This window comes from Martelella mangrovi (assembly GCF_040545495.1).
GTDB classification, from domain to species: domain Bacteria; phylum Pseudomonadota; class Alphaproteobacteria; order Rhizobiales; family Rhizobiaceae; genus Martelella; species Martelella mangrovi.
In genome coordinates this window covers 1-56,517 of the sequence record NZ_JBEPLY010000004.1, presented here as the reverse complement: position 1 = coordinate 56,517, position 56,517 = coordinate 1, and the positions used below count along the sequence as shown (strand labels likewise).

General features: G+C 60.9%; 54 protein-coding genes (1 of these 54 only partly in view). 32 read left to right on the top strand and 22 right to left on the bottom strand.

Translation table 11 applies throughout. The annotated features are described in order from the left end of the window. The 3 genes in view from ABID12_RS07125 to obgE are tightly spaced (at most 2 nt apart) and all read right to left on the bottom strand, a layout consistent with a single transcriptional unit that may run on beyond the window. Positions 1–453 carry the beginning of a glutamate-5-semialdehyde dehydrogenase gene (locus tag ABID12_RS07125; RefSeq protein ID WP_354433650.1) on the bottom strand. 828 nt of this gene lie to the left of the window's left edge, so only the first 453 of its 1,281 coding nucleotides appear in the window; it begins with the start codon at positions 451–453; its stop codon lies beyond the left edge, outside the window. After that, positions 446–1,609 carry a glutamate 5-kinase gene (gene proB / locus ABID12_RS07120; protein WP_354433649.1) on the bottom strand — a complete coding sequence of 388 codons (1,164 nt, stop codon included), beginning with the start codon at positions 1,607–1,609 and terminating at the stop codon, positions 446–448. The genes ABID12_RS07125 and proB overlap by 8 nt, the downstream gene beginning before the upstream one ends. A 2-nt stretch (positions 1,610–1,611) precedes the next feature. Further along, positions 1,612–2,670, bottom strand: a complete 1,059-nt coding sequence (gene obgE / locus ABID12_RS07115; protein ID WP_319518821.1) for a GTPase ObgE — start codon at positions 2,668–2,670, stop codon at positions 1,612–1,614. Between the two features lie 83 nt (positions 2,671–2,753). Between obgE and ABID12_RS07110 the strand changes: the two genes are divergently transcribed. From ABID12_RS07110 to ABID12_RS07100, 3 genes are all read left to right on the top strand, one after another. Further along, on the top strand, positions 2,754–3,617 hold the full coding sequence (locus ABID12_RS07110; RefSeq protein ID WP_354433648.1) for an endonuclease/exonuclease/phosphatase family protein: 864 nt from the start codon (positions 2,754–2,756) through the stop codon (positions 3,615–3,617). A gap of 109 nt (positions 3,618–3,726) precedes the next feature. Beyond that, on the top strand, positions 3,727–5,004 hold the full coding sequence (purD, locus tag ABID12_RS07105; RefSeq protein WP_354433647.1) for a phosphoribosylamine--glycine ligase: 1,278 nt from the start codon (positions 3,727–3,729) through the stop codon (positions 5,002–5,004). 453 nt (positions 5,005–5,457) lie between these two features. Continuing rightward, positions 5,458–6,852 carry an MATE family efflux transporter gene (locus ABID12_RS07100; protein ID WP_354433646.1) on the top strand — a complete coding sequence of 465 codons (1,395 nt, stop codon included), beginning with the start codon at positions 5,458–5,460 and terminating at the stop codon, positions 6,850–6,852. Positions 6,853–6,887: 35 nt separating this feature from the next. Here ABID12_RS07100 and ABID12_RS07095 read toward each other — a convergent pair whose 3' ends face one another. Both ABID12_RS07095 and ABID12_RS07090 read right to left on the bottom strand, forming a co-directional pair. Then, positions 6,888–8,318, bottom strand: a complete 1,431-nt coding sequence (locus tag ABID12_RS07095) for an FAD-binding oxidoreductase (RefSeq protein ID WP_354433645.1) — start codon at positions 8,316–8,318, stop codon at positions 6,888–6,890. Between the two features lie 4 nt (positions 8,319–8,322). Further along, positions 8,323–9,300 carry an L-threonylcarbamoyladenylate synthase gene (locus tag ABID12_RS07090; RefSeq protein ID WP_354433644.1) on the bottom strand — a complete coding sequence of 326 codons (978 nt, stop codon included), beginning with the start codon at positions 9,298–9,300 and terminating at the stop codon, positions 8,323–8,325. 68 nt (positions 9,301–9,368) lie between these two features. Here ABID12_RS07090 and ABID12_RS07085 point away from each other — a divergent pair, with 68 nt between their 5' ends. Further along, complete coding sequence (locus tag ABID12_RS07085; RefSeq protein WP_354433643.1) at positions 9,369–9,746, top strand: RidA family protein; 378 nt, start codon at positions 9,369–9,371, stop codon at positions 9,744–9,746. Positions 9,747–9,768: 22 nt separating this feature from the next. Here the strand turns inward: ABID12_RS07085 and ABID12_RS07080 are convergent, their stop codons facing one another. Next, positions 9,769–11,352 carry a pectate lyase family protein gene (locus ABID12_RS07080; RefSeq protein ID WP_354433642.1) on the bottom strand — a complete coding sequence of 528 codons (1,584 nt, stop codon included), beginning with the start codon at positions 11,350–11,352 and terminating at the stop codon, positions 9,769–9,771. Between the two features lie 228 nt (positions 11,353–11,580). Between ABID12_RS07080 and ABID12_RS07075 the strand changes: the two genes are divergently transcribed. The 3 genes from ABID12_RS07075 (at position 11,581) to ABID12_RS07065 (ending at position 14,884) form a co-directional block, all read left to right on the top strand. Next, positions 11,581–12,825 (top strand): aromatic ring-hydroxylating oxygenase subunit alpha, encoded by a 1,245-nt coding sequence (locus ABID12_RS07075; protein ID WP_106312142.1) that lies wholly within the window; start codon positions 11,581–11,583, stop codon positions 12,823–12,825. A 1-nt stretch (position 12,826) separates the two neighbouring features. Beyond that, positions 12,827–13,912, top strand: coding sequence for an FAD-binding oxidoreductase (locus tag ABID12_RS07070; RefSeq protein WP_354433641.1), 1,086 nt, complete (start codon positions 12,827–12,829; stop codon positions 13,910–13,912). A 144-nt stretch (positions 13,913–14,056) separates the two neighbouring features. Next, positions 14,057–14,884, top strand: coding sequence for an SDR family NAD(P)-dependent oxidoreductase (locus tag ABID12_RS07065; RefSeq protein ID WP_354433640.1), 828 nt, complete (start codon positions 14,057–14,059; stop codon positions 14,882–14,884). A 109-nt stretch (positions 14,885–14,993) separates the two neighbouring features. On the opposite strand, the gene xylA is transcribed toward ABID12_RS07065, so the two are convergent. From xylA to ABID12_RS07045, 4 genes are all read right to left on the bottom strand, one after another. Continuing rightward, entirely contained in the window at positions 14,994–16,304 is a 1,311-nt protein-coding gene (gene xylA, locus ABID12_RS07060) for a xylose isomerase (protein ID WP_319518830.1), read from the bottom strand. A gap of 75 nt (positions 16,305–16,379) precedes the next feature. Beyond that, positions 16,380–17,837 carry a xylulokinase gene (gene xylB, locus ABID12_RS07055; RefSeq protein WP_354433639.1) on the bottom strand — a complete coding sequence of 486 codons (1,458 nt, stop codon included), beginning with the start codon at positions 17,835–17,837 and terminating at the stop codon, positions 16,380–16,382. A 29-nt stretch (positions 17,838–17,866) separates the two neighbouring features. Continuing rightward, positions 17,867–18,895: a LacI family DNA-binding transcriptional regulator gene (locus ABID12_RS07050; RefSeq protein WP_354433638.1), complete on the bottom strand. Its 1,029-nt coding sequence runs from the start codon at positions 18,893–18,895 to the stop codon at positions 17,867–17,869. Between the two features lie 183 nt (positions 18,896–19,078). Further along, positions 19,079–19,840, bottom strand: coding sequence for a DeoR/GlpR family DNA-binding transcription regulator (locus ABID12_RS07045; protein WP_106312098.1), 762 nt, complete (start codon positions 19,838–19,840; stop codon positions 19,079–19,081). 225 nt (positions 19,841–20,065) lie between these two features. Here ABID12_RS07045 and ABID12_RS07040 point away from each other — a divergent pair, with 225 nt between their 5' ends. The 10 genes from ABID12_RS07040 to ABID12_RS06995 all read left to right on the top strand — a co-directional run bounded on the left by ABID12_RS07040 (position 20,066) and on the right by ABID12_RS06995 (position 30,990). Then, complete coding sequence (locus ABID12_RS07040; protein ID WP_354433637.1) at positions 20,066–21,331, top strand: hypothetical protein; 1,266 nt, start codon at positions 20,066–20,068, stop codon at positions 21,329–21,331. 96 nt (positions 21,332–21,427) lie between these two features. Further along, complete coding sequence (phoR, locus tag ABID12_RS07035) at positions 21,428–22,669, top strand: phosphate regulon sensor histidine kinase PhoR (protein ID WP_435528198.1); 1,242 nt, start codon at positions 21,428–21,430, stop codon at positions 22,667–22,669. A gap of 158 nt (positions 22,670–22,827) precedes the next feature. Next, positions 22,828–23,868 carry a substrate-binding domain-containing protein gene (locus ABID12_RS07030; protein ID WP_354433635.1) on the top strand — a complete coding sequence of 347 codons (1,041 nt, stop codon included), beginning with the start codon at positions 22,828–22,830 and terminating at the stop codon, positions 23,866–23,868. 104 nt (positions 23,869–23,972) lie between these two features. Further along, the gene (gene pstC, locus ABID12_RS07025) at positions 23,973–25,460 is read left to right on the top strand and encodes a phosphate ABC transporter permease subunit PstC (protein ID WP_354433634.1); all 1,488 of its coding nucleotides are present in this window, start codon (positions 23,973–23,975) and stop codon (positions 25,458–25,460) included. Beyond that, the gene (gene pstA, locus ABID12_RS07020; protein ID WP_354433633.1) at positions 25,457–26,785 is read left to right on the top strand and encodes a phosphate ABC transporter permease PstA; all 1,329 of its coding nucleotides are present in this window, start codon (positions 25,457–25,459) and stop codon (positions 26,783–26,785) included. Before pstC ends, pstA begins: the two co-directional genes overlap by 4 nt. Before the next feature lie 3 nt (positions 26,786–26,788). Continuing rightward, entirely contained in the window at positions 26,789–27,595 is an 807-nt protein-coding gene (pstB, locus tag ABID12_RS07015; RefSeq protein WP_435528187.1) for a phosphate ABC transporter ATP-binding protein PstB, read from the top strand. 40 nt (positions 27,596–27,635) lie between these two features. Next, positions 27,636–28,349 carry a phosphate signaling complex protein PhoU gene (gene phoU, locus ABID12_RS07010; protein ID WP_106312081.1) on the top strand — a complete coding sequence of 238 codons (714 nt, stop codon included), beginning with the start codon at positions 27,636–27,638 and terminating at the stop codon, positions 28,347–28,349. Positions 28,350–28,380: 31 nt separating this feature from the next. Further along, a complete protein-coding gene (gene phoB, locus ABID12_RS07005; protein WP_106312078.1) occupies positions 28,381–29,064 on the top strand; it encodes a phosphate regulon transcriptional regulator PhoB in 684 nt (227 codons plus the stop codon). Between the two features lie 263 nt (positions 29,065–29,327). Continuing rightward, on the top strand, positions 29,328–30,023 hold the full coding sequence (locus ABID12_RS07000) for an orotate phosphoribosyltransferase (RefSeq protein WP_106312075.1): 696 nt from the start codon (positions 29,328–29,330) through the stop codon (positions 30,021–30,023). 40 nt (positions 30,024–30,063) lie between these two features. Further along, positions 30,064–30,990 (top strand): carbohydrate kinase family protein, encoded by a 927-nt coding sequence (locus ABID12_RS06995; RefSeq protein WP_354433632.1) that lies wholly within the window; start codon positions 30,064–30,066, stop codon positions 30,988–30,990. A gap of 42 nt (positions 30,991–31,032) precedes the next feature. On the opposite strand, the gene ABID12_RS06990 is transcribed toward ABID12_RS06995, so the two are convergent. Beyond that, positions 31,033–31,248, bottom strand: coding sequence for a helix-turn-helix domain-containing protein (locus ABID12_RS06990; protein WP_354433631.1), 216 nt, complete (start codon positions 31,246–31,248; stop codon positions 31,033–31,035). Between the two features lie 3 nt (positions 31,249–31,251). Beyond that, positions 31,252–31,803 (bottom strand): DUF2975 domain-containing protein, encoded by a 552-nt coding sequence (locus ABID12_RS06985; protein WP_354433630.1) that lies wholly within the window; start codon positions 31,801–31,803, stop codon positions 31,252–31,254. 180 nt (positions 31,804–31,983) lie between these two features. Here ABID12_RS06985 and ABID12_RS06980 point away from each other — a divergent pair, with 180 nt between their 5' ends. Then, a complete protein-coding gene (locus ABID12_RS06980) occupies positions 31,984–32,586 on the top strand; it encodes a hypothetical protein (protein WP_106312063.1) in 603 nt (200 codons plus the stop codon). Positions 32,587–32,640: 54 nt separating this feature from the next. Here the strand turns inward: ABID12_RS06980 and ABID12_RS06975 are convergent, their stop codons facing one another. Further along, on the bottom strand, positions 32,641–33,825 hold the full coding sequence (locus ABID12_RS06975) for a GNAT family N-acetyltransferase (RefSeq protein WP_354433629.1): 1,185 nt from the start codon (positions 33,823–33,825) through the stop codon (positions 32,641–32,643). A gap of 264 nt (positions 33,826–34,089) precedes the next feature. Here ABID12_RS06975 and ABID12_RS06970 point away from each other — a divergent pair, with 264 nt between their 5' ends. Next, positions 34,090–34,485 (top strand): DUF2794 domain-containing protein, encoded by a 396-nt coding sequence (locus ABID12_RS06970; protein WP_354433628.1) that lies wholly within the window; start codon positions 34,090–34,092, stop codon positions 34,483–34,485. A gap of 6 nt (positions 34,486–34,491) precedes the next feature. On the opposite strand, the gene ABID12_RS06965 is transcribed toward ABID12_RS06970, so the two are convergent. Together ABID12_RS06965 and ABID12_RS06960 are read right to left on the bottom strand one after the other, a co-directional pair. Further along, positions 34,492–35,025 (bottom strand): GNAT family N-acetyltransferase, encoded by a 534-nt coding sequence (locus tag ABID12_RS06965; protein ID WP_354433627.1) that lies wholly within the window; start codon positions 35,023–35,025, stop codon positions 34,492–34,494. A gap of 82 nt (positions 35,026–35,107) precedes the next feature. After that, the gene (locus tag ABID12_RS06960) at positions 35,108–35,884 is read right to left on the bottom strand and encodes a Bax inhibitor-1/YccA family protein (RefSeq protein ID WP_106312051.1); all 777 of its coding nucleotides are present in this window, start codon (positions 35,882–35,884) and stop codon (positions 35,108–35,110) included. A 279-nt stretch (positions 35,885–36,163) separates the two neighbouring features. Between ABID12_RS06960 and ABID12_RS06955 the strand changes: the two genes are divergently transcribed. After that, positions 36,164–36,367 carry a YqaE/Pmp3 family membrane protein gene (locus ABID12_RS06955; RefSeq protein WP_354433626.1) on the top strand — a complete coding sequence of 68 codons (204 nt, stop codon included), beginning with the start codon at positions 36,164–36,166 and terminating at the stop codon, positions 36,365–36,367. 235 nt (positions 36,368–36,602) lie between these two features. Here ABID12_RS06955 and ABID12_RS06950 read toward each other — a convergent pair whose 3' ends face one another. After that, a complete protein-coding gene (locus tag ABID12_RS06950; RefSeq protein WP_354433625.1) occupies positions 36,603–39,149 on the bottom strand; it encodes an ABC transporter permease in 2,547 nt (848 codons plus the stop codon). Continuing rightward, the gene (locus ABID12_RS06945) at positions 39,149–39,844 is read right to left on the bottom strand and encodes an ABC transporter ATP-binding protein (RefSeq protein ID WP_319518849.1); all 696 of its coding nucleotides are present in this window, start codon (positions 39,842–39,844) and stop codon (positions 39,149–39,151) included. Before ABID12_RS06945 ends, ABID12_RS06950 begins: the two co-directional genes overlap by 1 nt. A 110-nt stretch (positions 39,845–39,954) precedes the next feature. Between ABID12_RS06945 and ABID12_RS06940 the strand changes: the two genes are divergently transcribed. Further along, positions 39,955–40,596, top strand: coding sequence for an arylesterase (locus ABID12_RS06940; protein WP_354433923.1), 642 nt, complete (start codon positions 39,955–39,957; stop codon positions 40,594–40,596). Positions 40,597–40,667: 71 nt separating this feature from the next. Then, the gene (gene thpR, locus ABID12_RS06935; protein WP_354433624.1) at positions 40,668–41,261 is read left to right on the top strand and encodes an RNA 2',3'-cyclic phosphodiesterase; all 594 of its coding nucleotides are present in this window, start codon (positions 40,668–40,670) and stop codon (positions 41,259–41,261) included. Here thpR and ABID12_RS06930 read toward each other — a convergent pair. Then, positions 41,213–41,683, bottom strand: a complete 471-nt coding sequence (locus ABID12_RS06930; RefSeq protein ID WP_106312036.1) for a low molecular weight protein-tyrosine-phosphatase — start codon at positions 41,681–41,683, stop codon at positions 41,213–41,215. The genes thpR and ABID12_RS06930 overlap by 49 nt on opposite strands. Positions 41,684–41,739: 56 nt before the next feature. Between ABID12_RS06930 and ABID12_RS06925 the strand changes: the two genes are divergently transcribed. The 5 genes from ABID12_RS06925 (at position 41,740) to ABID12_RS06905 (ending at position 45,768) form a co-directional block, all read left to right on the top strand. Then, positions 41,740–42,045, top strand: coding sequence for a 4a-hydroxytetrahydrobiopterin dehydratase (locus ABID12_RS06925; protein ID WP_354433623.1), 306 nt, complete (start codon positions 41,740–41,742; stop codon positions 42,043–42,045). 44 nt (positions 42,046–42,089) lie between these two features. Beyond that, the gene (locus ABID12_RS06920) at positions 42,090–42,467 is read left to right on the top strand and encodes a YkvA family protein (protein WP_354433622.1); all 378 of its coding nucleotides are present in this window, start codon (positions 42,090–42,092) and stop codon (positions 42,465–42,467) included. Positions 42,468–42,691: 224 nt separating this feature from the next. Continuing rightward, positions 42,692–43,195: an invasion associated locus B family protein gene (locus tag ABID12_RS06915; RefSeq protein ID WP_106312030.1), complete on the top strand. Its 504-nt coding sequence runs from the start codon at positions 42,692–42,694 to the stop codon at positions 43,193–43,195. 284 nt (positions 43,196–43,479) lie between these two features. After that, complete coding sequence (gene rlmN / locus ABID12_RS06910; protein WP_435528186.1) at positions 43,480–44,703, top strand: dual-specificity RNA methyltransferase RlmN; 1,224 nt, start codon at positions 43,480–43,482, stop codon at positions 44,701–44,703. Positions 44,704–45,177: 474 nt separating this feature from the next. Next, a complete protein-coding gene (locus tag ABID12_RS06905) occupies positions 45,178–45,768 on the top strand; it encodes a hypothetical protein (RefSeq protein ID WP_354433621.1) in 591 nt (196 codons plus the stop codon). 13 nt (positions 45,769–45,781) lie between these two features. Here the strand turns inward: ABID12_RS06905 and ABID12_RS06900 are convergent, their stop codons facing one another. Together ABID12_RS06900 and ABID12_RS06895 are read right to left on the bottom strand one after the other, a co-directional pair. Next, the gene (locus ABID12_RS06900) at positions 45,782–46,588 is read right to left on the bottom strand and encodes a phosphotransferase (protein WP_354433620.1); all 807 of its coding nucleotides are present in this window, start codon (positions 46,586–46,588) and stop codon (positions 45,782–45,784) included. Between the two features lie 110 nt (positions 46,589–46,698). Continuing rightward, positions 46,699–47,349, bottom strand: coding sequence for a LysE family translocator (locus ABID12_RS06895; protein ID WP_354433619.1), 651 nt, complete (start codon positions 47,347–47,349; stop codon positions 46,699–46,701). A gap of 148 nt (positions 47,350–47,497) precedes the next feature. On the opposite strand from ABID12_RS06895, the gene ABID12_RS06890 reads away from it, so the two are divergent. From ABID12_RS06890 to ABID12_RS06870, 5 genes are all read left to right on the top strand, one after another. Further along, positions 47,498–48,463: a phosphoribosylaminoimidazolesuccinocarboxamide synthase gene (locus ABID12_RS06890; protein ID WP_354433618.1), complete on the top strand. Its 966-nt coding sequence runs from the start codon at positions 47,498–47,500 to the stop codon at positions 48,461–48,463. Next, positions 48,463–49,065, top strand: coding sequence for a TetR family transcriptional regulator (locus tag ABID12_RS06885; RefSeq protein WP_354433617.1), 603 nt, complete (start codon positions 48,463–48,465; stop codon positions 49,063–49,065). The genes ABID12_RS06890 and ABID12_RS06885 overlap by 1 nt, the downstream gene beginning before the upstream one ends. A gap of 148 nt (positions 49,066–49,213) precedes the next feature. Continuing rightward, on the top strand, positions 49,214–50,455 hold the full coding sequence (locus ABID12_RS06880) for an efflux RND transporter periplasmic adaptor subunit (RefSeq protein ID WP_354433616.1): 1,242 nt from the start codon (positions 49,214–49,216) through the stop codon (positions 50,453–50,455). A 48-nt stretch (positions 50,456–50,503) separates the two neighbouring features. Further along, positions 50,504–53,638 (top strand): efflux RND transporter permease subunit, encoded by a 3,135-nt coding sequence (locus ABID12_RS06875; RefSeq protein WP_354433615.1) that lies wholly within the window; start codon positions 50,504–50,506, stop codon positions 53,636–53,638. A 98-nt stretch (positions 53,639–53,736) separates the two neighbouring features. Beyond that, on the top strand, positions 53,737–55,134 hold the full coding sequence (locus ABID12_RS06870) for an efflux transporter outer membrane subunit (RefSeq protein WP_354433614.1): 1,398 nt from the start codon (positions 53,737–53,739) through the stop codon (positions 55,132–55,134). A gap of 3 nt (positions 55,135–55,137) precedes the next feature. Here ABID12_RS06870 and ABID12_RS06865 read toward each other — a convergent pair whose 3' ends face one another. Together ABID12_RS06865 and ABID12_RS06860 are read right to left on the bottom strand one after the other, a co-directional pair. Further along, positions 55,138–56,130, bottom strand: a complete 993-nt coding sequence (locus ABID12_RS06865) for a P1 family peptidase (protein ID WP_354433613.1) — start codon at positions 56,128–56,130, stop codon at positions 55,138–55,140. 156 nt (positions 56,131–56,286) lie between these two features. Further along, on the bottom strand, positions 56,287–56,517 hold a 231-nt coding region (locus ABID12_RS06860; RefSeq protein ID WP_354433612.1), incomplete at its 5' end, for a hypothetical protein.

Sequence of the window (56,517 nt, the reverse complement as noted above, 5' to 3'; positions counted from 1 at the left end):
CGCATTGCCGGCCTTCAGGCACAGCGCGCCGGCATCCGCCGTGACATTCGGGCGGCTTTCGTAAATCACGCCGATGACCCCGAGCGGCGTGCGCACGCGCGAAATCGTCAGCCCGTTCGGCCGGTCCCATTCGGCTATCGTGTCGCCGATCGGATCATCCAGGGCGGCGATGGCGCGAATGCCCTCGGCGATTGCCGCGATGCCGGCCGCGTCCAGTTCCAGCCGGTTGATGAAGGCGCCGGAGATGCCGTTTTCGCGGGCAGCGGCGACGTCCTTCCGGTTTGCGGCCAGAATGTCATCGCTGTCGGCTTCGATGGCATTGGCCATGGCATGAAGCGCCCGGTTCTTGACCGCGGTCGGAGCAATGGCGAGTGCATGGGCAGCTGCGCGCGCGCGTTTTCCGATCTCGCGCATCACGGCGGTTACATCGTCGTTTTGAACCTGATCAAGCATGGGTCGAACCCTCGTTCTGTCTCTTCTTGCCCGTGGCGGTCATCACCAGATCGTCGCGGTGTACCATCGCTGCGCGCGCCGGATAACCCAGTATCGCCTCGATGCTGCTGGTTTTCTGCCCGGCGATCATCCGCGCCTCGTCGCTGTCATAACCCGACAGGCCGCGGGCGATCTCGCCGCCGCGGGCATTGACGATCGCCACAGTGTCGCCGCGTGCAAAATGCCCGTCAACCGCGCTCACGCCTGCCGGCAAAAGACTGTTGCCGTGTTTGAGTGCGGCGACCGCGCCGTCGTCGATGTAAATGGTGCCGGCCGGCAGCAATTGCCCGGCGATCCAGACCTTGCGGGCGTTGACCGGCATATGCGAGGCGTGGAACATCGAATGGCGTGCACCGCCCTCGATCGCCTTCAGCGGATGATCGATCGTGCCGGACGCGATGATCATTGCACAGCCGGCAGCGGTGGCGATCTTGCCCGCCTCGATCTTGGTGTGCATGCCGCCACGTGACAGTTCGGAGGCCGCACCGCCCGCCATCGCCTCGATCTCAGGTGTGATCATTTCGATCTCGGCCAGAAAACGGGCGTCCGGATCCAGATGCGGCGGCGCGGTGTAGAGCCCGTCGATATCGGACAGCAGCACCAGAAGATCGGCGCCGATCATGGTGGCGACGCGGGCGGCCAGCCGGTCATTGTCGCCGTAGCGGATTTCCGAGGTGGCAATCGTGTCGTTTTCGTTGACGATCGGGATGGCGCCGGCCTTCAACAGCTGCAGGATGGTGGCGCGGGCATTCAGATAATGCCGCCGTTCTTCGGTGTTCTGCAGGGTCAGCAGCACCTGGCCGGCGAGAATGTCGTGATGTCTGAGGCTTTCCGTCCAGGCACCCGCCAGGCCGATCTGGCCAACGGCGGCGGCGGCCTGGGCTTCTTCCAGCTTCAGCGTGCCGGAATGGCTGTGAAGCACGGTGCGCCCGAGCGCGACAGCCCCGGAGGAGACGACCAGCACCTCGACGCCTGCGGCCTTCAGCGCCGCGATGTCGTCTGCAAGCCGGTTGAGCCAGTCATGTTTCAGCCCTCTTGTGCGATCGACCAGCAGCGCCGAGCCGATCTTGATCACGATCCGCCGGTAATGCGTCAGTGAACGGTGCATGCCGTTCATCGTCAGGGCTCCCACTTGTCGTGACGGCCCTTGTCCGCCCCGCGTTCGGGCGCGGCGATACCCAGGCGCACCTCTTCGGCGCGGATGGTCTCTGCAAGGGCTGCAAGCACGTCCGTCATGCCCTTCTGGGCCACAGCCGAAATGGCAAAGACCGGTCCGCCGCTTGCCGCTTCCAGCGCCTTCTTCTTTTCCGCAAGCGTCTCGTCATCGAGAATATCGATCTGCGAAAGCGCCACGATCTCGTGCTTGTCGGCCAGTTCATGGCCATAGGCCTGAAGCTCGTGGCGCACGGTGCGGTAGACGGCGGCCACGTCTTCTTCCATGGATGATACCAGATGCAGCAGCACGCGGGTGCGCTCCACATGACCGAGGAACCGGTCTCCGATCCCCACGCCCTCATGGGCGCCTTCGATCAGGCCGGGAATATCGGCGAGGACGAATTCGCGGCCATGGATGCTGGCAACGCCGAGATTGGGATGCAGCGTGGTGAACGGATAATTGGCAATTTTCGGCCGCGCCCGGGTGACGGTCGCCAGAAACGTCGATTTCCCGGCATTCGGCAGGCCGACAAGACCGGCATCGGCAATCAGCTTCAGCTTCAGCCAGATCGTCTTTTCTTCGCCCTCGAGCCCGGGATTGGCCCAGCGCGGCGCCTGGTTGGTCGATGTCTTGAAATGGGCGTTGCCGAAACCGCCATTGCCGCCGGCGGCCAGCCGGTAGCGCTCGCCGACCGCGGTGAGGTCGCAGATCAGCGTTTCGCGATCTTCCTCGAAGATCTGCGTTCCGACCGGCACTTTCAGGGTCACGCCCTTGCCGTTGGCGCCGGTGCGGTTGCGGCCCATGCCGTGGCCACCGGTCGCGCCCTTGAAATGCTGCTGGTAGCGGAAGTCGATCAGCGTGTTCAGCCCCTCGACGGCTTCCACCCAGACATCGCCGCCGCGTCCGCCGTCGCCGCCGTCCGGGCCGCCGAACTCGATATATTTCTCGTGGTGAAACGAGACAGACCCGGCTCCGCCATCGCCGGAACGGATATAGACTTTTGCCTCATCGAGAAATTTCATGGTTCGTCGCTTGTGCCTTGGAGTGTGAAGGGTAAAACCGACCGCATCGTTATCGTCCGTCGGCGGCAAGGTCAAAGATTATCGTGAAAATCGCAAGCTACAACATCCAGTTCGGTATCGGAACCGACGGCAGATATGACCTGAACCGCATTGCCGCAAGCCTGGAAGGGGCCGACATCATTGCCCTTCAGGAGGTCACGCGCGGTTTTCCGGGCAATGACGGGCGGGATATGGTCGCAGAGATCGAGGCGCTGTTTCCCGGCCATTTCGCAGCCTTCGGCGCCGGCGCGGATATGCACCTCGATTTTTCGCGCACAAATGGCCGCATCGTTGAACGGCGTCTGCAGTTCGGCAACATGCTGCTGTCACGCTATCCGCTGCTGTCGCTCAGGCATCTGCTGTTGCCGCGCAGCCGTACCCTCGATCGCCTGAACTATCAGCGCTCGGCGCTGGAAGGCGTGGTCGAGACGCCGGCCGGGGCCTTGCGGGTCTATTCCACCCATCTTGACCATATGAGCGTGGATGAGCGGCTCGCCCAGATCAGCTTCCTGCGCAAACGGCTTGCCGGGTTTGCGATGGAGGGTAGTGCCATGACCGGCGGCGCGGAATACGGACTTGCCGATCCGCCGATGGCCGAGGACTTCATCCTGCTCGGCGATTTCAACATGGAACCGGAAAGCGAGGATTATCTGGCAATGGCCGGCCGCCGCGAACTCGACGGAGCGCGCAATTTGCGTGCGGGGCAACCCGTCGATATCTTCGACCGGCTTGGCGCGCGCGCCGGCAATGCGATCACGTGGACACATCCGAGCTTCGAAAACGGCGAAGGCAAATGGGTCGACTATGTCTTTGTCAGCCCCGGCCTTGCGCCGCGCATTCGCGGTGCCCGGGTGGACCGGGACGCCAAAGGGTCCGATCATTTTCCGCTGTGGGTGACGCTTGCCTGAAGCCCGTATCGGGGTCACACCTTAGTCGAATTGGTGAACATCGCGGCCTTGACCTTTTCCGCTTGCCTGCTTACCCAACCGCCAGCAGGTGACAACTGGAGCGAACCCCATGAATGTCCTTCTGATCGGTTCGGGCGGGCGCGAGCATGCGCTGGCCTGGAAGCTTTCGCAATCTTCGCGTCTGACGACACTTTACGCGGCCCCCGGCAATCCCGGCATGGCTGACCATGCCAGATGTGTTGCGCTCGATGTGGCCGACCACGCCGCTATCGTCGCCTTCTGTGGCGAGAAGGATATCGCGCTCGTTGTCGTCGGCCCGGAAGCGCCGCTGGTCGACGGGCTCGTCGATTCGCTGACGGCTGCCGGCATCAGGACTTTCGGCCCGACCAAAGCGGCAGCCCAGCTTGAAGGCTCGAAGGGTTTCACCAAGGACCTCTGCGCCCGCTATAATATTCCGACCGGGGCCTATCGCCGCTTCGACAATGCCGAGGAGGCAAAGGCCTATGTCGGCGAAATCGGTGCGCCGATCGTCATCAAGGCCGACGGGCTTGCCGCCGGCAAGGGCGTGACCGTCGCCCGCACCAATGACGAAGCGCTGGCCGCCATCGACGACTGCTTTTCCGGCACATTCGGCGCTGCTGGCGCGGAAGTCGTGGTCGAGGAATTTCTGGTGGGCGAGGAAGCGAGCTTTTTCTGCCTTTCGGACGGCAAGAACGCACTGCCGCTGGCCACCGCACAGGACCACAAGGCTGTCGGCGACGGCGATACCGGGCCGAATACCGGCGGCATGGGTGCCTATTCCCCGGCCCCGGTGATGGACGCTGCGATGATCGCCCGCACCATGGCGGAAATCATCGAGCCGACCATTCGCGGCATGGCCGAAATGGGCCACCCGTTTCAGGGCGTGCTTTATGCCGGGCTGATGATTACAGAAAAGGGCCCCGAACTCATCGAATACAATGCCCGCTTCGGCGATCCGGAATGTCAGGTACTGATGATGCGGCTGCAAAGCGACCTGCTCGATATTCTGGACGCCTGCGCCGGCGGCACGCTGGACAAGGCCTCTGCCGAATGGAGCGACCAGACCGCGCTGACCGTGGTCATGGCGACCAAAGGCTATCCGGGTTCCTACAAGAAGGGCAGCGAAATCAAATCCCTGCCGCAGGATACGGAATCAGCCCGCACGTTTCACGCCGGCACGGCGGTGCGCGACAACAAGCTGGTGGCCAATGGCGGCCGTGTGCTGAACATCACCGCGCTTGGTCACAACGTCACCGAAGCGCAGACCCATGCCTATGAGCTGATCGAGGATATCAACTGGCCCGAAGGCTTCTGCCGCCGCGATATCGGCTGGCGCGCCGTGGCGCGGGAAGAGGCGAAGGACTGAGGTCGCCTCAGACTGCTGACAAAGGTTGCTTCCCCCACATTCGTCATGCTCGGGCTTGTCCCGAGCATCTAAACACGCATCAATGCGACAAGCGTGTCGAATGAAAATCTGTTTAAATACAATATACTACGAAACGCCAACGCCGCTCGTGTGGAACGGTGGTTAGATCCTCGGGACAAGCCCGAGGATGACGCCTCTTAAACGGAGAGGTTTGTCAGCAGTCTGAACGCTGAAGCAGGCCCACGTTCTTCTTCTTGACTTGGCTCGGTTTGCCGGGCTATCTGCGCCCGGCTGCTGACGCCTGCCGCCCGCGCGCTGAATATGCGATGGTGAAGTCAGACATGGTCTTCGTTGGTTGTTTTCCCAAAACGGCACTCGAAGCTTCAAGGTAATGCGGGCGCCTTTCCTGCGGCGCGTTATTGCGTTTTTCGGGTGTCCATGAAGGACAACACCATGGATGACACGTCTTCTTCCCGCGCCAATCCCTATCTTGCCGGGGCGCTCGGCCCGCTTTTCTTCAAGACGGCGGCACCCATCATTCTGCTGATGCTGGTCAGCGGGCTTTATACGGTGGTCGATGCCATTTTTCTCGGGGTCTATGTCGGTGCGAAGGCGCTGGCCGCCGTCACGCTCGTTTTTCCGCTGTTCATGGCCATCAACGCGCTTTCCACACTGGTTTCGTCCGGCATGGCCTCCATTCTGGCGCGCCGGTTGGGGGCGGGCGATCACAATGGTGCGCAATCGGCCATGCAGTCGGCGACGTTGCTGGCGATCGTTACGGCCGTTACGCTGATGGTGCTCTATCTTGCCGGGGGGCGTGCGCTGGTCGGCTGGCTTTCGGGCGGTGACAGCGGGCTTGCCGGAATGGCAGATATCTATATTGCGCTGATGGTCTTCGGCTCGCCGCTGCAGTTTTTCATCGGCGTTCAGGGCGATACGCTGAGATCCGAGGGCAAACCCGGCCTGATGGCGCTGATCGGGGTTTTCGTCACGCTCGCCAATATCGGCTTCAACTATGTTTTCATCGCCATGATGGGGCTTGGCGTTGCCGGTTCGGCCATCGGCACGCTTGCCGCGCAGGCGATTGCGCTTGTCTTCGTCATCATGCTCAGGCTTTCCGGCCGCACCCCGATTGCGCTCTGGCGCAAAACCGGCCTTGCGGCAACGGAGGCCTGGGGGCGGATACTGGCGCTTGGTCTGCCCTCGTCGCTGGCGCTCGTCGGCGTCAGCCTGTCGGCGGGCTCCTATATTGTCGGCATTCAGCTGTGGAGCGGTGATAATGCCGATGTGACGATTGCCGCCTATGGCATCGCCTCGCGTCTTCTGACCTTCGCCTTCCTGCCGCTGATGGGGCTGAATTTCGCCTGCCAGTCGATTGTCGGCAATAATTTTGGGGCGCGGGCGTTCGAGCGTTCCGACCGCACGCTGGTCATCGGTGTTTGCGCCGGGCTTTGCTACGGGCTTCTGGTGGAAACGGTGTTTCAACTGGCGCCGGCGGCGTTGAGTGCGCTTTTCGTGTCCGATCCCGCAGTCATCGCCGGGGCAGCCCAGATCGTCCGCTTCATCAGCGCCGCCTATATTCTGGTCGGTCCGCTGATGGTGTTGTCCGGTTATTTTCAGGCGATCGGTCAGGCGGCGAATGCGGCGGTGATCAGCCTTGGCCGCACCTATTTCTTCACCATTCCGCTAATCTTCATCCTGCCGTTTGCGTTTGGTGAAACCGGCCTGTGGATGGCGTCACCTGCAAGCGATGTCGCCATGCTGTGTGTTGCCATCGCGGTGATGTTCGTCAACGCGCGCAGGACATTCGCCCGGCGCGGCCTGTTTTATGCATCGCAACCGGATTGATTCCGATTTGATGGCATTTGCCGAAGCCGGGGCACTCAGCCCCGGCTTTTCAGCACCTTGTCCGGGTTCATGATGCCGGCGGGGTCGAAGGCGTGTTTGATGCGTTGCATCAGGTCGATTTCGATCGGTTCGCGGATCTCGGCCAGTTCGTCGCGCTTTAGCCGTCCGATGCCGTGTTCGGCGGAAATCGAACCGCCATGCGACAACACGATGGCGTGGACCAGTTTGTTGACTTCGCCCCAGCGCCCCATGAATTCCGCCTTGTCGGCACCTTCCGGCTGGGAGATGTTGTAATGGATATTGCCGTCGCCGAGATGGCCGAAGGCGCAGATGCGCGCGCCGGGAACCGCGTTCATCACCGCTGCATCCGCTTCGTGCAGAAAGGCGGGAATGTCCGACACCGGCACGGAAACGTCATGCTTGATGGAGCCGCCTTCCGGTTTCTGTGCTTCCGACATGGTGTTGCGCATGTGCCATAATTCATCGATCTCGCCTTGCGATTTGGCGATCACCGCATCTTCCACCAGCCCTGCCTCAAAGGCTTCTTCCAGAAGGGCTTCGAGCATCTGGTCGGCGGTTTGCTGACTGTCGGAGGTCGAAACGTCGATCAGCGTGTACCACGGATATTTTGTCGCCAGCGGGTCGCGCGCGCCTTCGGTATGTTTGACGGTGAAATCGAAGACCATGCGGGCCATGAACTCGAAACCGGTCAGCGCCGAGGCGCAGCGGTTGGAGGCGAGGTTGAACAGGTCGAGCGCCTTTTCCGGCGTCTCGACCGCGGCAAAGGCGACCTGATGGCCGCGCGGTTTGGGAAAAAGCTTCAGCACGGCGCCGGTAATGATGCCGAGCGTGCCTTCCGCGCCGATGAACAGGTCGCGCAGATCGTAGCCGGTATTGTCCTTCTTCAGGCTTCTGAGCCCGTTCCAGATTTCACCCGTCGGCAGCACCACTTCCAGCCCGAGGCAGAGCGCGCGCATATTGCCATAGGCCAGCACCGCCGTCCCGCCGGCATTGGTGGAAAGATTGCCGCCGATACGGGCCGAGCCCTCCGAGCCCAGCGAAAGCGGGAACAGCCGGTCAACCTCGTCGGCTGCTTTCTGGACATCGGCAAGGATTGCGCCGCCATCTGCGATGAGGTAACCGCCGGCGGCATTGATGGAGCGGATCCTGTCCATGCGCTCCAGCGACAGCACGATGTCGGCGCCGTCCTCGCGCGGCACATGGCCGCCGACATGGCCGGTGCGCCCGCCGGCGGGAACGATCGGGGTTTTCGTTTCGCTCGCCAGTTTCAGGATTGCCGAGACGTCTTCCGTGGAGCCGGGTTTGAGAACCAGCACGGTCCGGCCCCGGTAAAGGCCGCGGTTTTCGATGAGGTAAGGCTCGATATCAGCGGCTTCGGTCAGGGCGTGGGCCGGGCCGACAATCTGGGAAAACCGGGCGATAAGTTCGGGGGCGGGCGTGGTCATGCGGTCAGTCTTCCTTCCGGGGCGCGGCAGCGCGCGAAAGCCTGTCGTTGATGGCCTCGCCGATACCGTCTTTGGGAACCGGCGCAAAGGCGATGACGCGTGCGCCGCTGGCATCTGCCAGTTTCATCGTGTCGTAAAGCCGGCTTGCCGCTTCCGCAAGGTCGGACGTTTCGCTCAGCTGGAAGGTGGCGCGCGCGGCGTATGCGTTTTCGATTGTCTGCGGGCCGAACAGCACCAGCGCCTCGCCGTCTTCCACCCGTGTCGCGTCAAGCCGCACGGTGGCCGTCGGGGCGTAATGCGAGACCATCATGCCGGGCGCGACAATGGCTGTCTTGCGGGCCGGGCGCAGGACGGGGCGACCCGTCAGCATCTCGACCTCTGCGGCTGCGATGCCGCCCGGTCTGAGAAGGGTTATGGCGTCGTTTTCGATCTTCAAAATGGTCGATTCTACCCCGACTTCAGCCGGTCCCGCATCGAGAATGAGCTGCAGCCTGTCGCCAAGGTCGGCTTCGACATGGGCGGCGGTGGTCGGGCTGATCTTGCCGGATGTATTGGCGCTGGGGGCGGCCAGCGGGCGACCGGTCCTGGCAATCAGCTTGCCGGCAAAGCCCTTCGGCACACGCACCCCGACCGTTGGCAGGCCTGCCGTTGCCGCCGGCGCAATACCTGCGTTTTCTTTCAGCGGCAACACCAGCGTCATCGGGCCGGGCCAGTATGCCTCGGCGAGACGGCGGGCGAGCGGTGAAAACACGGCATAATCTTCCGCCATCGCAAGGTCCGACATGTGGCAGATCAGCGGATTGAAAGCCGGACGCCCCTTGGCGGCATAGATTTTCGCAATGGCGTCCGGATTGGTGGCATCGGCGGCAAGCCCGTAGACCGTCTCCGTCGGCATGGCCACGAGTTCGCCTTGGTTCAGAAGTCTGCGGCCTTCTGCCAGCGCAATGTCTTCCTCCCGGGCGATATCGATAATCCGCGCCATGACAAACCTGTTCTTCGTTGAGCGTTTCCCGTTTAGAACAAAGGCACGACACAACAAAGGATTTTCTCATGGCAATCAGACGGATCAGCTCGGGTGGGATTTATGAACAGAAAATCGGCTATTGCCGTGCGGTGGTGGCCGGCGGCTTTGTCCATGTCGCCGGCACGACGGCACAGGGCGCCGATATTCCCGAAGATGTCACCGGTCAGTGCTGCTCCGCACTGGAAGCCATCGGCAAGGCGCTGACCGAAGCTGGCACCGGTTTCGCCAATGTCGTCCGGGTCACCTATTATTTGCCGGATGCCGCCGATTTTCCTGCCTGCTGGCCGGTTCTTGCCGAAACCTTCGGTGATAATCCGCCGGCGGCGACAATGATCGAATGCGGCCTGATCGATCCGAAATACAAAATTGAAATCGAGGTGACGGCGCTCGCCGCCGAAGGGTGAGCGCCGCCGGTTTCACCCAGCCTTATTTCAGAACCGGGGTCATCCACTGGTCTGCGGTCAGGTCGATCTTTCCGGCCCCTGCATAGGATGTCACAAGGTCTTCCACCTGATCGGTATCGACCAGATTGTTCGGCACGGGCGGCTCGCCATTGTTCCACTTGAACGGGATCGCCGGTGCATCCAGCGGCCCGAGCGGGGTGCCGGAAAGGCCGCTGTCGCCCTGCCACCAGATCCATTCCGTACCGTGATCATCGGTGTAGGAGCCCATCGGGTCCGGCAGGCGCTCGGCGTCGTCGCCGGCCAGAAGCTCCATGCGGGTGTTGAAGGCTTCGATGGCGCCGGTATAGGTCGGATCGTCCGGTTTCGACTGGTTGTTTTTCAGCGGCCATTCCACGCCCTTGTAGATGCTGTTGCGCACCATGACCGCGCCGCCCTCGGTCGAGATCGAACCGTTGGTGTAAAGCTTCAGCTTGTAGGGGTCGCCTTTCAGCTTTGCCGCCTTGTCCGGATTGTCGGCCATCAGCTTGTCGAACCAGACCATGGTTTCGCGCACATCGGCGACATCCGCATAGAGATTGTAGACCTGCACGTCGCCGGTTCTCAGCCGCGGCATGCGGTCCTGCAGGTCCTTGTAATAATTATGCGCCAGAGTGACGGTGAAACCGGGCTTTTCCTTCTTGCTCGACGAGCCGATCAGATGCCCCTTCTTGACCGGCGTTTCGACTTCCATGATCTGGTCTTCGCTCATGAAGGAGCGCAGGAAATCGTAAAACGGAAAGTCGCCGCGGTTCTGCTCCAGATAGTCGAACTGTCCTTTCATGAAATCCGGGTTGCCGCTGCCGGGCAGGATCTGCGACCAGGAAATGGTGATGCCGTTGGCTTTCTGCGTATCAAATCCGGTATCGGCGGAATTGGACGCGCCGCGCTTGATGTCGACGATGCCGTCATAGGCCTTGTAGAAGGTGCAGTGATCGATCCAGATGCCGCCGACGGTGGTTTCCTTGGAATTGCCGATGGTGATGTAATCCCAGTCGTTCTCGTCGTAGTCGCCCCCGGTTTTCTCGTCCCATTCCCAGAACTCGTCAAAGACGAGGTTGCGGATGATGAGATTGCTGCCGTCATCGATATTGAAACCGGCATGCAGAATGCGGGCGCCGTTTTTCGAATAGATGGTCAGCCCGTCAAAACCGGTGATGTTGATCTTCGAAACGCCGGTCTTCATCAGCAGCGGATTGGCAAGCGCGGGATTGTGGGCCGTGAAGAACGGATATTTCGCCGCCGTTGCGTCGCCGCCCGCCGCCGCATAGCCAAGGTCGAGATCCCCGGTGATTTCGATGACGCGGTAGGGTTCGTTGTCCTCATCCGAAATACCGGCAAGGGCGGCGAGAAATTCTTCTGCCGTGGATACCTTGATATAGCGCGGGTCGTCTTCGGGATAAACGCCGCCGCCGGTGACGTTCGCCACGGCGGCGTAGCCCTCGATGCTGAACATCGTATCGTCCGGGTCAGACATATCGGCGGCGATCGCCGGAGCCATTGCGGCGATGATCACGGCGGCCGTGGCCGTGGCGCGTTTCAGGTGAAAATGCCTGTTTTTCCTGTCCATGCAGTTGTCCTCCCAGAGCTTTGCGATGGTTCGTCAGCAAACTAATATGCAAGTATGCACTTCATGATAACGCCGAATTGCGCCATCGCAACAGTTCAGTGCGATCCGGCAGATGCCGTCATGCCGGTGTCGTCATTTTCGAAAGTCATGTCGCTCATGAGATGCAAGGCCAGCGCGCGCGATGATTTAATGCAGCCTTAATTGCTCGTTTTCTCCTGCGAGGCCGCCATGACGACACGTCAGTCAATGCTTGAACAGTTGCAGAACCGCCGGGATGGTTTTTCCCTGGCGCAGCCTTTCTACACAGACCCGGATATCTTCCGGATCGACATGGAAAATTTCTATTACCGCGAATGGTTGTTTGTCGGGCACGACTGCGAACTGTCGCGGCCCGGCAATTACATGACCGTTCAGGTCGGCGAATACTCCGTCATCCTGACGCGAGCGCGCGACAAGAAGATCCGGGCGCTGCACAATGCCTGCCGTCACCGCGGCTCGCGGGTCTGCTCGGCGGAAAAGGGAACCAGCGCCAAGCTCGTCTGCCCCTATCACCAGTGGACCTACGACCTTGACGGCACGCTGCAGTTCGTCCGCCATATGGGCGAGGATTTCGACAAGTCGAAATTCAGCCTGAAGCCGATCCATTGCGAAAGCATCGAGGGCTATATCTTCATCTGTCTGGCTGATGTCGCGCCCGATATCGAACCGCTGCGCCAGAAGATCGCGCCCTATCTCGCGCCCCACAATATCCCGGAAACCAAGGTCGCCTTCAAAAGCTCGATCATCGAGAAGGGCAACTGGAAGCTGGTCTGGGAAAACAACCGCGAATGCTATCACTGCGCCGCCAATCATCCCGAACTTTGCCGCACCTATCCCGAGGCCGCTTCGGTCACCGGCGTGCAGGGCATGATGGACGATCCGGAAATCCTCGCGCACTGGGCCCATTGCGAACAGGCCGGGCTTGAGGCGCGGTTCTTCCTCAGCCCCGACGGCCAGTTCCGCGTTACCCGCATGCCGCTGATCGATGGAGCGGAAAGCTACACCATGTCCGGCAAGCCGGCGGTGAAGAAGAATATGGGCGAGAAGACCGGCGCCGGCGGCATTGGCGCGCTGCTTCTGTTCCACTATCCGACGACCTGGAACCATTTCCTCGGCGACCACGCCATCTCCTTCCGGGTTATCCCGCGCGGGCCTCAGGAAACGGAAGTCACCACCACCTGGCTGGTGCCCAAGGACGCGGTCGAAGGCATTGATTACGACGTCGAGGACCTCACCCATGTGTGGACCTTCACCAATGATCAGGACCGCCAGATCGTCGAGGAAAACGCGCGCGGCATCCGCTCGCCGGCCTATGAACCCGGTCCCTATTCGACCGAAGACGAGGGTGGCGTGATGCAGTTCGTCGAATGGTATGTCAACACATCGATCAACCGCCTGACCGATGCCCAAAAACCGCTTTCGATCGTCGCCTGACATGATAAAACCGCAGCCGTTCAAACATATCGATGAAATGGTGCCCTGGAACGGCCGCGAACACATGCTGGAATGTGTCGCGTGGACGCCGGAAGCGCCCGACGTGATGACCTTCACCTTCAAGGCGGAGGAGCCGAACATCTGGTTCCGGTATCTGCCGGGCCAGTATATCACGCTGGAACTGCCGGTCGGCCCCGAGCCGATTATGCGCACATTCACGATCTCCTCCAGTCCGACGCGGCCGTTTACCATCGCGGTCTCGGTCAAGGCGCAGAAGGACAGTATCGGCACGCGCTGGATGCATGACAATCTGCATCCCGGCATGAAGATCAAAGCCATAGGCCCGCTCGGCGACTTCTCCTATGTAAAACATCCGGCAGAGAAATATCTGTTCATCTCCGCCGGTTCCGGCATCACGCCGATGATGTCGATGACGCGCGATCTGGGCGACCGCAACCCGGATACCGATATCGCCTTCATTCACTGCGCGCGCTCGCCCAACGACATCATCTTCCGCTGGGAGCTGGAGTACAAGGCGCGCTACATGCCGTTCTTCAATCTCGGCTTCATCGTTTCCGAGCTGGAACGCACCCAGCTCTGGTCGGGATTGAAGGGCCTGATCGACCGCGCCAAGATCGCCCTTCTGGTGCCGGATTTCCTCGAGCGGCGGGTGTTCTGCTGCGGTCCCGCGCCGTTCATGGCAACGGTACGCGACGCGCTGGAAGTCTCCAGCTTCGACATGGCCAACAATTATTTCGAGGAAACTTTCACGCCGGAAGTGCCGGAGCCGACGGTGTTCATCGGCGAGAGCGGTGAGGAAGCCGAATCCTTCATGATCGAGTTCGCCGATTCCGGGGTCAAAGTGGAAGCGGAAGCCGGCTTCACCATCCTGCAGACCGCCCGCAAGGCCGGGGTGCGCATTCCGTCGTCCTGCGAAAGCGGCATCTGCGGCACCTGCCGCACCATGTGCAAATCCGGCAAGGTCGACATGCAGCACAATGGCGGCATTCTCGACGACGAGATCGAGGAAGGCTACATCCTCGCCTGCTGCTCGCGTCCGCTGTCGAATGTCGAACTGGAAGCGTAACCTTCTCCTCCCGCTGCCTGCCTGATGACGGCAGGGCTGCCGGCGTTCTCCCTCACGGGCTTGCAATCGCATGTCTGTTGTTCCAGCTTGACGATGCGCCATTGACCAATGGCTGCAAGGAACCGGGAAAAGAGGAGGGCCGGTATGGCTGACCTGGGAGGAACGATCAGCGTCGTGACTGGAGGCGGTCGCGGAATCGGAAGGGAAATTGCCCTGCATCAGGCGCGCGCCGGCGCAAAAATTGCCGTTCTCGCCCGCACAAAATCCGAAATCGACGAAACGGCCGCCATGATCACGGCGGAGGGAGGAACAGCGCGCGCGTACCCCGTCGACCTTGTCAACCGCACGGCCGTGGAAGCTGTCTTTGCGAAAATCGGCGCGGATCTCGGCCCGGTCGATCTGCTGGTCAACAATCACGGTGCGTTCCGCGCATTCGGTCCCATCTGGGAGTGCGATCCGGATATCTGGTGGCAGGATGTCGAGATCAATCTGCGCGGCGTGTTTCACACCTGCCGGACCGCGGCTCCCGATATGCTCTCGCGCGGCAGCGGGCGCATCGTCAATCTCGTCGGCGGTGGCACAGGCACGAGTTTCCCGCACGGTTCAGGCTATGCGTCGAGCAAGGCGGGCATCATGCGGTTTACCGAAAGCCTGAACGACACGACGGCAAACGGCGGCGTGCGGGCCTTTGCCGTCGATCCGGGCCTCGTGCGCACAAGCATGACGGAGCTTCAGCTGAATACCGAGGCGGGCCAGACCTATCTACCTGACGTCAAACAGCTTTTTGACGACAATATCAATGTTCCGCCTTCAAACGCCGCAGTCTTGATTGCCGACATCGCCCGGGGCCGCTTCGACCGGCTGGCCGGCCGCATGTTGCGCGGTGCCGATGATCGCGATGCGCTGGAACGTGCAATGGATGACATTGTCGACAGCGACAGTCGCGCACTCCGCATCACAGGCGTGGACTGAACGGTATCATTCCGTTGGCGCAGAACGGAAAAAGAGGTTTGCCGACACGCTGAGGACCGGGACGGTTTCCCGCCCCGGTCCTCGTGTACACGTCACATCTGTCGCATGATCAGACGTATTTATTGACGATGTTTTCCAGATATTCCTGACGGCCGGACTTCGGCTCGGGATTGATATCGTCCTTCTCGACCATGGTGGCGATGTCTTCCAGCGTCATTTCGCCGGCGAGCATCTTCTTGGCCGTTTCGCCGTTCCAGCCGGCGTAACGTTCGTCGAGCGGTTTCTGCAAAGCGCCGTCTTCGACCATCTTTGCCGCAGCCTTCAGGCCGCGTGCGCAGCTGTCCATACCGCCGATGTGACCGTAAAGCAGGTCGGCCGGGTCGATCGACTGGCGGCGCAGCTTGGCGTCGAAATTGGTGCCGCCGGTGCCAAGGCCGCCGTTCAGCAGAACCTGGTAATAGGCCAGCGCCATTTCCGGAACATTGTTCGGGAACTGGTCGGTATCCCAGCCGGACTGGTAGTCGTTGCGGTTCATGTCGATGGAACCGAGAACGCCGAGCGTGCGGGCGAGCGCCAGTTCATGCTCGAAGGTGTGGCCGGCGAGGATGGCGTGGCCCTGCTCGATATTGACCTTCACTTCCTTTTCCAGCCCGTGCTTCTGCAGGAAGCCGTAGACGGTGGCGACATCGTAGTCGTACTGGTGCTTGGTCGGTTCCTGCGGCTTCGGCTCGACCAGGATCGTGCCTTCGAAACCGATCTTGTGCTTGTATTCGACCACCATGTGCAGCATGCGCGCCATCTGGTCGAGTTCCTTGCCCATGTCGGTGTTGAGCAGGGTTTCATAACCTTCGCGACCGCCCCACAGAACATAGTTCTGGCCGCCGAGCTTCTTAGTGGCATCCATGCAGGTCTTGATGGTTGCTGCCGAGTAGGCGAAGACATCCGGGTCCGGATTGGTCGAGGCGCCCGACATGAAGCGGCGGTGGGTGAACAGGTTGGCCGTGCCCCAGAGCAGTTTGACGCCGGTTGCTTCCTGTTTCTGGCCGAGATAGTCGACGATCTCGTTCAGGTTCTTTGTGCTTTCGGCGAAGTTCGCGCCTTCCGGACGGATATCGACGTCGTGGAAGCAGTAGAAGGGGGCGCCGAGCAGCGTGAACAGCTCGAAGCCGACATCGGCCTTGAGCTTGGCCTTGTCGATGCCGCCGTCATACCACGGGCGGTCGAAGGTGCGGCCGCCAAAGGGGTCGCCGCCTTCCCATGCCAGCGAATGCCAGTAGGCAATGGCGAAGCGCAGATGTTCCTTCAGCGGCTTGCCCATGACGATTTCGTCGGGGTTGTAATATTTGAAGGCAAGCGGGTTCTCGCTTTCGGGGCCTTCATACTGGATCTTGGTGACGTCGCCGAAAAAGCCGGTGCTCATCTTGTAACTCCCATTCAGTCTGTTGTTATCCGCAGATTTCCGGACCCTGGACAATGCCAGCGCCCGGTCTGCGTATCAGTTTCCGGAAAGCGGTTTTATGGCCGGATACAGCGCCCGGTAACGCTGATAGGCCGCCTCGAAGGCAGCCGTGTGGGCTGTCTCCGGGTCAATGGTTTCCGCCGTTTCCGGCGGGGTGCAGATGCTGCGCGGATCGGCACCTGTGGCGGCGGCAAGCCCGAGGCGGGCCGCGCCGAACGCCGCACCGAAATCGCCGTCGGCGGGAATGTCGATTGGCAGGTTCAGCGTGGTGGCAATGCATTTCAGCCAGTAGCGCGAGCGCGAGCCGCCGCCGATGGCGGTAATGCGGGTCAGGTCCGTGCCGGCCGCCTTCAGCGCTTCCATGCTGTCGCGCAGCGCAAAGGTGACGCCTTCCATGACCGCGCGGGTCATGGCCGCACGGTCGCTTTCATGGGCAAGCCCGATGAAGGCGCCGCGGATGGCGGCGTCATTGTGCGGCGTGCGCTCACCGGAAAGGTAAGGCAGGAAGGTGACATCAGTGGGGGCGACCAGCGTGTCTCCGACTTCGGCCGTAAGCTCTGCCGGGCTCTTGTCGGTCACCTTCGCATACCAGTTCAGCGCATCGGTTGCCGACAGGATGACGCCCATCTGGTGCCACGTGGCGGGCAGGGCATGGCAGAAGGCGTGAACGGCGCTTTCGGGCTTCGGCAGGTAACGGTCATTGGCGGCAAACAGGACGCCCGACGTGCCGAGCGAAACGAAGGCAGCGCCATCGGCCACCGTGCCCATGCCGCAGGCAGAGGCCGCATTATCGCCCGCACCGCCGGCAATGACGACCGGGCCTGTCATGCCCCATTCGGAGGCAAGCGTCTGTTTCAGCGTGCCGCCGGGCTGCGAGCCTTCGACCAGCGCCGGCATCTGTTCGCGGCGAAGTTCGGTGGCGGCCAGAAGTTCATCCGACCAGTCGCGTTTGCCGGTATCGAGCCAGGACGTGCCGGCCGAATCCGACATTTCTGAAATATATTCGCCGGTCAGCCAGAAACGCAGGTAGTCCTTCGGCAGCAGAACCTTGGCGACCTTTGCAAAGATCTCCGGCTCGTTGTTCTTCACCCACACCAGTTTCGGCGCGGTAAAGCCCGGAAACACGATATTGCCGGTGATGGCGCGAAAGCGCGGATCGGCATCAAGGGCAGCAGCTTCCGCATAGGAGCGCGTGTCGTTCCACAGGATACAGGGGCGCAGGACATTGCCGCCGGCGTCAACCAGCGTTGCGCCGTGCATATGGCCGGAAAGGCCGATACCCTTCACCGCCGCAAGCTCTGCCGGATGGCGCTCGGCCAGACGGTCGACGGCAATCTTGCAGGCATCGATCCAGTCGGCGGGGTTCTGTTCCGACCAACCGTGATGAAGACGCTGAACGGTCAGCGGTGCGTCGGCGCTGGCGATGACGGTCTGGGCGTCGTCGATCAGCATGGCCTTGAGACCGGACGTTCCGAGGTCTAACCCGAGATACATGGTTGCTTCTCCCTTGTTTCTCCGCCTCTTCAGGGCAGATTGTCCTTGATGAAGATGTCGATGCGGATACGTTCCTGTGCGGCGATCACCGGAAGCCCGTCGGCCTTGGCCTTGAGCACGCGGATGGCGCTTCTCACTTCATGCCCGGCATCCTGATTGAGCACGACATCGAAGAGGCCGCTTTCCAGTGCTGCACGTGAATGGGGCGAAAGTTCGTGGGCGATGGTGACAACCTCACGGCCGTTTTCGCGCGCCTCTTCCAGCGCGGCAATCAGGCCGCGATTACCGGCGCCGAGGCTGTAAAGCCCGATCATGTCCGGATTTTCGGCAAGTGCCTTTGAAACCAGCTGGCGGGCCCGGGACGCATCGTCCCGGCCTTCCATCGGCGGCAGAATGGCAAGGCCGGGGAAATGCGCTTCCATGGCCTCGGAAAACGCGTCGAAGCGATTCTGGTGGTCGCGCACCGAAAGCGAGCCGGCCAGCACGCCGATAGTGCCCTTTTGCGGGCCCAGAAAGCGCCCGAGCAGTGTTGCCGCGGTGCGGCCGGCGGAAGGGTTGTCGACACCGGCATAATGGTCGCGCGTGCTGTCTTCCAGATCGGAAACGAGGGTGACGACCGGGATCCCCCGCTCGGTGAGCGAGCGGACCGCCGCGCGCACGGGATCGGCTTCGATGGCGACGAGGGCAATGCCGGCGGTCTCGCTCTCGCCAGCGGCAAGCAGAGCGTCGGCCAGGGCTTCGGCATCGAAAGCGGGTACGTCGACAATGGTGATCCGGGTGCGTTCGACCCGGCCACGGGCATCGGCCTGGATAACGGCCGAACGCAGCTCAGCCATGAAGGCATTGTCGTTGCACGGCAGAATGAAGGTGAAGGGATAGCTCCGGCCCTTGGCCAGATTGGCGGCCGCGACATCGCGCACATAGCCGAGCTTCTCGATCGCCTGTTCCACCTTGAGCCTGGTTTTTTCGCGCACGCCGGGGCGCGCGTTCATCACCCGGTCAACGGTGGCAAGGCTGACGCCGGCTTCGGCAGCAATGTCGTGTACGGTAGGGCGCATCTCGTCCGCCTGGTTTGTTTCGCTCCTCACCGGGGGCGGGCATTGCTGCCCGAAACCTTGTCCGGTCCTCGTTGGGCGGACTATAGCGTGAAAAATGATGTACGTAAATCAAAAAACATCCTTGTCATCCGAACCGGGTGATTACGGCGGCTTTCGGATGTGGACGGGTGCTGGCGGTGCGGGCTATCCGGCGACGACAACCCGCGTGTTCCAGGCGGTGCAGCGCGACGCCAGGTCGTGGGAGGGTTTGCGGTCGGTGAAGAAGGTGTCGATATCGGCAAGCGAAGCGATCCGCGCCGGCGCCGAGCGCGAAAACTTCGAATGATCGGCCACCAGAAAGGTGCGGCGCGCGCGTCTGATGGCCGTCTGGCTGACGCCGACTTCCATGATATCGAAGTCGAGCAGGTCGCCGTCATCATCCATCGCCGAACAGCCGATGATCGCCAGATCGAACTTGAACTGTTCCACGATCGTGTTGGCCAGCGTGCCGACGAGGCCGCCATCGGTGCGCCGTAGCTGTCCGCCGGCGACCACAATCCTGCAATCGGGATTGGCGACCAGCGTGTTGGCGACATTGAGGTTGTTGGTCACCACCAGAATGTCGCGATGGGCGAGCAGGGCGCGGGCGACGGCTTCCGTGGTCGTGCCGATATTCATGAAGATTGCGGCATTGTCCGGAATTTCGGCAGCACAGGCTGCCGCAATGGCCGCCTTTTCGTCGGTATAGAGCGCCCGCCGGTCATCATAACCGATATTGCTGGTGCCCGATGCCAGCACTGCGCCGCCGTGAACGCGGGTCAGTTTGCCGGCTTCGGAGAGCTTCAAAAGGTCGCGCCGGATGGTCTGCACGGTGACGCCCAGACGCGCGGCGGCGTCCTCGGCCACAATCCGGCCGTCCTCACGGGCGATCTGCATCAGGTCATCAAGGCGGAAAGTTTGCGACATGGATCCCTCGGGTCTCGTTCGCACGGATTATCGTGCGTCGGAATATCGCCCAAGGGAGACATTTTTCGCGAAGTTTTGCAACGCTTTGAAGTGCTGCGGCGTTGAAGCATCGTCGACCGGCACCATAACCGGTCAGGGTCGGACGCGCTATTTGGCCTTGATCAGCAGGGTGAAACACTGTCAATAGCGTTGAGAAAGCCTCGTGAAACGTAACGGGATGAAACTGTGAGCGGACTTGAACAAGCCATAAGAACAGCGCTGGAAAGCACTGACCGGGAGGATGCCAACCAGCGGGCACGGATCTATCAGTCCGCACGGCAGGCTCTTGAAGGCGGCCTTGCCAAGCAGGGCATTACCGACAGCAAGGCCGTCGCGCGCCAGCGCCACCGCCTCGACGAAATCATCACGGCGATAGAACGCGAGGAGGCGGAAGCCGCCCGCAAGGCCCGCGAGGCGCGGTCGCCGCGGCCGGTGGTCTTCGACGATCCCTTCGCCGTCGGTCGCGTGCCGGAAAGCCCGGCGGCGCCCGAACCGGACGCACCGCAGGAACCGTCTTTCGAGGACGCGCGCCCGGCAGAGCCGCAGATCGGCGATTTCGGCCTGCGTGCGGAACCGGAAGCGCATTTCGATTATCCCGAAAGTCCGGTTGTCTCGCCCGAACGGCGGGAGACGGATTTTACCGAGGCCGATTTTTCGGTTTCGACGCAAGACAGTACAGAAAGCGGCCATCTCGATTCCGGAGAGCTTTCGGCGATTGACGATCTGGCTGTTGCGGCAGAGGAGCGGCGGCCGGGCGGCGGCACACTCAAGGCGTCCGGCAAAAAGCGGCCGAAGAAAAACCGAAAGGCACACCGGGCGGAAAGGTCGGAGCGCCCCCCGCGCAAGCGCGGCCGGTTCGCCAGGTTGCTGATCTTTGTTATCGTTCTGGCATTTCTGGTGTTCGGCGGCTGGTGGGTGGTCAGCTCGAATTTCGCGCTTGACCCGGACAGCCTCGATACGGCTGTGCCCAATCCCGCGCCGCGTATCGAAGCTGAGGATTTCGAGGGGGCGTCGGGCTGGACCGGCCTTTTCCAGCCGGGCGCGGAGACCGGCTTTGCGGCAGGTTCTGCCGTGCAAGTCGACAATGTCACGGTTGATGGCGTGCCGGCCGTACAGATCGCAGCGCAGGCGGGCGGTGATGCCGGCGCCGTCAGCATCAACCTGCCGCCGGCCGTCAGGGAAATGCTGGAGAGCGGTCCGGTCCTGATCGAGGCAAGCGTGCTGGCGCCGGATGGCGGCGGACAATCGGTCGGCATCTATTGTGCCGATGGCACGATCGACGGCTGCCAGCGTCATCGTTTCACGCCGAGCGCCCACAGGGAAAGCCTCGTGATTCGGCTTGATCCGAGCCAGGGCGGGGTGTTGCCGACGCAGATGATGATTTCCAGCGATCTCACCGGGGGCGGAGCACCGCTGGACATCTTCGCCATTCGTGCGCGCGCGGCTGACTGAATGGTCGGCATTTTCGTGTGTTGATGAATATTCCTGTCACAAAAGGCGTATATGCAACACAACTTGCATAAGTTTTGAGGGAATCAGGTGGGCAGGCTGGAGCAGACGGTCAGAAGTATTGCGGTCCGCGCGCTGGCCGCGCGGCTTGTTCTGCTGGTGGCCGCCGCCACAGCCCTTGCCGCAGTCGGTTTCGGTTTCGCCCCGCCGGTTGCCGCCGTCGTCGGCTGGCTCGCCGTATCTGCGGCGGCGCTGGCATCGTGTTCGCCGGCCGGTGATGAACCGGAACCGCAGGAGCAGGAACGCGAACCGAGCGAGAATGCGGCTGATTTCGGCGATCTGCCGCGCTTCCTCGATGAGATCGACCTAGCCGTATATCTGCTTGCCGCAGACGGATCCGTGCTGTTCCAGAATCGTTCGGCCAGCAGCACGTTCGGCAGTTTTCCCCTCGGGTCGCATATTTCCGCCCGCATGCGCGCGCCGGGCGTGCTCGATATCATCCGCGACACGCTGGCCAACGGCCACACCAACCAGATTGAATATTCCGAACGGCTGCCCTCCGAGCGGGTCTACCTCGTGCGGGTTGCGCCGGTTGCCGGCGGCGCGGATGACACGCCGGTTTTTATGCTGGTGCTGCGCGATATTTCCGAGGCGCGGCGGATCGATCGCATGCGCTCCGACTTCGTCGCCAATGCCAGCCATGAGCTGCGCACGCCGCTTGCCTCGCTGCGCGGCTATATCGAAACCCTGCAGGGCCCGGCGAAAAACGATACCAAGGCGCAGGAGCGCTTTCTGCCGATCATGCTCGATCAGGCGACCCGCATGAGCCGGCTTGTCGATGACCTGATGTCGCTGTCGCGTCTGGAGGCCAAGGCCCATCTTTCGCCGGAGCAGCAGGTCACGCTCAATACGCTGCTTGAACATGTGCGTGACGGCTTGCTGCCGCTTGCCGAGGACCTGAACGTCGCGATCAATCTTTTCCTGCCGGAACAACAGGTCACGGTGAACGGCGACAATGACGAATTGCTGGAAGTGTTCGAGAACCTGATCGAAAATGCCTGCAAATACGGTGCCGAGGGTGGCCGGGTCGACGTTTATCTCAAGGCGCGGGAAGACGGGGCGGCGGAAGTCTCCGTCGTTGACTATGGTCCGGGCATTCCCGCCGAACACGTGCCGCGCCTGACGGAACGCTTCTACCGGGTTTCGGTGGCCGACAGCCGCTCGAAGAAGGGCACCGGGCTGGGGCTTGCGATCGTGAAACACATCCTCAGCCGCCATCGCTCGCGTCTGGTGGTCAAGTCTGCCGTCGGCAAGGGAACGACCTTTACCGTCCGTTTCTGACTGTTTAAAATATGATATAAAAAACAATAATTTGTACTGTCATAAAACTGAATCAAAAATGACATAAAACCGGGCCAGATCAATGCCGCCGGTTCGTGGCGGCCCCGCCCGGGCATCGATTGAAACGGTGCGGGCATGTAACCCGCAAGGGATGCGCCATGAAGTTTTTCATTCTGCCGGCTGTTGTGCTTTCCGCTGTGCTTCTCGCCATCGGGCCGGCCGAGGCGCGTGACCAGATCCAGATCGCCGGTTCATCGACCGTCCTGCCTTATGCCAAGATCGTTGCCGAGACCTTTGGCGAGATCTATCCCGACTACAAGACGCCGGTGGTGGAATCCGGCGGCTCTTCCGCCGGTCTGAAGGAATTTTGCCGGGGTGTCGGCCCGCGCACCATCGATATCGCCAATGCGTCGCGGCCGATCCGGCCGGGTGAGGTTGAAAACTGCGCGAAAAACGGTGTCACCGAGATCGCGGAAGTGGTTTTCGGCTATGACGGCATTGTCTTTGCCACCGATGCATCCATGCCGCAGATGGCGCTGACGCCGCTTGATCTCTACCGGGCGCTTGCCGCCGAACTGGTGATTGACGGCGCGCTGGTGAAAAACCCCTATACCCGCTGGTCCGAGATCGATCCCGCGTTGCCGGACACCGAAATCAAGGCTTATATTCCCGGAGAAAAGCACGGCACGCGCGAAGTCTTCGAGGAAAAGGTGCTGGCCGTCGGCTGCGCGGAAGCCGGCGCGCTGCCTTTTCTGACGGAGACCTTTGGCGAAAAACAGGGCGAAAACAAATGTATCGCCGTGCGCAGGGACGGGCGGGCGCCGGGGATCGACGGCGACTATACGGAGACGCTCGCCCGGGTGGTGGCCGACCGGACCGGTCTCGGGGTCTTCGGCCTGTCCTTTTACGACAACAATGCCGACAAGCTGAATGTGGCGACGATTTCCGGTGTCACGCCCTCGGTTAAAACCGTGGGGTCGGGCGAATATCCGGTATCGCGGCCGCTGTTCTTCTACGTCAAGATGGCGCATGTCGGGGCCATTCCGGGGTTGCGGGAATATGTTGCCTTTTTCCTGTCGGACGCCATGGCCGGTCCATACGGGCCGCTTGCCGAATATGGCCTTGTGCCGGCATCGGAGGAACAGCGCGCGGCGGTTCTTGCCGCATTCGAGGAAGCAACGGTTTCGCCTGAAGATTAGGGCAGGCGCTGCCGAAGACGGAATAAAACACCCGGCTGTGTCCATGTTTTTGAGGACCGCCGGAAACAAGGGTCCGGAAATCCCGGACGGTCTGGAACGACATAATGCATGTCTTTTTGATCATACTGGCGATTGTGGCCGGGCTTGGTATTGCCGGTTATTTCTCGGCAAGAGCCAAGGCTTATGCGCTTGCCGGAGAAAGCCTGAAACGGCTGAATTCGCGGCCGGCCCACCATGCAAGCTTCGTGGCAATGGCTGCAATCGTTCCGGCCGTGCTGTTGATGGCGGTGTGGATGGTGGTCAGTCCGCTGGTCATCGGCGCACAGATCCGCAGCGACTTTCCCGAAAGCGTGCAGGAGCAGCCGGCCGCGGCCCAGAGCCTCACCTATAATACGGTGATTTCCGTGGCCTATGGCCTGCGGCAGCTGCCGGAAGACGCCCGGGCGCGCGTCGATGAGGATGCGGGCGCGCTGCGCGCTGTCCTTGCTGCAAACGGCATTCCGCTTGCCGCTTCGCCCCGGCCTTTCGTGCTGTCTTCGGCCGAGCGGTTCAATGCGCTTTCCGCCGCATCGCGCGCGGCCATGGCCGTTGCGGCGCTGGCGATGGCGCTGATCTCGCTCGGCCTTGCTTATCGTGCGGTCAGGCCGTCTTTCCACGCGCGCAACCGCGTCGAACAGGCCGTGCTTGCAGCCCTTGTTCTCGCCTCGACCATCGCGATCCTGACAACGGTCGGCATCGTGCTGTCGATGCTGACGGAATCCCTGCGGTTCTTTTCCCAGGTGCCGCCGGCCGATTTCTTTTTCGGCACGGTCTGGGACCCGCGCTTTGCTGCCGCCGGTGAGAGCGGTGCAACCGGGCAGTTCGGGCTGATCCCGCTGCTTGCCGGTACGCTTTACATTTCCATCGTCGCCATGGCGGTTGCCGTCCCGATCGGGCTTTATGCGGCGATCTACATGTCGGAATATGCCGGGCCGAAACTGCGCGCGATCGCCAAGCCGCTGCTTGAAGTGCTGGCGGGCATTCCCACCATCGTCTACGGCTTCTTCGCCCTTGTCACGGTGGGGCCGCTGCTGCGTGACATTTCCGCAGAATTGAACGGGCTTTTTACCGGCAGCTATCGCAATTTCATCGAGGCGCAGTCGGTGCTGACGGCGGGCGTGGTCATGGGCATCATGCTGATCCCCTTCGTCTCCTCGCTGTCCGATGATATCATCAACGCGGTTCCCGACAGCCTGCGCAAGGGCTCGCTCGGCCTTGGCGCCACGCAGTCGGAGACCATCAAGCGCGTTGTGTTGCCGGCAGCGCTTCCCGGTGTTGTCGGCGCTCTGCTGTTGACGGCTTCGCGCGCCATCGGCGAGACCATGATCGTGGTTCTGGCCGCCGGCGTTGCCGCGCAGTTGCAGTTCAGCCCGCTGGAGCCGATGACGACGGTGACGGTCAAGATCGTCAACCAGCTGACCGGCGATCTGGAATTCAACACGCCGCAGACGCTCGTGGCCTTCGCCCTTGGCCTCACGCTGTTCGTGATCACACTCTGCCTCAATGTCTATGCGCTCTATATCGTGCGCAAATACCGGGAGCAGTACGCATGACCGAGACAGTCCGCACCGCGACCGGAACGGATGGAGGAAGCCGGGCGATTGCCGCAAGGCGCCGCAAGTCCCTCAAACGCCGGAACGCGGCCGAACGTCGTTTCCGCGTTTTCGGCCTGTTGGCGATTTGCGTGGGCATTTTCTTTCTGGGCGCGCTTTTGTTTTCCGTTGCCGGCAAGGGGTATACCGCGTTTCAGCAGACGACCATCACCCTGCCGGTTACCTTCGAAGCCTCGGTGATCGATCCCGATGGCGCGCGCGATGAAAACCCGCGGCTGCTGTTGACGGCCGATTATCCGCAACTGGTGCGCCAGGCGCTTGCCCGCACGCTCGCCATCAATCCCGCAAACGGCCCTGAAATGCGCGCGGCGATGCGGATGATCTCCCGCAGCAGCCGGGTGGAGCTGCGCGATGTGGTGCTGAAAGACCCCTCCGTCATCGGAAAGACCGTCGATGTACGGCTTCTGGCTGCCGCCGATATCGATTCCGCCAACAAGGGCCAGATCGACCTTTCCGTGCCGGAAACAAGCCGCCGGGTTTCCGACCGGCAATTGCAGTGGATGGAGGAGTTGAAGGCCGAGGGACGGCTGAACAAGTCCTTCAACACCGGCTTTTTCACCCATGGCGCATCCAGCCGGCCGGAAGCCGCCGGGATCGGCGTGGCCTTTGTCGGCACGCTTTACATGATGGGCGTGGTCCTGCTTCTGGCACTGCCGATCGGCGTGGCCTCGGCGATTTATCTTGAGGAATTTGCGCCGAAGAACCGGTTCACCGACCTTATCGAGGTCAACATCAACAATCTGGCGGCCGTGCCCTCCATCGTGTTCGGCCTTCTGGGGCTTGCGGTGTTCATCGGCTTCCTCGGCCTGCCGCGTTCGGCTTCGCTGGTCGGCGGGCTGGTGCTGACGCTGATGACGCTGCCGACGATCATCATCGCGACGCGGGCAGCTCTCAAGGCGGTGCCGCCCTCGATCCGCTCGGCGGCGCTGGGGGTCGGGGCTTCGAAAATGCAGGCGGTGTTCCATCATGTCCTGCCACTGGCCATGCCGGGAATTCTGACGGGAACGATCATCGGTCTTGCCCAGGCGCTGGGCGAAACCGCGCCGCTGCTTCTGATCGGCATGGTCGCCTTCGTGGCCGATTATCCGGCGGGCCCGCTTGACCCGGCAACAGCGCTTCCAGTGCAGATCTACATGTGGGCGGGCGAGGCCGAACGCGCCTTTGTCGAGCGCACCTCTGCCGCCATTATCGTGCTTCTGGCATTCCTGATCTTCATGAATGTCACGGCGGTGATACTGCGCCGCCGTTTCGAAAGGCGCTGGTAGGCGATGGATGAATATGACCGCAAAAAGGCTTGGAAAAAGACGATGAGCGAAAACACATACAAGATGGCCGGTCAGGCGGTGTCCGTCTATTACGGGCAGAAGCGCGCGCTGTTCGATGTCAGCCTCAACATTCGCGAGAACGCCGTCACGGCGCTGATCGGCCCGTCGGGCTGCGGCAAGTCGACCTTTCTGCGCACGCTCAACCGGATGAACGACACGATCGACAATTGCCGGGTGACCGGCACGGTCACGCTCGACGGCGAGGATGTTTACACCTCCGGGATCGATGTGGTGGAACTGCGCGCGCGCGTGGGCATGGTGTTCCAGAATCCCAACCCGTTCCCGAAGTCGATCTACGAGAATGTCGCCTACGGGCCGCGTATCCACGGTCTTGCCCGCCACCGCACGGAATTCGACCAGATCGTCGAGACCAGCCTGATCAAGGCGGGTCTGTTCAATGAGGTCAAGGATCGCCTGCACGAGCCTGGCACCAGTCTTTCCGGCGGTCAGCAGCAGCGGCTTTGCATTGCCCGCGCCATTGCGGTGAGCCCGGAAGTGATCCTGATGGACGAACCCTGTTCGGCGCTCGACCCGATCGCAACGGCCCGCGTCGAGGAGCTGATTTCCGACCTCAGGGAGAACTACACCATCGTGATGGTGACGCACTCCATGCAGCAGGCCGCGCGGGTTTCCGAACGCACGGCGATGTTCCACCTCGGCCATATGGTCGAGGAGAACGATACCGATACGATTTTCACCAATCCCGCGGACCAGCGGACCCAGGATTACATCATGGGACGTTTCGGCTGAGGGGCGGCTGCCGCACGCTCAAGCCAGGAAAGGAAAGAACATGGCCCCCTCGCATATCTCGACGGCATTCGATGACGAGCTGAAATACCTCCAGCGCCGCATTTCCGAAATGGGCGGCCTGGCCGAAGAAATGGTCAGCGAATCGGTCTCCGCCCTCGTCAACACCGATACCGAGCTTGCCGAAAAGGTGATCGCCGACGATCTGGCGCTTGACGAAGCGGAGCGCGAGATCGGCGAGAAGGCAATCGTCACAATTGCCCGGCGCCAGCCGGTGGCTGCGGACCTGCGCGAAATCATGGGCGCCATCCGCATCGCCGCCGACCTCGAACGCGTCGGCGATATGGCCAAGAACACCGCCAAACGGGTGATCTCGGTGCAGGGCACCGGCGTGCCACGCAAGCTGGCCCACGGCATCGAGCATCTGTGCGAACTGGCGCTCCTGCAATTGAAGGAAGTGCTCGATGCCTACACCACGCGCCAGGCCGACAAGGCGAGTTCGATCCGCGAGCGTGATGACGAGATCGACGCGATCTATACCTCGTTGTTCCGCGAGCTTTTGACCTACATGATGGAAGATCCGCGCAATATCACCACCTGCACGCATCTTCTGTTCTGCGCCAAGAACATCGAGCGCATCGGCGATCATGCCACCAACATCGCCGAGATGATTTACTACATCGCGACAGGCGCCCAGCCGCAGGGAGAACGTCCGAAGGACGACAATTCCCCTGCCGTCGGTTCCGATGATGTCTGAAGCCATTTGAGACGAGGGAGATATCAGCCCAATGGTGCCGAAGATAGCAGTTGTTGAAGACGAGGAAGCGCTCAGCGTTCTGCTGCGCTACAATCTCGAGGCCGAAGGCTATGAGGTCGAGACCATCATGCGCGGCGATGAGGCCGAAATCCGGCTGCAGGAGCGGGTCCCCGACCTTCTTCTGCTCGACTGGATGCTGCCGGGGGTGTCGGGCATCGAGCTTTGTCGCCGCCTTCGAATGCGGCCGGAAACCGAACGCCTGCCGATCATCATGCTGACGGCGCGCGGTGAGGAGAGCGAACGGGTGCGCGGGCTTGCGATCGGCGCCGACGACTATGTCGTCAAACCGTTTTCCACGCCGGAACTGATGGCGCGTGTGAAAGCGATCCTGCGCCGCGCCCGTCCGGAAGTGCTCTCCAGCGTGCTGAAATGCGGCGATATCGAGCTTGATCGCGAAACCCACCGGGTTCACCGCAAGGCGCGTGAAGTGCGGCTTGGCCCGACGGAATTCCGGCTTCTGGAATTCCTGATGACGTCTCCGGGGCGGGTGTTTTCCCGCGCGCAGCTTCTCGACGGTGTCTGGGGGCATGATATCTATGTGGATGAGCGCACCGTCGACGTGCATGTCGGCCGGCTGAGGAAGGCGCTCAATTTCTCGCAGATGCCGGATGTGATCCGCACCGTGCGCGGAGCCGGATATTCGATGGAAGTCTAGAGCAGCGGCAAAAAGTTTTTTAAACGATTTAATATCCGTCATTGCGGCCATCCGGCGTTCCGCTATGGTGGCGGGTATGCCATTCGGCATGATGAAATATACCGGCTCCGATTGATTTTTCGGCCCCGACAGTTCAACTCAGGGCCGGAACGGAAACGGCCGCCCCGGCGGCGGCGTGCGCCGACAGATTGTGTCTTGCAAGAGAGTGTCACTCCCGCACCCTGCAAGGTCGTGACGGCGCAAAGACAAAGAGGATTGTTGAGATGAGCAGAGCAAGTTTTGCCGACCCCGCAGTGATGGGCGAACTGATGGCCCGCATGCTGTGGGAAATCGGCGCCGTCCATTTTTCCCCGGATGAGCCCTACAAGCTTGCTTCCGGTCTGGTCAGTCCGGTCTATATCGACTGCCGGCAGCTGATTTCCTATCCGCGCATCCGCTCCACGCTGATGGATTTTGCCGCGGCCAAGGTGCTGCGTGATGCCGGTTTCGAGAAATTCGACTGCGTCGCCGGCGGTGAAACGGCGGGCATTCCCTTTGCCGCATTCCTCGCCGATCGCCTGGAACTGCCGATGATCTATGTGCGCAAGAAGCCGAAGGGCTATGGCAAGAACGCCCAGATCGAAGGGCATCTGGAAGCCGGGGCGCGGGTTCTGGTGATCGAGGACCTGACCACGGCAGGCGGCTCCATGTTCAACTTCATCAATGCCATCCGCGCTGCCGGCGGACTGGTGGAACACGGCATGGCTCTGTTCTATTATGATATTTTCGAACAGGCCGAGAAACGTTTCCGGGAAGGGTGCGTTGAGCTTCATTACCTGGCGACATGGCAGAACGTTCTTGCGGTCGCACGCGAGGAAGAGCTGGCCGACAAGGCAACGCTTGATGCCGTCGGCGCGTTTCTCGATCATCCGATGGAATGGTCGCGGGCCCGCGGCGGCCTTGAGGAACTGATCGTCTAGGCCGGGACGACAGGCGCGGGAACAAAAACGGGAGAAGAGAATGATTTTATGCTGTGGTGAAGCCCTGATCGATATGCTGCCGCGTCAGACCGACAAGGGTGAACCGGCATTTGCGCCCTATGCCGGCGGTGCCGTGTGCAACACGGCGGTCGCGCTTTCCAGGCTTGGCCGACCGACCGGGTTCTTCTCCGGCATATCGTCCGACCTGATGGGCGATATCATTCGCGAGAAACTCGACGCGTCGAAGGTCGATCATTCCTATGTTGCCGTTTCCGACCGGCCGACGACGCTCGCCTTTGTCAAGCTGGTCAACGGCTCGGCAAGCTATGCCTTTTACGATGAGAATACGGCCGGCCGGATGATTACCGAGGATGACCTGCCCGCAATCGGCGAAGACTGCGCGGCCATGCATTTCGGCGCGATCAGCCTGATCCCCGAACCCTGCGGTTCCACCTATGAAGCGCTTTTGATGCGCGAGGCCGAAGCCCGCGTGATCTCGCTCGACCCGAATATCCGTCCGACATTTATTACCGATCCCGCGGGTCACCGTGCCCGGATCGAGCGCATGGCGGCCAAATCGGACATCGTGAAATTCTCCGACGAGGATCTGGACTGGTTCGGTCTCGCAGGTTCGCTCGATGACAAGGCCCGCCACTGGATTACGGCCGGCGCAAGCCTTGTCGTCATCACCTGCGGCGCGGACGGGGCGATCGGCTATACCGCCGAACACAAGGTCGAGGTGCCAAGTGAAAAGGTCGAAGTGGTCGACACCGTCGGTGCCGGCGATACGTTCGACGCCGGTATCCTGGCATCGCTCGATATCGCCGGGTTGCTGACCAAGGAGAAGGTCAAAACGCTGTCGCCGGAGGCAATCGCGGATGCCCTGGCGCTGGGCGCAAAGGCCGCTGCCGTCACCGTCTCCCGCGCCGGCGCCAACCCGCCTTATGCCCACGAAATCGGGCTTTGATCTGCCGCCCGGGGCAATTGCGACCCCGAGCGGGGATAAGGATCAGCCGGGTTCGTCCGGCTGATACTCCAGAATGTCACCGGGCTGGCAATCGAGCGCGCGGCATATCTTTTCAAGCGTTTCGAACCGTACGCCCTTGACCTTGCCCGAGCGCAGCAGCGAGATGTTCTGCTCGGTGATGCCGACATGTTCGGCAAGGGTTTTCGCCCGCATCTTGCGGCGGGCGAGCATGACATCGAGATTGACAATGATCGGCATGGGTCAGACGAAACGCTCATAATCTTCATTCATCGATGTCGCGAGCACCATGACATGCCCCATCACGAAGAGAAGTCCCGCGAGCAGAAACAGCATCAGTTGGTCGCTGCCGAGACCGACTGAAAGCGTGCGGCTGCCCGGCGGATTGGCGAGTGTCGCCAGAAGTGTCGCCACGGGTGTGAGAAAAAGGCTGGCGACAGCGCCGGCAAGCGCAATCAGGCCAGCGCGACGCAAAAGTGCGGCAACCGCATGGGAAAATGGCGTTTCGTGTTGAAGCCGGTCGAACAATTGCCAGACGGTCTGCAGCCCGAAAAACGCCAGCCCGGCGAACATCACCGTAAGGGCGGCAAGCGCCAGTCCCGTCGCCGGTGTGAGCGTTGCGGCAACGGAGAGGTCGAGCGCATCCGTCAGAAAGGCCGAAATCCTGTCCTGCCCGGCAAGGGCCGTCCAGCCGGCGTAGGCCAGGCCGGCCACAAGCCCGGCCTGAATGATCCGGGTCAGGGTTTTCATGCGGCCGCATAGCCGCGAAAGGGCGGGAGAGTTGGTCGGGGTCATCGAAGTGCCTCTTATATTACAATATAAAATTATCGTAAAACAATAATTATTAATGTCAAGCAGGGTATGACGCATGCACGGCGTGTTTTCGTCCGCGCCTGTTGCGCCATCGGCCACAAGCAGCGGCTGACTCTTTACCGGCCCTTAAGCTATCCCCGATAGGATGAATGATTATTAACCATGTTTGTGACCCGCCCGATCATGCCCATGCCAATCTTCAAGACACTCCTGGCTGCTTCCGGTCTCGCCCTGCTTTCGGCCTGTTCGCTCAATTTCCTGTCGGGCGCCAAGCCGACGACCATTCCGTCGCCGATCGCGGCCAATCCCGCGTCGCTCAGGATTGCGGTGCTGGCGCCGGAGGAGATGAAGCTGCCGACGAACGAGATTGTACTGACGGTTTACCAGAAATCCGGCGCCGGCGAGATCAGTCACGATTATACGCTGGTGAGCGCGAATGCCGCTGCGGAGGAAGCCGACGTGGCAAAGTTCCGCAAGCCCGGTCAGCACCTGACGGTGCTGCGGCTTTCGCCCGCCGATGCTCTGGCGCTCAGGGATCAGCAGGAGCAGATGGCGGCCGCCCGCCAGGCCGGCGGCGCCAAACCCGGCTTTTCGGTTGATCTCGATGCCGCCTGCTGGAACGGCCCCATGGTCGCGCCGGTCGTGCCGCTCGACGTTCTGATCGAGGCCGGCGACGACGATGGTTTCCATCCGCTGCTTCAGAATATCGACATTTTCGCGCTGATGAACCGGCCCGAGGAATCGCGGCTGAAAAGCTGCTCCTGACCCCGGGTCAGGGCCATGGCAGCCGCTGCCAGCTGTTTTCGCAATGCAATACTGTTATTCGGTTTGATGTCCGGGGTACTGCGTCCCGGCGTCTTCATAGGTTGCGGCCACGCTGTCGAGCGCGCGCTCCATGCCGGGGCGCAATGCTACGAGCAGGCTTGCATAACCCTCGTCCACCGGCCAGAACCGCTCCGCAAGAAACGGACCGGCTGCGGGCGCAACACGGGTTATGGCGATATTGGCATCGCGCAGGTTCCATTGCGTCAGACGCATGATCAGCTGCTCGTCGATTGCCTTGTCGCTCATGTCGGGCCGGACCATGACCTGCCAGACCCAGGCCTCGCTGCGATGAAGCGGCTGGAGCGCGGCTGCAATCATCTGTCCGTCAATATAAAGCGCATGCAGCCTGATCCGGTCGCGCTCGGAAAGCAGTCTGACGGCGGGAAAACATGCCGCGCACCGGCTGGTGTGCTCGTCGGTGTCGCAGAGCAGTGAAAGCTCTTCTAGCGCTGCGGAAATTTCGGCGGGGTTGCGGGCAACGTGGTAGGTGATCCTGCCCTTCTTCTGCAGGTTTTCCCATTTTTCGAGATTGGCCTGCCAGGCTTCGCGGTCTGCGTGGGAAAGCCCGCTGGTCGGGTCGATCCGCCCGGACAATGCGTGGCCGCGCCATGCGCCTGCAACCCGGAAGGCAAGCCCGCGCGCAGCAGCGACCGCGCGCGCTGAACGCATGAAAGCGCCGTCAGCCAGAAGCCCGGGAAAGGCAATCACGCCCGGCAGATTGGCAAGAGAGCCCGCCAGAGCTTCGAACAGCTGGTCAAGCGTTGCCATCGGGCGGTGGCGCGAGATCAGCGGGGCGTGATAGCCACCGGGTGCTGCCGACGCGACAAGGTGTGAATTCGCGCCGGCAACCGAAAACCCCATCAGCGCGGCAAGATGGCCGGCCCCGGCCGCAACGGCGCTGTCTTCGATCAGCGCCAGTCGCGTCTGTGCATCGGCCCTGCCAGAGGGACCGGTCAGAAATGGCAATGTCTGGAAGGGATTTGGTTCAACGGCCTGATCGCCCAGCCGCTCCATGGTGTGTTCCAGCTCCCCCGGAGCATCGGAGAAGATGGAAAATTCGCCGCCGCTTCTCAGTTCCAGGCGAAGATCGGGCACGGTCTTGCCGGGGCGTACCACCGACAGTTTCGATTTCAGCCGGGCAGGGGGTCTTGGTCCGAGGTCCTTGCGGATGATGCTCATCGATCCGCCGCCTTTCGCCCGTCAGCACGGCACGAAATGGCCGGGCGCATTTCCAACGCACCGGACGTCAGCGGTTTTGGGATGCCTGAACACATGGATACGCACTACTGGAACTGATCGAAAACCCTTGCCGAATTGATAAGCCGTTTGGGTTAACAAATTATTGGCCCGCCATGGTGAAACGGGTGAAAGCGCGCCCTTGCAATTCTCGCTGAAGCGGGCAGACTGTCATTTATCTGTAATCAGGATGCGAGGCGGGAAAGCATGGTGCAAAAGCCGGATACGCAACGCAAGCAAGAGACGGACGGCAGCAATGTCGTCGAAATCGCCCAGTTCAGACCCGGCCAGAAGGCCGAGCCATTGCCCGTCACATTCCACCGGCGTGAACTCGACGCGATCCTCTGGGTCTATGGCAGAATGGTGGGCGACGGCGAGTGGCGCGACTACGCCCTCGATCACATGAAGGACAAGGCGGTCTTTTCCGTTTTCAAGCGCTCCGGCGAAATGCCGCTCTACCGGATCGAGAAGAACCCGAAACTGGCGTCCAAGCAGGGCGCCTTCAGCGTCACCAATACCGCCGGCATGGTGCTGAAACGCGGCCACGATCTGCGTCAGGTGCTCAAGGTCTTCGACCGCAAGCTGAAACTCGTCGAGAAATAGGCCGGATCAGAGCGAAAGCGGCAGCGGATCGGAGGCATTGCCTTCGCCAAGCGGGCGCTGCATGAACACCGTGTCGAGCCATTGTCCGTGTTTGAAACCGGTACCGGTCAACCGGCCGGCATCGGTGAAACCGCATGTCCTGTGCAGCGCGATCGAGGCCGGGCTTGCACCACCGATGACGGCAACCATCTGCCGGAAGCCGCGCGTTTCGCATTCTTCCACCAGGGTTTGAAGCAGCAGTTTGCCGACGCCTCTGCCACGCGCCCGGGGGTCGATATAGACGGAATCCTCCACAAGCCAGCGATAGGCCGGGCGGGTGCGAAACGCGCCTGCATAGGCATAGCCCAGCAAACTGTCCGCCTCCACGGCGGCTATATAGGGAAAACCGCCGGCCATGGTCGCGTCCATCCGGGCGCGCATCTCGGCAGGCGCCGCCGGTTCAAGCTCATAGCTGGCGGTGCCGTTCAACACGCTTTCCGCATAGATCTCGGTGATGGTGGTGATGTCGTCGGATGTGGCGGGGCGGATCGTGATGGACATGGGCAAGCGGCCGGCTAAAGGGGTTTGGGCATGAAAAAGGCGGCCCCGGAAGGCCGCCTCGATCGATTGAATTTCTGCGATATCAGTTCCGGTTGCCCAGCAGACGCAGGAGGAACAGGAACATGTTGATGAAGTCGAGGTAGAGCGTCAGGGCGCCCATGACGGCCTTGCGGCCGGCAACGACTTCACCGTCGCCTTCATAATACATTTCCTTGAGCTTCTGCGTATCCCAGGCGGTCAGGCCGGCAAAGACGAGAACGCCGATGACGGAGACAGCGAAGCTGAGTGCGCTCGACTGCAGGAAGATGTTGACCACCATGGCAATCAGGATGCCGAACAGGCCGATGACCATGAACGAGCCCATTGCCGAAAGATCGCGCTTGGTGGTGTAGCCGTAAAGCGACAGGGCACCGAAGGACGCGGCGGTGATGAAGAAGGTCTGTACGATGCTGGCCGTCGTGTACATGATGAAGATCGACGACAGCGACAGGCCCGTCAGGGCGGCATAGACCCAGAAGGACGTGCGCGCAGCCGAAACGCTCATCTTGTTAACGCGGAAAGCCAGAAAGAAGAATGCGATCAGCGGTGCGAACATGATCAGCCACTTGAGCGGCGTTCCGTAAACGGCGGCGCCGACGCTGGTCAGCAGAATGCCGTTGGGAAGCTGCGCAACGGCAGCGGCCTGATCAGTGGTGGTTGCAAGCGTGCTCAGCCCGAAAGCGAGTGCGCCCGTAATCACCAGGCCAAGCGCCATCAGGTTGTAGATGTTGAGCATGTAGGTGCGCAGGCCCTGATCGATTTCAGCACTCGCGTGCGCTCCCGCCTGCGCGCGGTTCTGATAGTTACGAAGATCAGCCATCAATTTCCTCTTAGAAAAGCCCCTCGTTGATCACGGTGTCGGGAAAATGCGGCATACGCAAAACCCAGGCGCCGCTGGGGGGCTCCAGCAAGCCTGACGATAATATGATAGGTTCGGCAATAGGATACAAGGCATGGTGGCCCGAAAAGCGACAGGCGTTCCTCAAAATTTCGTAAGAATCGGGCCTCGCATCTCCAAAAACGACGGCGCCTGCACCATGTAGCAGAAAATCGTCCGGCCCCTTGATGCGCAGGACAGGCTCAAAGAGAGGACACTTTCATGCGTTATTTCATTGCCGTCATTCTGCCGTGGCTTTCGTTTTTCACCATCGGCAAGCCGATTTCAGGCATTATCTGCCTGATCCTCCAGCTCACGCTGATCGGCTGGCCGGTCGCGGCTTTGTGGGCGCTTTTCGCGGTGCAGAATTATCACGCCGACCGCCGCAACGAAGAACTGATGGAAACCCTGCGCCGCGACAGATAGCCGCGCAGGAATACCGACAGGCTTTTTGAGGTAGTCGGTCATCCATCCCACGGCGTCATGCTCGGACTGGATCCGAGCATCCATTTCGTTCAAGTCTTTGAAACAAAGAACTCTTTCACTACGTCACGTCGTGTCGCTCTGGATCCTCGGGTCAAGCCCGAGGATGACACAGAGGAGAGGGGCGTCAACGGGCTGGCAGCCGTCACCAATGCCCTCGCCGGCTGTTTTATCCTCGTCATAACTCCCGCAGATAAAGCGCAGGCTTCTGGCCCAGAAGGTGCCATGTGCCGAACAGGCCGATGGCGACGGTGACCACGATGGCGCCGCCAACGGTGGCAAGCGCGACCGGGGCCAGCAGCGCGAACGGCAGCATCATGATCTGTGTCAGCGCATACCAGGCGGCAGCCGAGCCGGCGACGAGCGCGAAGATGCCGGTCATGGCGCCGAGGATCAGGTATTCATAGACGAAGGCGCGGATCAGCGCCGGGCGGGTGGCGCCGAGTGTCTTCATGATCACCGCGTCATGGCCGCGCCTGCGGTTTCCGGCCGCAAGCGCACCTGCCAGCACCATTACCGAGGCAATCAGCGCAATGGCGGCGGCTGCGCGGATGGCGGTGGCAAGCTGGCCGACGAGTTCTCCGGCAATCTCCAAAGCAGCGCGCACCTCGATCGTGGTGACCGTCGGGAAGGTTCTGGTCACAGCGCCCAAAATTTCGGCGTTCTTTTCGGTGCTTCCGTCGGGATTGGTGAGCGTTGCCAGCCAGGCATGCGGTGCGCCGGCGAAGGTGTTGGGCGAAAACACCATGACGAAGTTGATCGACAGCGATTCCCATTCCACCGAGCGAAAGCTTGCAATCCTGGCCGTGATTTCGCGGCCAAGCACGCTGACTGTGACGGTGTCGCCAAGTTTGAGGCCGAGTTCTTGCCCTTCATCGGCGGCAAAGGAGACCAGCGGTTCGCCGTCATAGCCTTCGGGCCACCATTCACCCTCGGCGAGTGTCGAATTTTCCGGCAGGTCGGCGTCATAGGTGATGCCGCGGTCGCCGCGCAGCACCCAGCGCGCTTCCGGCGGCGCGTCCCATTCGGATGCGCGTGTGTCGTTCAGCGCCAGGATGCGTCCGCGCAGCATCGGCACCAGCGAGAGTTCGCCCTCCGGTGCTTCCTGTGTAATCAGGTCACGGAAACCGTCGACCTCGCTGCCCTGAATATCGACGAAGAAGAAATCCGGGGCGCGCTCGGGAAGCGTTCGGGAGAGTTCGCGATTGAGGTTGCCGTCGATCAGCGCCAGCGCCACCAGCAGCGTCAGCCCGAGACCAAGCGAGAGCACGACGGAACCGGTGAGCGCGCCGGGGCGATGGATATTGCCGATGGCAAGCCTGAGCGAGGGCGCGCGCGGATGCGGCGCCCGCCGGGCCAGCCATTTGATGGCGACGGCCACCAGTCGCAGCACTAGAAAGGCGCCGGCGACGGAGGCGAGGAACACGCTTGCGACGAAGCGCTCGTCGGCGGTGAAGATGGCAAGCGCGGCCAGAGCGGCCAGCGTGACGGCTGCCGCTGCCACGAAGGACCATGCCGGGCGTCCGCCTTCGTCGAAGCCGTGTTCGCGCAGAAGCGCTGTTGCCGGCACGTCGCGGGCGGCGGCCAGCGGCAGGATGGCGAAGGCGATCGCGGTCAGAAGGCCGAAAAGGGCGGCGATCAGCAGGGCCACGGGGAAGATTGCCGCGGGGATTGCGATCTCAAGCAGCGAGGACAGGAGAGGCAGGGCAATGAGTGGAATGACCGCGCCGAAGACGAGACCGGCCACAATGCCGATCAGGGCCACCAGCATGATCTGCAGAAAATAGATGGCGACAACCATAGTGGCCGGCGCGCCAAGGCATTTGAAGGCTGCAATCGCTCGCCTGCGGCTTTCCAGATAGGCGCTGACCGCGTTGGCGATGCCGACGCCGCCGGTAATCAGCGTTGCAAGGCCGACGAGCGTCAGGAATTCCGAAAGCCGGTCGACATTTTCGCTCAAGGACGGTGCGGCGCGATCGCTGACGCGCACCGACCAGCCGGCATCGGGAAAGGCTTCCTCGGCTGCGGTCTTGACCGTATTCGGATCGGAAGCGGCGGGCAGGCGGACGCGATAGGCATATTCGGCAAGGCTGCCGAGCTGCACGAGGCCGGAGGCTTCAAGCGCGTCGCGGTCGATCAGAATGCGCGGCGCGAAGGCAAAGCCTTCGGAAAGCGAATCCGGCTCCTGTTCGAGCGTGCCGGAAACCCTGAGTTCGGCGCTGCCAAGCAGCAGGCTGTCGCCGACGGAAAGGCCGAGCCTGTCGACAAGAAGCGGGGCGACAAGCACGCCGTAGCGGCCGTCATCACCTTCGCCCAGCGCATCTTCGAGCGGCATCGCCGGATCGGAAATCACGGAGCCATAGAGCGGGTAGAGACCGTCGACGGCCTTGACCTCGGCCAGTGACTGGTCGGAGCCGTCGGGAAGCCTGGTCATCGAACGCATCGTTACCGATTGCGACAGCGTGCCGAGGTCTTCGACATAGGCGAGTTCGTCGCCGGTCAAGGCCTCGTTGTCGCGCTCGAAGCGGATATCGGCGGCGAGGATTTCCCGGCCGCGCTCGGCAATGCCGGCATTGACGGCATCGGAGACGGAATTGACGGCGGCAATGGCAGCAACGCCCAGCGCAATGCAGGCAAGGAAGATGTAGAAGCCGGAAAGGCCGCCGCGCATTTCGCGCAGCGCAAATTTCAGGGCGAGCGAGAGGTTCAGCCGGTTTGCCTGCATCAGTTGGCGGCCCCGGTGGTCTCGTGACCGACGATTTCACCGGAACGGACATGGACCTGCCGGTCGCAGCGCGCTGCCAGCGCCGGGTCGTGGGTGACGAGAACCAGTGTGGTACCGCTTTCGCGCTGGCGTTCGAACAGAAGATCGGCGATCTGGGTGCCGGTGTCGCCGTCGAGATTGCCGGTCGGCTCGTCGGCAATCAACACGGCCGGCTCCGGCGCAAGCGCACGGGCGATGGCGACGCGCTGCTGTTCGCCGCCGGAAAGCTGGCCGGGATAATGCGTCATCCGGTGGCCGAGGCCGACGCTCTCAAGGGCTGCCCTTGCGCGTTCAAAGGCATCCGCGCGGCCGGCAAGTTCCAGCGGAATGGCGGTGTTTTCCAGCGCCGTCATGTTGGCGATCAGATGGAAGGACTGGAAGACGATGCCGATATTCTCGCCGCGAAAGGCGGCAAGCGCATCTTCCGAAAGCCCGGTGAGCGCGGTGCCGTCAATGGTGATTTCGCCGCTGTCGAGCCGTTCAAGTCCCGCGACCACCATCAGCAATGTCGATTTGCCCGAACCCGATGGTCCGAGAATGCCGACGGATTCGCCACGGCCGATTTCAACGGACATGCCTTTCAGCACATGAACGGCGGCGGAACCCTTGCCGAGGGTGAGGTGGGCATTGTCGAGGGTGATGAGATTTTCGGACAAATGATCTTCCTGCTTTGAAATCGGCGGCGGAGCAAACACATATAGGCAATACGGGCCGGCAAGCCGGATGGACCGGAAAACGCGATTGAGAAGGATTTAGGAGCCTGATGATGCGATTAAAAGCGACAGCGCCGATTGTTTTTACATTTCTTGCGGCGCTTGTGGCGGCTTCGCCATCAAAAGCGCGTGAACCGCTCGAACTTGTCGTGCTCGGCGACAGCCTGGTTGCAGGGTACGAGCTGGGGGCAGGGGAAGACTATCCGGCGCGGCTTGAGGCGGCGCTGACGGATGCCGGCTACGATGTCGTAATCGCCAATGCCGGGGTTTCCGGCGATACCACCAGCGGCGGTCTGGCGCGGGTCGACTGGTCGGTGCCCGACGGCACGGACGGCGTGATCCTCGAACTCGGCGCCAATGACGCGCTGCGCGGTATTGCCCCGCAGGACGTGAAGAGCAATCTTTCCGCGATTATCGAAAGCCTTCAGGGGCGTGATATTCCGGTGATGCTGATGGGCATGATGGCGCCGCCGAACATGGGGTCGGATTATGCCGAAGCGTTCAATCCGATCTATGGCGCGCTGGCTGCGGAATTCGACGTTCCACTTTATCCCTTCATTCTCGATGGCGTTGCCGCCAATGCCGAACTGCAACTTGCAGACGGCATGCACCCCAATGCCGGGGGCGTTGAAGTGATGGTCGAAAATTCGCTGCCGTCAGTGGAGGCTTTCATCGATACAATCGGGGAGGAGTGAAATTAACGCTTGCTTCAGTGCGGGTTAGATGATTCGCTGTAGGGGTCACTAGCAGATTCGGGGAGCTCGCCATGCCGAGAATTTTCACCGCCCTCGAAATCCCGCGCGAACAGGCGTTAAGTCTTTCGCTGTTGCGCGGCGGCCTGCCCGGGGCCCGCTGGATCGATGTGGGAAATTACCACATCACCTTGCGGTTCATCGGAGATGTCGACTTCCGCACCGCGGACGAAGTCGTCCACTGGCTCGACCGGATCGAGCGCCCCGCCTTTCAGCTCAGCCTTACCGGAACCGGCGCCTTCGGCAACAAGAAGCCGCATGCAATCTGGGCTGGCGTGTCCCCCGCGCCGGAGCTTTTCGCGCTGCAGGGCGAAATCGACAGGATCTGTCAGCGGCTGGGTCTCAGGGCCGATCCGCGCAAGTTCACCCCGCATGTCACGCTGGCGCGGCTGCGCGGGACAAAGGTGCAGGATGTGGTCGAATATCTTTCCGCCCGTGGCAATTTCCAGACATTGCCGTTTACAGTCGGGCGCTTCGTGCTGATGTCGTCGCGCGATTCGGTCGGCGGCGGCCCCTACCAGGTGGAAGAGGCCTTCGACCTTTACGATCCGAGCGACGCCTATAGTCTCGACAGCAGCGACTGGCAGCCGGCCAGGAGCATGTGGTAGACGGTTTCAAACCCGTCATCGCCGCCGTAATAGGGGTCGGGGACATCCTGTTTCTTGCCGAGCGTGTAATCTGAAAACAGCGCGACTTCGGCTTTTGGATCGGCCCCGCCGAGACGTTTCAGCGCGGCCATATTGGCGCTGTCCATGCCGAGGATGAGTGAAAACCGGCTGAAATCCGCCGGCCTGATCTGGCGTGCACGCTGGCCGGAAATGTCGAAGCCGTAGCGCTTCGCCGTGGCGCGCGAACGCGGATCGGGCAGCTCGCCCTCGTGCCAGTTGCCGATGCCGGCGGAATCGATGGTGAAGTCGCGGCTGCGGCCGGCGCCCTGCGCAAGATGCGTGAACACGCCCTCGGCAAGCGGCGAACGGCAGATATTGCCGCTGCAGACGAAAAGAACGGAGTGGTTGTCAGGTTGTGCCATGATATTTACGCAATTTAGTGAAGTATCGTGATTTTGACGTTTGCGGAGACAATGCCATGAATGATGCCCGACTGGAACCTGAAGCGCTGCACGAAGCCATGCAATCGCATGCGGACTGGTCGGTAACGGAAGACGAGACCGCAATCTCCCGCGATTTCCGGTTTGCCGATTTTCGCGAGGCCTTTGCTTTCATGAGCGAATGCGCGCTGGCCGCCGAACGGCTCGATCATCACCCCGAGTGGAATAATGTCTATAACCGGGTCGGGGTTTCGCTCACCACTCATTCATCCGGTGGCATCAGCGCCCGCGATATCGAAATGGCCGGCATCATGGACAAGGCGGCAAGCCGGTTCGACGTTTGAACATTGGCCGCTCTGACCTATATTTCGGAGCGAAGGAGCCGATCATGAGCGATATCAAATATGGCGACATCCTCGAGCCCGGCGACGAGGAAACCAGGGCCGAAAACGAACGCACGGTGCGCGAGGGTTTCTGGGGCAAGCTGCGCAAGACGGCCTCGCATATCCCGTTTGCGCGTGATGCGGTCGCCGCCTATTACTGTGCGACAGACAGCGAAACCCCGCTTGGCGCGCGGGCCGTGCTTTATGCCGCGCTTGCCTATTTTGTCATGCCCGCCGATCTCATACCGGATATCTTCCTGTTTGTCGGTTTTACCGACGATCTGGCCGTGCTGACGGCGGCGTTGACGATGATCCGCAGAAATATGAGAATAGAGCATTATGACCGTGCAGATGCGGCATTGACGACGCTCGGGGACCAATGACACATCATCGCACGTCGTCTGCCGCAATCTTGCCGTGATTGGCGGCATTTGTCGTGCCACAACCAATCCGGCAGCGCAGACCGGGCGGTGAGCGAAAATCCACACGGTGTTGAGATTTTGGTAACCTCGGTTGCGTATCTAGATGAACAAATTCGTAACGTATCGGTCTGGCCCTTTTTTAAAGGGCAGGGGCCGGCGGCAGCAGAGAAAATCGGCAGGATCTTATGTTTGCAAAAAGAATCGCCCTCGTACTGGTCATTCTGTTCACCGGCGCCTCGATCGCTTCCGCGCAGACGCCGACTCCGATTCAGAAATTCGACGCCTGGGTCGCCTATTCCTATAATTCCGACGCCGGAAAGGTCTGCTATGTCCTTTCGGTGCCGGCCAAGAAGGAACCGGCAAATGTCGATCATGGCGACAATTTCTTCGTGGTCACCAAATATCCGGGGCAGAACGTATCGCTCGAACCGCAGGCGATGATGGGGTACAACCTGCGCGACGGTTCGACCATTGACGTCATCGTCGATGGCAAGAGCTTCCCGATGTACCACAAGGGTCGCGGCGGCTGGCTTGAAAACGCTGCGCAGGAGCCGGCGCTGGTTGCCGCCATGAAGGGTGGACGCACGATGGAAGTTAAGGCGACTTCGGCACGGGGCACCAATACCACCCACACCTATTCGCTGATCGGCATCACCGCAGCGCTCAACAAGATCAGCGCCTGCCAGTAACGGCAGTCCCGCTTTTGCAATCGACCCGGCTTCGGCCGGGTTTTTTGTTGCCGGTCATGTGGCGCGGGCGGGACAGCTATGTGGCGAAAGGGATGACGCCGGGCGACAACCGTGTTATAGGCTCGCCGCAAATGCTTGGTGTCGTGTTCGTTCCGGCGCCGTTCAAGCCTGAAGAGCAAGTTCTTTTTTTCTACATTGCAGGTGGCGTATCGCCGGGTCCCTGAAACGAAGGGCCGGTGAAAGCGACGAATACCTGTAGTCCGCGTTTTTACGGGAGCCCGACAATGTCCGCTGTCGAAACCATCGATCTTGACGCCCAGCGTGCCAGACCCCGCCGGAAACCGGCGGTCGGGAACACGCTGATCGGTCTTTCCAAGCCGGAAATGGCCGAGGCGCTGTCATCGATCGGTGTGCCGGACAAGCAGATCCGCATGCGCGTCAACCAGATCTGGAACTGGCTTTATGTGCGCGGGATCTCCGACTTTGCCGAAATGACCAACATGGCGAAGGACCTGCGCGCGAAAATGGCGGAAGCCTTCGACATCGCGCGGCCGGAAATCGTTACCGAGCAGATTTCGACCGACGGGACCCGCAAATGGCTGTTGCGTTTTCCGGCCCATGGTGCGGGCCGCCCGGTGGAAATCGAGACGGTCTACATTCCCGAGGAAGACCGCGGCACGCTGTGCATTTCCAGCCAGGTTGGCTGCACGCTGACCTGTTCCTTCTGTCACACCGGCACGCAGCGCCTGGTGCGCAATCTGAGACCCGAGGAGATCCTTGGCCAGCTCTTGGTTGCTCGCGACGCGCTCGGCGATTTTCCCAATCGCGATGCGCCCAACGGCGCCTTCATTCCCGAATCCGACCGCAAGGTCACCAATATCGTGATGATGGGCATGGGCGAGCCGCTTTACAATTTCGAGCATGTGAAGAAGGCGCTGCTGATTGCGTCTGCCGAAGACGGTCTGTCGATGTCGAAGCGCCGTATCACGCTGTCGACGTCCGGCGTGTCCCCGGAAATCTATCGCACCGGTGAGGAAATCGGCTGCATGCTGGCAATTTCGCTGCATGCGGTGCGCGACGACCTGCGCAACATTCTGGTGCCGATCAACAAGAAGTACCCGCTGGAGCAGCTGATCAAAGCCTGCCGGGATTATCCGGGCCTTTCCAATGCGCGCCGGATCACGTTTGAGTATGTGATGCTCAAGGACGTCAATGACAGTCTCGAAGACGCGCGCGATCTGGTGAACCTGCTGAAGGGCATCCCCGCGAAAATCAACCTGATCCCGTTCAATCCCTGGCCCGGTTCCAACTACCAGTGTTCCGACTGGGAGACCATCGAACGCTTTGCCGATTTCATCAATCAGGCCGGCTACGCCTCGCCGATCCGCACCCCGCGCGGCCGCGATATTCTGGCGGCCTGCGGCCAGCTGAAGTCGGAATCGGAACGGATGCGCAAGACCGAGCGCATGGCCTACGAGGCGATGATGATCGCCAACCACGGCGATTGAGATGGTTAGCAAACGGAGTTTCGAGGCTTGTTTCTGTTTTCTTGCCGCCGCTACATAAATTTTGCCTCTATGTGGTTGTGTTGTGTATTTTTTCTGCTATTTTAGGTTGTGTCTAGCAGAAGAGAATTGTCGTATATTTTTCCGAATTTATCTCTTCGCATTATATTTGATTGCTGTCCCCGTCTGTGGGGAAGGTTGACGCCGTCCACCGCTGGACGAGCTATTGTTTCGGACGTCCTGCAGGCACAACGGCCCGAAAACTAAGGGGTGAGTTTTCGAAAGGCACGTTGCGCAAATTCAATGGTTTAAGGTGACCTCTTGGCGTCCGAATGGACGCCTTGCGATCTGACCGATCGGCCAGTCAGATCACTACCAAAGTCGGGAGATCAGTGGCGGGTTCGCAAACACCGCGAGTGAAATTTTCGGCGCAATGTCACAATGTCGAATAATGTCGGGTCTCAAACGGAGATACACATGCTCGATACACTTTCTAAGCTTGCGTCTCTTGTGAGCATCCTATTGGGCGGGATCATTCTTGCTTTGGTCGCCGACCGCCGCGCTGATGACAAGCAAGAGTTCGACTTCCAAACCACCTGCGCCAGCTTCGTGGAAAGGCTCTCTGCCAAGTTCGAGAACAAGACCGTTCACATCAGCGAGCTGACGGCGAGGATCAACCTGTTCCCCGAAAAATGCGCGGTCAACAAAGAGGAAATCGAAGGCTTCATCCGGCTGATCGCGAATGTAGAAGAGGATTCTCCACGACCGGATGATGCGGCCGATGTGACAACAGGCTGGGTCGCGGTCGGGTATCTCAACGCCGTCGGCAATGCCGACGGCATCAACTTCACTCTCGCGAACGGCTCGCCGATCCACAGTCCCCCGGAGCCGGACACCATTCTGCAAGCCAAGTGGCAGGTCAATGTCCGAGAGGCAGCAGCCAACTGGGACAGTCCCCTGATGGTTCTGTCCATAGGGCAATGTTTCAGGGTCACCGAGAGCGAAACCCTTGATGCTGCCGGCCAAATGCAGACCTGGGCAGGGGGAGAGCCGGTCGCCTGCCCGTAGCGCGGCTTATCGTTCAGGCGTCTGTTTCGATGATGCTTTCAAGCACGGTCTGGTGTCTTACCAGCCATGCGGCGCTGCGGGTTCGCCAGGTGATACCCCAAAGCGCTGAGGCATCCGTTGTTTCCGGTGTAATCCCGGCTTCAATCGCTTCATTGGCCGCGTCGCGAATGGCAAAGTCACGCATCAGGCCGACAAAGCCTTTTCGGCGTGATGTGGCCAGCCCATAACCATCGAGCAGTGATCGCACTTGCCGGCCGCGCGTCTCGACAGATCCCAGGTGCAACGACCGTGCGAGGTCATCGTCGAACAGCAGGGCGTTTAGCCAGCATGCCTGGGCAAGCTCGATCATCGGGTCGACAGGCCCGGCATTCTCCCAGTCGATCAGGGCGACCGGCAAGCCGTTGCGGGCGATGATGTTCCATGCACCGGTATCGCAATGTCCCAACACGCTCGGGCGTCCCATTTGGCGCCCGAACCACGGCCGCCATTGGGCATTGTCCGGCGGGGTGAACGATGCGTTTGCCTCATGCAGTCTGCGCAACATGCGTCCGATAAGCGGCAGGGCGTCGTCCGGCCATGGATTGGGGTGAATGCTTTCGCCTTCGACGAAGGAAAGCATTTCCCGGCCGGTTTCGTCGAAACCGCGACCGACGACATGCGGCGCGGCGTCAAACCCTTCGGATTCGAGATGCCTCAACAACGCCATCACCGTTTCGGACGATGGTTGCGACTGCCGGAAGACGATATTGCCTGCCTTCGAGACGGTGGACCTGCCGCCCACCAGCGACGTTTCGTTTTGAACCGTATTTTTTTCTGTCATCGCTGCAGGGTGATGCAGCGGCGTCAAAAGTCAACGTCGGTTATCGTAAAGCCGGGAGATGGAAACAGGGCACAGGCACATCGGGTGGCTCGGACCGGTCGTCCGATTTTCTACCGCCCCTGCGTCAGCAATATCTTCACGGCAAATAGCGAAAACACGCCGGCAAACAGGTAGTCGATACCGCGCAGCACGCGTTTATGCGCCATCAGCCAGCCTGAAAGCCGGTCGGCGGCGACAACGATGGCGATCGTCGGCAGGAGCGCGACGACGATGAAGGTGAAACCGAGGAACAGCAGTTTGCCGGTGACATTCGGATCGCCCGCATCGACGAATTGCGGCAGAAAGGTCATGAAGAAGATGATGACTTTCGGGTTCAGGAGGTTGATCCAGAACCCGTTGGCAATTGCCGCCCTGATCCGATTGCGCTTGCGTTCGGTCCGGGCTTCCGCCTCCAGCACGAAATTATTGCCCTTTCGGATTGCCATGACGGCGATCCAGAACAGGTAGGCGGCGCCGCCGGTTTTCAGGATCATGAAGGCGGTCGGCGAGGCGACAATCAGGGCGGAAACCCCGAAGGCGACAAGCATTGTGTGCACGCAGAGGCCCAGATTGGTGCCGACCAGAACGGCAAGGCCGGCGGCCCGCCCCTCCTTCAGCGCCTTGTTGATCGAAAGCGTCATGTCGGGACCCGGGGTCAGCGCCAGAAGCAGCGTGGCCGCCGAAAAGGCGAGGAATACGGGAAGCGAGGGAATGATGTCCATGAAAGCTGCCGAACCCCGGAACGCGGGCAATACGTTCACTACTCAATATGATTGCCGTATAGGTGAACAATCTGTAATGAGGGTCGAACGGCTTTGCAACATTTTGCAACAGAGCCACGGTTCACCGATACGACTGAAGGACGTTTTCTTGCGCACTCTCGACGAAGCATTTTTCCCCGAACTGCCCGGCTATTACAAGGGCAAGGTGCGGGAGAACTACGACCTGCCGGACGGGCGCAGGATCATCATCACGACCGACCGTATCAGCGCTTTCGACCGGGTTCTGGCTTCCATTCCCCACAAGGGGGCAATTCTGACGCAGATTGCCCGCTTCTGGTTCGATGCCACCGCCGATATCGCCGACAATCACGTCGTCGCCTATCCTGACCCGAATGTCGTCGTCGGCAAGCGGCTGGACATTCTGCCGGTCGAGATCATCGTCCGCGGCTATCTGGCAGGCACGACCGATACCTCGGTATTGACCCGTTACAAGCGCGGTGAACGCAGGCTTTACGGCTTCGATTTTCCCGATGGTATGCGCGACAATGAAAAACTGCCCGAAGCCATCATCACGCCGACCAGCAAGGCTTTCGATGGCGGGCATGACGAGCCGCTGACGGCAGACGAGATTGTCGAACGCGGTCTTTTGAGCCAGGCGCGGTGGGACGAGGTCTCGGAAAAGGCGCTGGCCTTGTTTGCGCGCGGTCAGGAACTGGCGGCGCGGCAGGGGCTGATCCTTGCCGATACGAAATACGAGTTCGGCCTTGATCGCGAAGGCAATCTTCTGCTGGCCGATGAAATCCATACGCCGGATTCGAGCCGCTACTGGATGGCCGAAAGCTATCAGGCCCGGTTTGACGCTGGCGAACGGCCTGAAAGCTTCGACAAGGATTTCATCCGGTCGTGGGTGGTGGCGCGCTGCGACCCCTATTCGGATCCAATTCCGGAAATCCCGCAGGATGTGATCGAAGCGGCTTCGGGCGTCTATGCCCGGGCGTTCGAGATGATCACCGGCAAACGCTTCGTTCCCGATGAAAGCGGCGACAGCGTGAAGGACCGCGTGCGCGCCAACCTTGCGGCCTATTATCCGGAGGCGCATTGGGGAGGGGAGTGATGCGTAAACCAAGGCGATCGGCCGAAGAAACACGGGAGGCGATCCTTGAGACATCGGAACGTCTGTTTCGTGCAAGCGGCTACAGTGCGGTTTCGATAGCCGATATTGCCGGCGAACTTGGCATGTCGCCGGCGAATGTATTCAAGCATTTCCGCAGCAAGCTCACGCTCGGGCGCGCGATTGCCTATCGCCATGCCCGCCGTATTGCCGAGCGCTGTTCCGTCGAGGATCCGAGTGATCCGCCGGACACGCGTCTGGTCGTCTTTCTTTCCCGGCTTGCGCGCGAGCACCTTCACGACAAGCGGGAAAACCAGTATCTTTTCGAAATGATCCCGCTGGTGCTGGAAGATCCTTCCAAGGGCGGGCGGATTTACCGCCGCCTTGTTGAAGACAAGCTTTCGTCACTGATAGCAGAGGGAATGGAGGCCGGGATCTACGGCGCAGGGGACCCCGCGCTCGACGCATCGGCCATCGTCGACATGCTGGGATGCGTGCTCAACCCGCGGATGATTGCCTGTGCCGCGCCCGCAACACTGGTTGATAAAACGCAATTAATTGTTGGATTAATTGACGGCGGATTGAAAAATCGCGTTGTAAAGTGACGTTATCTGCGATACGTCACCAAAACGAATTCGTCATCTGGCGAGCTTTCGCAGCCTGTTTCGGTACGCGAGATATTGAGTTTCTGTGCGATCGGGATTGTGTTAAGAAAGTGCCCATTGTTTGATCTTACTTTCTGGATAGGTGCCCATGCTGTCGCGCAAGCTTCCGATTGCCGTTGTTAGTGTTCTTGCAGTTGCGCTCGGCGCGTGCAGTGATGACGGTAAGCAACAACAGGGCGGGGCACAGATGCCGCCGCCGCAGGTCGGCGTTATTACACTTGAAAAGCAGACGGTGCCGATCACCACGACGCTTCCGGCGCGTGCGGTGGCCTATCGTTCCGCCGAAGTCCGTCCCCAGGTTACTGGTATCATTACCGAAAAGGCCTTCAAGGATGGCGCTTTCGTGAAGGCCGGCGACCTGCTTTATCAGATCGAGCAGGATACTTACGAAGCCAATCTCGCGCAGGCTCAGGCTTCGCTCGACAAGGCGAATGCCACGGTGCCGGGCCTCGAGGCCAATTACGAACGCTACAAGCGGATCGTCAATCAGGGTGCTACCGAAATTCAGCTGACCGACGCCCAGACCTCCTACGAACAGGCACTGGCCGACGTCGAATCAGCCAAGGCAGCGGTCAAGACGGCGGAGATCAATCTCGGTCATACCGACATTACCGCTCCGTTTGACGGTGTTCTGGGGGTTTCCAATATTTCGATCGGTAACCTGGCTTCGCCGTCGTCCTCTTCGGCGCTGGTCAGTCTGAACCAGCTCGATCCGATCTATGTCGACATGTATGAATCTGCCGCGCAGGTTCTGAGCGCGTCGGGCAAATATCCGGACTTCAAGAGCGAGCAGGACCTTTCCGGCGTCAAGGTTGTCGTCAAGCTTGACGATGGCAGCGACTATTCGGTTGCCGGTCATCTCGATGTTTCCGAGCGGACGGTGAATGAATCGACCGGCACGGTCAATCTGCGGGCCGTCTTCGACAATCCCGACAATGTTCTGCTGCCCGGCATGTTCGTGCGCGCCACGCTGACGGTTGCCGAGGAAGAAGGCTTCCTCATTCCGCAGCTTGCCGCCCAGATCGAGGCCGGCGGCAAGGTCTCCGCCATGTTCGTGACCAGCGACAACAAGGTCGAGACGCGGATTTTCCAGAATGTGAAAGTTTCCAACAACGCCTGGCTGGTCACCGACAAGGTCTCCGATGGTGACCGTCTCATCGTCGATGGCTTCCAGCGTCTGGTCGGCGGCGTTACCGACGTCACGCCCGTACCGGTGAAGATCAATGAAGAGGGCGTTGTCGTTGATGCGGATTCCGGCTCGGGCGCTTCGTCCGGCTCAAGCTCCGGCGGCGATGCGTCGGGTTCATCGGCATCTGGCGGAAACGGTTGAGCGTGAAGGTGTTCAGGCTCCGGAACCCAAGCGCTCGAGGAATATTGAATGGCTAATTTCTTTATCAACAGACCGGTTTTCGCCTGGGTGATCGCCATCGTGATCATGCTGATCGGCGGTCTCGGCATCTCGCAGCTGCCGATCTCCCAGTATCCGCAGATCGCGCCGACGACGATCTCGCTGACGGCAACCTTCCCCGGCGCCAGTGCGCGAACGGTCGAGACGACGGTGACGAACGTTATCGAGGACGGTCTTTCCGGCTTCGACGACATGCTCTACCTGACGTCGACGTCCAGCCCCGGTATGGCCCAGATTTCGGTGATCTTCGGGCCGAGCATCGATCCGGAAATCGCCCAGGTCGAGGTGCAGAACAAGCTTCAACTGGTGCAACCGCAGCTGCCGGATATCGTTCGCAATCTCGGTATTACGGTCAATCGTTCGTCGTCGAGCTTCCTGATGGTGGTGGCGCTGACGGACAAGAACAACAATTATTCGCCGGCCGATCTCGGCAACATCATCGACAGTAATATCAACGATTCCATTTCCAGACTTGACGGTGTCGGCAGCGTTCAGGGCTTCTATACGCCCTATGCGATGCGCGTCTGGCTCGATCCCTACAAGCTCAATCAGTACAATCTGACGGTTTCCGACGTTTCCAACGCCATTCAGGCGCAGAACCAGCAGGTTGCTGTTGGTGATGTCGGCGACAATCCTTCACTGAAGGGGCAGCAGCTCTCCATCACCGCCGTTTCTTCCAGCCAGCTGGAAAACGTCAAGGAGTTCGAAGACATCATCCTGCGGACCACCGAAAACGGTGCGACGGTGACAATCTCGGATGTCGGGCGGGTTGAACTGGGTCAGCGTTATTATCAGTTCAGCACATTCTATAACGGCTCCCCGGCCGCCGGCTTTGCGATCGAGCTTGCCAATGGTGCCAACGCGGTTCAGACGTCGGAGCGCGTAACCGACTTCATGGACACCATCAGGCCGACGCTGCCGGAAGGTGTCGAGATCATCTATCCGTATGATACGACGCCGTTCGTGGAACTGTCGATCGAACAGGTTGTGCATACGCTGTTCGAAGCGATCGTGCTCGTCTTCTTCGTTCTGTTGATCTTCCTGCAAAACCTTCGGGCGACGCTGATCGCCACCCTTGTGGTGCCGGTCGTGCTGTTGGGCGCATTCGGCGTTCTGGCCTTTGCCGGGTTCTCGATCAACACGCTGACCATGTTCGCGATGGTGTTGGCGATCGGTCTTCTGGTGGACGACGCCATCGTCGTGGTGGAGAACGTCGAACGCATCATGCATGAGGACGGATTGCCGCCGAAGGAAGCCACCCAGAAATCGATGGGTGAAATTTCCGGCGCGCTGATCGGTATCGTGATGGTGCTGACGGCCGTGTTCATTCCGATGGCCTTCATCGGCGGTTCCACCGGTATAATCTATCGCCAGTTCTCGATCTCGATCGTTGCCGCGATGGTCCTGTCGGTGCTGGTCGCGATGATCTTCACGCCGGCACTGTGCGCCACCATGCTGAAACCCGTGGATCCGACCAAGAAGGACCGCGGTCTCTCCGGCATGTTCAACCGCGGCTTCAACAGCCTGACCGATGGCTACATTCGGGCCGTCAGCTTCCTGTTGAAGGTTCCGATCATCGTCTTTGCGGTGTTCGCTGTTCTGCTGTTCGGTGTTTATCACTACTTCGTACAGCTTCCCGCATCGTTCCTGCCGGATGAGGATCAGGGCTCGCTGTTCGTGCTCGTCAATCTGCCGACAGGTGCAACGACGGACCGTACACAGGCCGTTACCACGCAGGTCGAGAATTATTTCCGTAACGATGAATCCGATGCCGTCGAGGCCGTGTTCAGCGTGCTGGGCTTCTCGTTTGCCGGGCAGGGACAGAACTATGCCATGGCCTTTATTCAGATGAAGCCGTTCGAAGACCGGACGGCGGAAAATCTGACGGCAGCGGCAGTCACCCAGCGTGCCAACGGTTATTTCTACACGCATGTCCGTGATGCTCAGGTTTATGTTGTTCAACCGCCGGCAATTCCGGGTCTTGGTCAGTCGACCGGCTGGACCGGCTTTGTGGTCGACAGCGGCAACCAGGGCCAGGCGGCAACGCTTGCCACCACGCAACGCATCATTCAGCAGATGAACACTGGCGGTATCGCCGCCCAGGTTCGTACCGATACGCTGCCGAACGAAACCCAGATGCTGATCGATATCGATGAGCAGCGGGCCGGTGCCTATGGCGTCAGCATTGCGGAAGCCACCGGTATGCTGTCCACGATCTATGCGGGCACGAACATCAACAACTTCACTTTGAACGACAAGGTGAAGAAGGTTTACGTGCAGGGCGATGCGCCCTATCGCATGCAGCCCGAGGATATCTACAAGTGGTATGCCCGCAATTCGAGCGGTGGAATGGTGCCGTTCTCGGCCTTCACCGATATCGACTGGACAACCGGTGCCCCGTCGCTGTCGCATTATAACGGCAACACCGCAGTCGATATTCAGGGCTCGACCAATCAGGGCTTCAGCTCTGGCGAGGCCATGAACCAGTTGATCTCGCAGGTCGAAGCTTCACCCGGCGGCTTTACGGTGGCCTGGACGGATATGTCGCTGCAGCAGGTGATTTCCGGTAACGAAGCCGCCTACCTCTACCTGGTGTCGATTGTGTTCGTGTTCCTGTGCCTTGCCGCGCTCTATGAAAGCTGGAGTATTCCGTTCTCGGTCATTCTGGCAGTGCCGGTGGGTATCCTTGGTGCGGTCGTCGCTGCCAATCTCGATGGTCAGTCCAATGACATCTACTTCAAGGTGGGGCTGCTGACGACCATGGGGCTTGCGGCAAAGAACGCGATCCTGATCGTCGAGTTTGCCCGCGAGCAAAGCGACAAGGGTGATTCGCTCTTTGATGCGGCAGTCCACGCGGCCCGCATGCGTCTGAGGCCGATCATCATGACCTCGCTTGCCTTCATCCTCGGCGTGACGCCGCTGGTGCTGGCAACCGGTGCGGGGTCTGCCGCGCAGAACGCCATCGGTATTGCCGTGTTCGGCGGCATGCTGGCGGCAACGACACTGGGCATCTTCTTCGTGCCGTCCTTCTTCGTCGCCGTTTGCCGGGTTATGGGCATCGGCAAGAAGGAAGACAAATCGGCAGAAGAGCAACAGATCGTTTAAAACAAAATTAACGATATTGCGCCGGCCTCGTGCCGGCGTCTAAAACAGTAAGGGTAGGCCGTCCCGTTCGGACGTGCCGAGATGACAGGATTGAGACCATGGTGTTGAGCCGCGTTACCCCCGTACCGCTTCTGTTGCTCCTGCTGGCCGGCTGCGCTGTCGGCCCGGACTACGTGGCGCCGGAAACGGCATTGCCGGACAAATTTTCCGAAGGCAGCAGCCAGAGCGTGGGCGATGTCACGGAAGTTGCCTGGTGGAAGAGTTTTAATGACCCGCTGCTGAACTCCTATGTCGATGCCGGCATGGCGCAGAACCTTTCGGTTCTTCAGGCGCTCGAGGCGATCGTCCAGGCCGAGGCCAATGTCGTCACTTCGACGGCGGGCGGTTATCCGCAGGTCAATCTGCAGGGTTACGATACCGGTGCGGGTGCCGGCGGTGACGGCGCGTCGCCTCAGGCCCGCAAGACGTCGAATACCTTCGGCGGATCGGTTCCGATTTCCTGGGTTCTCGATCTCTTCGGTCTTTATCAGCGTTCGGGGGAAGCGGCGGTGGCCCAGCTTGACGCTGCCTATGCCAGCGCCGATGTCGCCAAGCTGACGCTCATATCCAGCCTGATTGATGCCTATATCAACGCACGGCTTTATCAGGAACGCCTGACAATCGCCCGTTCCAATCTGAAAAGCCGCCGTGAAACCTTCCGCCTGACCCAGTTCCAGCTTGATGCCGGTGCGGCCTCGCGGCTTGACGTCGTGCAGTCGGAAGGTCTCGTCAACGCGCAGCTTTCCAGTATTCCGCAGCTTGAAGCATCCTATCGTCAGCAGGTCTACGCACTGTCCACGCTAATGGGCCTGCCGGCAGCGACGCTGATCGACCAGATGAACAAGGTGAAGCCGATCCCGGTGACCCATGCGCGTCTGTCCTCCGGCGTGCCGGCCGATCTGATCCGCAACCGTCCGGATATTCGCCAGGCCGAGCGTAATCTTGCTGCCGCAACGGCCAATATCGGGGTTGCCGAAGCGCAGCTTTACCCGACGATTTCGCTCAGCGGTACGCTGCAGGCAAGCGTCACCGACAGCTCTCTTGGAAATGCGGGGCAGACGTCATGGTCGTTCGGCCCGACACTCAGCCTGCCGATTTTCGACGGTGGCGCCCTGCGCGCCAACCTCTCGAGCGCCGAATCGCAAGCCCGCCAAGCCTATCTCACCTGGAAACAGACGGTTCTCAACGCCGTTCAGGAAGTGGAATCGGCGCTCGCCGTCGTCACGCGCGACGGGCGGACCGTTTCGGCATTGCGGGCAACGGTTGCCTCCTACCGAGACGCTTTGGAACTTTCGACCTCGAGCTATCGTGACGGTGCAACCTCGTTGCTGGATGTGCTTGATGCCCAGCGCGCCGTGTCGGATGCCGAGGCGAGCCTTGCCGATGCGATTGCACAGCAGGCGGGTGATTTCGTCGCGCTCAATGTCGCGATTGGCGGTGGTTACGCCGCGCAATAAGGGCTAGCCCTTCCCGAATTTGTCTTTCCAGCTTTGAAGCGCTCCCCTTTGCGGGAGCGTTTCTGCTTCATAGACACCACGCGCGATGGACCGCGCCATCGTGCGCGTGGCTTCAAGGCAGATTTCTGCAAAGGCAAGATCGTTGGGGGCCGGCTTTTCGCCGGTCGCCGCAGACAGCACCGTATCGCCGTCGAACGGCAGATGGGCCGGGTGGATCGCCCGGGCAAAGCCGTCATGCGCCATGACCGCCAGGCGGTAGGCCTGTTGTTTGGTCAAACGGGCATCGGTGACGATAACGCCGAGCGTGGTAGCCGTGGTCGGCCCGCCCTTGATCCTCAGCTTTGCTGCGTCTTTCGAAATGGCGCCCGGGTGCCCAAGTCCCCCGAATTCGCCATTGTCCTCCAGTGGAGCGGCCCAGAAGTGCGGCCCGTCCCCGATGGTCACGCTCCCCATCGCGTTGACCGCGGCAAGCGCCCCGATCCGAAAGCCGTCAGCTGTCTCGGCGCTGGCCGAACCAAGCCCGCCTTTCAGATTGACGGTCGTTGCACCCGTCCCCGCGCCAATCGTCCCGAGGGGAAAGGCGCCGTGGGTCACTGCCCGATAGGCGTTGTAGCCGAGCTTGAGGTAGGGGGCGTGCAAACCCCAGTCCTTGTCGCCGCCGTTCAGCAGATCCATCAGGATTGCGCCGGGGACAATCGGAATGCGGGCTGATCCAAGCGCCAGTCCACGACCATCGGCACGAAGGCCGGATTGCACGCCGCCGGCGGCGTCGAGCCCGAAGGCCGAGCCGCCCGACAGCACAAATGCATCCACGGTCTCAACGCTGCGGGCGGGATCGAGCAGCAGCTGGTCGCGACTGCCGGGTGCGCCACCAAGCGAGAGCCCCGAGGCAATAACAGGCCGGTCGAAGACAATAGCCGTCACCCCGGAGGCCAGTTGACGGTCCTGCGCATGGCCGACGCTTATGCCGGAAATATCGGTAATGAGATTATGCATGATCCGCTCCGTATGGCTTCCGCCCGTGATACCAGCATTTCGCACCCATCGCGATAAAGGGCGAATTGCGAACCCGGAATTCCGGACAATGACGCTTTTTTGCTTTTTTTGAAAATCACGTGTTGACTTCGAAGGACGTTTCACCCTATATGCGCATCACCGACGGGGTCGACGGTCGCTCTCGCGACCAACGATGTTGACTTCACTTCCGCCGATTAGCTTCGCTGATTGACGTGTTTGAACTTCAGGGTTTTGGCACGCGGAATGGTGTTTGGATGTGATGATCTTCACATCGGTTATTTGGACAATTTTATAATGAAGAAAGAGAAACGTGGCGAGCGGCTTTGTCGGTGAGCTTTCGGGCTTACCAAAGAGACTTAAGAAGCG

Coding starts and splice junctions, on each gene's coding strand:
- proB (WP_354433649.1), bottom strand. CDS start 1,609: ATGAACGGCATGCACCGTTCACTGACGCATTACCGGCGGATCGTGATC.
- obgE (WP_319518821.1), bottom strand. CDS start 2,670: ATGAAATTTCTCGATGAGGCAAAAGTCTATATCCGTTCCGGCGATGGC.
- purD (WP_354433647.1), top strand. CDS start 3,727: ATGAATGTCCTTCTGATCGGTTCGGGCGGGCGCGAGCATGCGCTGGCC.
- ABID12_RS07100 (WP_354433646.1), top strand. CDS start 5,458: ATGGATGACACGTCTTCTTCCCGCGCCAATCCCTATCTTGCCGGGGCG.
- ABID12_RS07095 (WP_354433645.1), bottom strand. CDS start 8,318: ATGACCACGCCCGCCCCCGAACTTATCGCCCGGTTTTCCCAGATTGTC.
- ABID12_RS07090 (WP_354433644.1), bottom strand. CDS start 9,300: ATGGCGCGGATTATCGATATCGCCCGGGAGGAAGACATTGCGCTGGCA.
- ABID12_RS07085 (WP_354433643.1), top strand. CDS start 9,369: ATGGCAATCAGACGGATCAGCTCGGGTGGGATTTATGAACAGAAAATC.
- ABID12_RS07080 (WP_354433642.1), bottom strand. CDS start 11,352: ATGGACAGGAAAAACAGGCATTTTCACCTGAAACGCGCCACGGCCACG.
- ABID12_RS07075 (WP_106312142.1), top strand. CDS start 11,581: ATGACGACACGTCAGTCAATGCTTGAACAGTTGCAGAACCGCCGGGAT.
- ABID12_RS07070 (WP_354433641.1), top strand. CDS start 12,827: ATGATAAAACCGCAGCCGTTCAAACATATCGATGAAATGGTGCCCTGG.
- ABID12_RS07065 (WP_354433640.1), top strand. CDS start 14,057: ATGGCTGACCTGGGAGGAACGATCAGCGTCGTGACTGGAGGCGGTCGC.
- xylA (WP_319518830.1), bottom strand. CDS start 16,304: ATGAGCACCGGCTTTTTCGGCGACGTCACCAAGATCCAGTATGAAGGC.
- xylB (WP_354433639.1), bottom strand. CDS start 17,837: ATGTATCTCGGGTTAGACCTCGGAACGTCCGGTCTCAAGGCCATGCTG.
- ABID12_RS07050 (WP_354433638.1), bottom strand. CDS start 18,895: ATGCGCCCTACCGTACACGACATTGCTGCCGAAGCCGGCGTCAGCCTT.
- ABID12_RS07045 (WP_106312098.1), bottom strand. CDS start 19,840: ATGTCGCAAACTTTCCGCCTTGATGACCTGATGCAGATCGCCCGTGAG.
- ABID12_RS07030 (WP_354433635.1), top strand. CDS start 22,828: ATGAAGTTTTTCATTCTGCCGGCTGTTGTGCTTTCCGCTGTGCTTCTC.
- pstC (WP_354433634.1), top strand. CDS start 23,973: ATGCATGTCTTTTTGATCATACTGGCGATTGTGGCCGGGCTTGGTATT.
- pstA (WP_354433633.1), top strand. CDS start 25,457: ATGACCGAGACAGTCCGCACCGCGACCGGAACGGATGGAGGAAGCCGG.
- pstB (WP_435528187.1), top strand. CDS start 26,789: ATGGATGAATATGACCGCAAAAAGGCTTGGAAAAAGACGATGAGCGAA.
- phoU (WP_106312081.1), top strand. CDS start 27,636: ATGGCCCCCTCGCATATCTCGACGGCATTCGATGACGAGCTGAAATAC.
- phoB (WP_106312078.1), top strand. CDS start 28,381: ATGGTGCCGAAGATAGCAGTTGTTGAAGACGAGGAAGCGCTCAGCGTT.
- ABID12_RS07000 (WP_106312075.1), top strand. CDS start 29,328: ATGAGCAGAGCAAGTTTTGCCGACCCCGCAGTGATGGGCGAACTGATG.
- ABID12_RS06995 (WP_354433632.1), top strand. CDS start 30,064: ATGATTTTATGCTGTGGTGAAGCCCTGATCGATATGCTGCCGCGTCAG.
- ABID12_RS06990 (WP_354433631.1), bottom strand. CDS start 31,248: ATGCCGATCATTGTCAATCTCGATGTCATGCTCGCCCGCCGCAAGATG.
- ABID12_RS06985 (WP_354433630.1), bottom strand. CDS start 31,803: ATGACCCCGACCAACTCTCCCGCCCTTTCGCGGCTATGCGGCCGCATG.
- ABID12_RS06980 (WP_106312063.1), top strand. CDS start 31,984: ATGTTTGTGACCCGCCCGATCATGCCCATGCCAATCTTCAAGACACTC.
- ABID12_RS06975 (WP_354433629.1), bottom strand. CDS start 33,825: ATGAGCATCATCCGCAAGGACCTCGGACCAAGACCCCCTGCCCGGCTG.
- ABID12_RS06970 (WP_354433628.1), top strand. CDS start 34,090: ATGGTGCAAAAGCCGGATACGCAACGCAAGCAAGAGACGGACGGCAGC.
- ABID12_RS06965 (WP_354433627.1), bottom strand. CDS start 35,025: ATGTCCATCACGATCCGCCCCGCCACATCCGACGACATCACCACCATC.
- ABID12_RS06960 (WP_106312051.1), bottom strand. CDS start 35,884: ATGGCTGATCTTCGTAACTATCAGAACCGCGCGCAGGCGGGAGCGCAC.
- ABID12_RS06955 (WP_354433626.1), top strand. CDS start 36,164: ATGCGTTATTTCATTGCCGTCATTCTGCCGTGGCTTTCGTTTTTCACC.
- ABID12_RS06950 (WP_354433625.1), bottom strand. CDS start 39,149: ATGCAGGCAAACCGGCTGAACCTCTCGCTCGCCCTGAAATTTGCGCTG.
- ABID12_RS06940 (WP_354433923.1), top strand. CDS start 39,955: ATGCGATTAAAAGCGACAGCGCCGATTGTTTTTACATTTCTTGCGGCG.
- thpR (WP_354433624.1), top strand. CDS start 40,668: ATGCCGAGAATTTTCACCGCCCTCGAAATCCCGCGCGAACAGGCGTTA.
- ABID12_RS06930 (WP_106312036.1), bottom strand. CDS start 41,683: ATGGCACAACCTGACAACCACTCCGTTCTTTTCGTCTGCAGCGGCAAT.
- ABID12_RS06925 (WP_354433623.1), top strand. CDS start 41,740: ATGAATGATGCCCGACTGGAACCTGAAGCGCTGCACGAAGCCATGCAA.
- ABID12_RS06920 (WP_354433622.1), top strand. CDS start 42,090: ATGAGCGATATCAAATATGGCGACATCCTCGAGCCCGGCGACGAGGAA.
- ABID12_RS06915 (WP_106312030.1), top strand. CDS start 42,692: ATGTTTGCAAAAAGAATCGCCCTCGTACTGGTCATTCTGTTCACCGGC.
- rlmN (WP_435528186.1), top strand. CDS start 43,480: ATGTCCGCTGTCGAAACCATCGATCTTGACGCCCAGCGTGCCAGACCC.
- ABID12_RS06905 (WP_354433621.1), top strand. CDS start 45,178: ATGCTCGATACACTTTCTAAGCTTGCGTCTCTTGTGAGCATCCTATTG.
- ABID12_RS06900 (WP_354433620.1), bottom strand. CDS start 46,588: ATGACAGAAAAAAATACGGTTCAAAACGAAACGTCGCTGGTGGGCGGC.
- ABID12_RS06895 (WP_354433619.1), bottom strand. CDS start 47,349: ATGGACATCATTCCCTCGCTTCCCGTATTCCTCGCCTTTTCGGCGGCC.
- ABID12_RS06885 (WP_354433617.1), top strand. CDS start 48,463: ATGCGTAAACCAAGGCGATCGGCCGAAGAAACACGGGAGGCGATCCTT.
- ABID12_RS06880 (WP_354433616.1), top strand. CDS start 49,214: ATGCTGTCGCGCAAGCTTCCGATTGCCGTTGTTAGTGTTCTTGCAGTT.
- ABID12_RS06875 (WP_354433615.1), top strand. CDS start 50,504: ATGGCTAATTTCTTTATCAACAGACCGGTTTTCGCCTGGGTGATCGCC.
- ABID12_RS06870 (WP_354433614.1), top strand. CDS start 53,737: ATGGTGTTGAGCCGCGTTACCCCCGTACCGCTTCTGTTGCTCCTGCTG.
- ABID12_RS06865 (WP_354433613.1), bottom strand. CDS start 56,130: ATGCATAATCTCATTACCGATATTTCCGGCATAAGCGTCGGCCATGCG.